This is a genomic window from Roseobacter sp. HKCC-CH-9351, from assembly GCF_037830295.1.
GTDB lineage: Bacteria > Pseudomonadota > Alphaproteobacteria > Rhodobacterales > Rhodobacteraceae > M30B80.
Map to the genome: position 1 here is coordinate 1,178,187 of NZ_JBBLYM010000001.1, position 55,224 is coordinate 1,233,410.

At 56.5% G+C, this 55,224-nt stretch carries 58 protein-coding genes (1 of these 58 cut by a window edge); 35 read left to right on the forward strand and 23 right to left on the reverse strand.

Going from position 1 to position 55,224, the window contains the following annotated elements; genetic code table 11:
- The first annotated feature begins 21 nt into the window (after positions 1–21).
- From AAC632_RS06020 to mnmH, 10 genes are all read left to right on the forward strand, one after another.
- Positions 22–435: a VOC family protein gene (locus AAC632_RS06020; protein ID WP_317656331.1), complete on the forward strand. Its 414-nt coding sequence runs from the start codon at positions 22–24 to the stop codon at positions 433–435.
- Positions 432–872 (forward strand): YqaA family protein, encoded by a 441-nt coding sequence (locus AAC632_RS06025; RefSeq protein ID WP_317656329.1) that lies wholly within the window; start codon positions 432–434, stop codon positions 870–872. The genes AAC632_RS06020 and AAC632_RS06025 overlap by 4 nt, the downstream gene beginning before the upstream one ends.
- Before the next feature lie 71 nt (positions 873–943).
- On the forward strand, positions 944–1,072 hold the full coding sequence (locus tag AAC632_RS06030; protein WP_340261629.1) for a hypothetical protein: 129 nt from the start codon (positions 944–946) through the stop codon (positions 1,070–1,072).
- A gap of 322 nt (positions 1,073–1,394) precedes the next feature.
- Positions 1,395–1,748, forward strand: coding sequence for a hypothetical protein (locus AAC632_RS06035; RefSeq protein WP_340297636.1), 354 nt, complete (start codon positions 1,395–1,397; stop codon positions 1,746–1,748).
- 194 nt (positions 1,749–1,942) lie between these two features.
- A complete protein-coding gene (locus tag AAC632_RS06040; protein WP_445322649.1) occupies positions 1,943–3,013 on the forward strand; it encodes a TRAP transporter substrate-binding protein in 1,071 nt (356 codons plus the stop codon).
- A gap of 27 nt (positions 3,014–3,040) precedes the next feature.
- Positions 3,041–3,586, forward strand: a complete 546-nt coding sequence (locus AAC632_RS06045; protein WP_340297634.1) for a TRAP transporter small permease — start codon at positions 3,041–3,043, stop codon at positions 3,584–3,586.
- Positions 3,579–5,072, forward strand: a complete 1,494-nt coding sequence (locus AAC632_RS06050) for a TRAP transporter large permease (protein ID WP_340297631.1) — start codon at positions 3,579–3,581, stop codon at positions 5,070–5,072. Before AAC632_RS06045 ends, AAC632_RS06050 begins: the two co-directional genes overlap by 8 nt.
- A 71-nt stretch (positions 5,073–5,143) precedes the next feature.
- On the forward strand, positions 5,144–6,028 hold the full coding sequence (locus AAC632_RS06055; RefSeq protein WP_340297629.1) for an NAD(P)-dependent oxidoreductase: 885 nt from the start codon (positions 5,144–5,146) through the stop codon (positions 6,026–6,028).
- A 3-nt stretch (positions 6,029–6,031) separates the two neighbouring features.
- Positions 6,032–7,318 carry a glycerate kinase type-2 family protein gene (locus AAC632_RS06060; protein ID WP_340297627.1) on the forward strand — a complete coding sequence of 429 codons (1,287 nt, stop codon included), beginning with the start codon at positions 6,032–6,034 and terminating at the stop codon, positions 7,316–7,318.
- The gene (gene mnmH, locus AAC632_RS06065) at positions 7,315–8,358 is read left to right on the forward strand and encodes a tRNA 2-selenouridine(34) synthase MnmH (RefSeq protein WP_340297625.1); all 1,044 of its coding nucleotides are present in this window, start codon (positions 7,315–7,317) and stop codon (positions 8,356–8,358) included. The genes AAC632_RS06060 and mnmH overlap by 4 nt, the downstream gene beginning before the upstream one ends.
- On the opposite strand, the gene AAC632_RS06070 is transcribed toward mnmH, so the two are convergent.
- Positions 8,355–8,993 carry a GcrA family cell cycle regulator gene (locus AAC632_RS06070; protein WP_340297623.1) on the reverse strand — a complete coding sequence of 213 codons (639 nt, stop codon included), beginning with the start codon at positions 8,991–8,993 and terminating at the stop codon, positions 8,355–8,357. The genes mnmH and AAC632_RS06070 overlap by 4 nt on opposite strands.
- A gap of 266 nt (positions 8,994–9,259) precedes the next feature.
- Between AAC632_RS06070 and AAC632_RS06075 the strand changes: the two genes are divergently transcribed.
- Positions 9,260–10,057 (forward strand): ABC transporter permease, encoded by a 798-nt coding sequence (locus AAC632_RS06075; protein WP_340297621.1) that lies wholly within the window; start codon positions 9,260–9,262, stop codon positions 10,055–10,057.
- On the opposite strand, the gene argF is transcribed toward AAC632_RS06075, so the two are convergent.
- From argF to metF, 3 genes are all read right to left on the reverse strand, one after another.
- The gene (argF, locus tag AAC632_RS06080; protein ID WP_340297620.1) at positions 10,054–10,980 is read right to left on the reverse strand and encodes an ornithine carbamoyltransferase; all 927 of its coding nucleotides are present in this window, start codon (positions 10,978–10,980) and stop codon (positions 10,054–10,056) included. The genes AAC632_RS06075 and argF overlap by 4 nt on opposite strands.
- Before the next feature lie 27 nt (positions 10,981–11,007).
- The gene (locus AAC632_RS06085; protein WP_340297618.1) at positions 11,008–12,186 is read right to left on the reverse strand and encodes an aspartate aminotransferase family protein; all 1,179 of its coding nucleotides are present in this window, start codon (positions 12,184–12,186) and stop codon (positions 11,008–11,010) included.
- Between the two features lie 269 nt (positions 12,187–12,455).
- Positions 12,456–13,322 (reverse strand): methylenetetrahydrofolate reductase [NAD(P)H], encoded by an 867-nt coding sequence (metF, locus tag AAC632_RS06090; protein ID WP_340297616.1) that lies wholly within the window; start codon positions 13,320–13,322, stop codon positions 12,456–12,458.
- 95 nt (positions 13,323–13,417) lie between these two features.
- Here metF and AAC632_RS06095 point away from each other — a divergent pair, with 95 nt between their 5' ends.
- Together AAC632_RS06095 and AAC632_RS06100 are read left to right on the forward strand one after the other, a co-directional pair.
- Positions 13,418–14,329: a LysR family transcriptional regulator gene (locus tag AAC632_RS06095; protein ID WP_340297614.1), complete on the forward strand. Its 912-nt coding sequence runs from the start codon at positions 13,418–13,420 to the stop codon at positions 14,327–14,329.
- Positions 14,330–14,443: 114 nt separating this feature from the next.
- Positions 14,444–15,244 (forward strand): inositol monophosphatase family protein, encoded by an 801-nt coding sequence (locus AAC632_RS06100; RefSeq protein ID WP_340297612.1) that lies wholly within the window; start codon positions 14,444–14,446, stop codon positions 15,242–15,244.
- Here AAC632_RS06100 and AAC632_RS06105 read toward each other — a convergent pair.
- Both AAC632_RS06105 and AAC632_RS06110 read right to left on the reverse strand, forming a co-directional pair.
- The gene (locus AAC632_RS06105; RefSeq protein WP_340297610.1) at positions 15,241–16,167 is read right to left on the reverse strand and encodes a tyrosine recombinase XerC; all 927 of its coding nucleotides are present in this window, start codon (positions 16,165–16,167) and stop codon (positions 15,241–15,243) included. The two genes, AAC632_RS06100 and AAC632_RS06105, sit on opposite strands and share 4 nt — an antisense overlap.
- A gap of 4 nt (positions 16,168–16,171) precedes the next feature.
- On the reverse strand, positions 16,172–16,885 hold the full coding sequence (locus AAC632_RS06110) for a DUF484 family protein (RefSeq protein ID WP_445322648.1): 714 nt from the start codon (positions 16,883–16,885) through the stop codon (positions 16,172–16,174).
- A gap of 253 nt (positions 16,886–17,138) precedes the next feature.
- Between AAC632_RS06110 and AAC632_RS06115 the strand changes: the two genes are divergently transcribed.
- The 3 genes from AAC632_RS06115 to AAC632_RS06125 all read left to right on the forward strand — a co-directional run bounded on the left by AAC632_RS06115 (position 17,139) and on the right by AAC632_RS06125 (position 21,430).
- On the forward strand, positions 17,139–19,331 hold the full coding sequence (locus AAC632_RS06115; RefSeq protein WP_340297608.1) for a primosomal protein N': 2,193 nt from the start codon (positions 17,139–17,141) through the stop codon (positions 19,329–19,331).
- An 84-nt stretch (positions 19,332–19,415) separates the two neighbouring features.
- The gene (gene hisC / locus AAC632_RS06120) at positions 19,416–20,510 is read left to right on the forward strand and encodes a histidinol-phosphate transaminase (RefSeq protein WP_340297606.1); all 1,095 of its coding nucleotides are present in this window, start codon (positions 19,416–19,418) and stop codon (positions 20,508–20,510) included.
- Positions 20,507–21,430 carry a prephenate/arogenate dehydrogenase family protein gene (locus AAC632_RS06125; RefSeq protein ID WP_340297604.1) on the forward strand — a complete coding sequence of 308 codons (924 nt, stop codon included), beginning with the start codon at positions 20,507–20,509 and terminating at the stop codon, positions 21,428–21,430. Before hisC ends, AAC632_RS06125 begins: the two co-directional genes overlap by 4 nt.
- On the opposite strand, the gene AAC632_RS06130 is transcribed toward AAC632_RS06125, so the two are convergent.
- A complete protein-coding gene (locus AAC632_RS06130) occupies positions 21,427–22,434 on the reverse strand; it encodes a DUF2125 domain-containing protein (RefSeq protein WP_340297601.1) in 1,008 nt (335 codons plus the stop codon). The two genes, AAC632_RS06125 and AAC632_RS06130, sit on opposite strands and share 4 nt — an antisense overlap.
- Positions 22,435–22,493: 59 nt before the next feature.
- Here AAC632_RS06130 and AAC632_RS06135 point away from each other — a divergent pair, with 59 nt between their 5' ends.
- The 3 genes from AAC632_RS06135 to AAC632_RS06145 all read left to right on the forward strand — a co-directional run bounded on the left by AAC632_RS06135 (position 22,494) and on the right by AAC632_RS06145 (position 25,878).
- Entirely contained in the window at positions 22,494–23,060 is a 567-nt protein-coding gene (locus AAC632_RS06135) for a gamma-glutamylcyclotransferase (RefSeq protein WP_340297600.1), read from the forward strand.
- A gap of 80 nt (positions 23,061–23,140) precedes the next feature.
- Positions 23,141–24,343, forward strand: a complete 1,203-nt coding sequence (locus AAC632_RS06140) for a biopolymer transporter ExbB (protein ID WP_340297598.1) — start codon at positions 23,141–23,143, stop codon at positions 24,341–24,343.
- The gene (locus tag AAC632_RS06145; RefSeq protein ID WP_340297596.1) at positions 24,343–25,878 is read left to right on the forward strand and encodes a peptidoglycan -binding protein; all 1,536 of its coding nucleotides are present in this window, start codon (positions 24,343–24,345) and stop codon (positions 25,876–25,878) included. Before AAC632_RS06140 ends, AAC632_RS06145 begins: the two co-directional genes overlap by 1 nt.
- Before the next feature lie 150 nt (positions 25,879–26,028).
- On the opposite strand, the gene clpA is transcribed toward AAC632_RS06145, so the two are convergent.
- Together clpA and gloB are read right to left on the reverse strand one after the other, a co-directional pair.
- Positions 26,029–28,365 (reverse strand): ATP-dependent Clp protease ATP-binding subunit ClpA, encoded by a 2,337-nt coding sequence (clpA, locus tag AAC632_RS06150; RefSeq protein WP_340298754.1) that lies wholly within the window; start codon positions 28,363–28,365, stop codon positions 26,029–26,031.
- Positions 28,366–28,528: 163 nt separating this feature from the next.
- Positions 28,529–29,317: a hydroxyacylglutathione hydrolase gene (gene gloB, locus AAC632_RS06155; protein WP_340298753.1), complete on the reverse strand. Its 789-nt coding sequence runs from the start codon at positions 29,315–29,317 to the stop codon at positions 28,529–28,531.
- A gap of 63 nt (positions 29,318–29,380) precedes the next feature.
- On the opposite strand from gloB, the gene AAC632_RS06160 reads away from it, so the two are divergent.
- The 6 genes from AAC632_RS06160 to AAC632_RS06185 all read left to right on the forward strand — a co-directional run bounded on the left by AAC632_RS06160 (position 29,381) and on the right by AAC632_RS06185 (position 35,327).
- Complete coding sequence (locus AAC632_RS06160) at positions 29,381–30,169, forward strand: methyltransferase domain-containing protein (RefSeq protein WP_317656295.1); 789 nt, start codon at positions 29,381–29,383, stop codon at positions 30,167–30,169.
- A 296-nt stretch (positions 30,170–30,465) separates the two neighbouring features.
- The gene (locus tag AAC632_RS06165) at positions 30,466–31,026 is read left to right on the forward strand and encodes a F0F1 ATP synthase subunit delta (RefSeq protein WP_340297591.1); all 561 of its coding nucleotides are present in this window, start codon (positions 30,466–30,468) and stop codon (positions 31,024–31,026) included.
- Positions 31,026–32,564: a F0F1 ATP synthase subunit alpha gene (atpA, locus tag AAC632_RS06170; protein WP_340252453.1), complete on the forward strand. Its 1,539-nt coding sequence runs from the start codon at positions 31,026–31,028 to the stop codon at positions 32,562–32,564. The genes AAC632_RS06165 and atpA overlap by 1 nt, the downstream gene beginning before the upstream one ends.
- Positions 32,565–32,576: 12 nt before the next feature.
- Positions 32,577–33,455 (forward strand): F0F1 ATP synthase subunit gamma, encoded by an 879-nt coding sequence (locus AAC632_RS06175; protein ID WP_340297588.1) that lies wholly within the window; start codon positions 32,577–32,579, stop codon positions 33,453–33,455.
- An 18-nt stretch (positions 33,456–33,473) separates the two neighbouring features.
- Positions 33,474–34,898 carry a F0F1 ATP synthase subunit beta gene (atpD, locus tag AAC632_RS06180; protein WP_317656290.1) on the forward strand — a complete coding sequence of 475 codons (1,425 nt, stop codon included), beginning with the start codon at positions 33,474–33,476 and terminating at the stop codon, positions 34,896–34,898.
- 12 nt (positions 34,899–34,910) lie between these two features.
- Positions 34,911–35,327: a F0F1 ATP synthase subunit epsilon gene (locus tag AAC632_RS06185; protein ID WP_340297585.1), complete on the forward strand. Its 417-nt coding sequence runs from the start codon at positions 34,911–34,913 to the stop codon at positions 35,325–35,327.
- A gap of 106 nt (positions 35,328–35,433) precedes the next feature.
- Here AAC632_RS06185 and AAC632_RS06190 read toward each other — a convergent pair whose 3' ends face one another.
- On the reverse strand, positions 35,434–36,462 hold the full coding sequence (locus AAC632_RS06190; protein ID WP_340297582.1) for a ribose-phosphate pyrophosphokinase: 1,029 nt from the start codon (positions 36,460–36,462) through the stop codon (positions 35,434–35,436).
- Positions 36,463–36,566: 104 nt separating this feature from the next.
- Here AAC632_RS06190 and AAC632_RS06195 point away from each other — a divergent pair, with 104 nt between their 5' ends.
- Positions 36,567–37,166: a 2-hydroxychromene-2-carboxylate isomerase gene (locus tag AAC632_RS06195; RefSeq protein WP_340297580.1), complete on the forward strand. Its 600-nt coding sequence runs from the start codon at positions 36,567–36,569 to the stop codon at positions 37,164–37,166.
- Here the strand turns inward: AAC632_RS06195 and AAC632_RS06200 are convergent.
- The 6 genes from AAC632_RS06200 to AAC632_RS06225 form a co-directional block, all read right to left on the reverse strand.
- Positions 37,163–38,218: a threonine aldolase family protein gene (locus tag AAC632_RS06200; protein ID WP_340297577.1), complete on the reverse strand. Its 1,056-nt coding sequence runs from the start codon at positions 38,216–38,218 to the stop codon at positions 37,163–37,165. The genes AAC632_RS06195 and AAC632_RS06200 overlap by 4 nt on opposite strands.
- Positions 38,215–38,667, reverse strand: coding sequence for a YcgN family cysteine cluster protein (locus AAC632_RS06205; RefSeq protein ID WP_340297576.1), 453 nt, complete (start codon positions 38,665–38,667; stop codon positions 38,215–38,217). The genes AAC632_RS06200 and AAC632_RS06205 overlap by 4 nt, the downstream gene beginning before the upstream one ends.
- The gene (locus AAC632_RS06210; protein ID WP_340298752.1) at positions 38,664–39,590 is read right to left on the reverse strand and encodes a bifunctional riboflavin kinase/FAD synthetase; all 927 of its coding nucleotides are present in this window, start codon (positions 39,588–39,590) and stop codon (positions 38,664–38,666) included. Before AAC632_RS06210 ends, AAC632_RS06205 begins: the two co-directional genes overlap by 4 nt.
- Before the next feature lie 71 nt (positions 39,591–39,661).
- Positions 39,662–40,114: a MaoC family dehydratase gene (locus tag AAC632_RS06215; RefSeq protein ID WP_317656279.1), complete on the reverse strand. Its 453-nt coding sequence runs from the start codon at positions 40,112–40,114 to the stop codon at positions 39,662–39,664.
- A 124-nt stretch (positions 40,115–40,238) separates the two neighbouring features.
- The gene (locus AAC632_RS06220) at positions 40,239–41,129 is read right to left on the reverse strand and encodes a TIGR01459 family HAD-type hydrolase (RefSeq protein ID WP_340297574.1); all 891 of its coding nucleotides are present in this window, start codon (positions 41,127–41,129) and stop codon (positions 40,239–40,241) included.
- A gap of 110 nt (positions 41,130–41,239) precedes the next feature.
- Positions 41,240–42,163 carry a manganese-dependent inorganic pyrophosphatase gene (locus tag AAC632_RS06225; protein WP_340297572.1) on the reverse strand — a complete coding sequence of 308 codons (924 nt, stop codon included), beginning with the start codon at positions 42,161–42,163 and terminating at the stop codon, positions 41,240–41,242.
- Between the two features lie 273 nt (positions 42,164–42,436).
- Between AAC632_RS06225 and AAC632_RS06230 the strand changes: the two genes are divergently transcribed.
- Positions 42,437–42,724: a co-chaperone GroES gene (locus AAC632_RS06230; protein ID WP_340297569.1), complete on the forward strand. Its 288-nt coding sequence runs from the start codon at positions 42,437–42,439 to the stop codon at positions 42,722–42,724.
- Between the two features lie 53 nt (positions 42,725–42,777).
- The gene (gene groL / locus AAC632_RS06235; protein WP_340297566.1) at positions 42,778–44,421 is read left to right on the forward strand and encodes a chaperonin GroEL; all 1,644 of its coding nucleotides are present in this window, start codon (positions 42,778–42,780) and stop codon (positions 44,419–44,421) included.
- A 91-nt stretch (positions 44,422–44,512) separates the two neighbouring features.
- On the opposite strand, the gene AAC632_RS06240 is transcribed toward groL, so the two are convergent.
- Positions 44,513–44,740, reverse strand: a complete 228-nt coding sequence (locus tag AAC632_RS06240) for a DUF1150 family protein (protein WP_317656272.1) — start codon at positions 44,738–44,740, stop codon at positions 44,513–44,515.
- Positions 44,740–45,192, reverse strand: a complete 453-nt coding sequence (locus tag AAC632_RS06245; protein ID WP_340297563.1) for an Hsp20 family protein — start codon at positions 45,190–45,192, stop codon at positions 44,740–44,742. The genes AAC632_RS06240 and AAC632_RS06245 overlap by 1 nt, the downstream gene beginning before the upstream one ends.
- Positions 45,193–45,397: 205 nt before the next feature.
- Here AAC632_RS06245 and AAC632_RS06250 point away from each other — a divergent pair, with 205 nt between their 5' ends.
- From AAC632_RS06250 to carB, 4 genes are all read left to right on the forward strand, one after another.
- Entirely contained in the window at positions 45,398–45,616 is a 219-nt protein-coding gene (locus AAC632_RS06250; protein WP_317656269.1) for a YdcH family protein, read from the forward strand.
- A 59-nt stretch (positions 45,617–45,675) separates the two neighbouring features.
- Positions 45,676–46,167, forward strand: a complete 492-nt coding sequence (gene purE, locus AAC632_RS06255; RefSeq protein ID WP_340297561.1) for a 5-(carboxyamino)imidazole ribonucleotide mutase — start codon at positions 45,676–45,678, stop codon at positions 46,165–46,167.
- On the forward strand, positions 46,157–47,233 hold the full coding sequence (locus AAC632_RS06260; protein WP_340261572.1) for a 5-(carboxyamino)imidazole ribonucleotide synthase: 1,077 nt from the start codon (positions 46,157–46,159) through the stop codon (positions 47,231–47,233). The genes purE and AAC632_RS06260 overlap by 11 nt, the downstream gene beginning before the upstream one ends.
- A gap of 175 nt (positions 47,234–47,408) precedes the next feature.
- Positions 47,409–50,738, forward strand: a complete 3,330-nt coding sequence (gene carB / locus AAC632_RS06265; RefSeq protein WP_340299896.1) for a carbamoyl-phosphate synthase large subunit — start codon at positions 47,409–47,411, stop codon at positions 50,736–50,738.
- Positions 50,739–50,746: 8 nt separating this feature from the next.
- On the opposite strand, the gene AAC632_RS06270 is transcribed toward carB, so the two are convergent.
- On the reverse strand, positions 50,747–51,100 hold the full coding sequence (locus AAC632_RS06270) for a YHS domain-containing (seleno)protein (RefSeq protein WP_340299898.1): 354 nt from the start codon (positions 51,098–51,100) through the stop codon (positions 50,747–50,749).
- 233 nt (positions 51,101–51,333) lie between these two features.
- Here AAC632_RS06270 and AAC632_RS06275 point away from each other — a divergent pair, with 233 nt between their 5' ends.
- Positions 51,334–51,924, forward strand: a complete 591-nt coding sequence (locus tag AAC632_RS06275; RefSeq protein WP_340297552.1) for a thymidine kinase — start codon at positions 51,334–51,336, stop codon at positions 51,922–51,924.
- Here AAC632_RS06275 and AAC632_RS06280 read toward each other — a convergent pair.
- The 4 genes from AAC632_RS06280 to AAC632_RS06295 form a co-directional block, all read right to left on the reverse strand.
- Positions 51,916–52,251 carry a tRNA-binding protein gene (locus AAC632_RS06280; RefSeq protein WP_445322647.1) on the reverse strand — a complete coding sequence of 112 codons (336 nt, stop codon included), beginning with the start codon at positions 52,249–52,251 and terminating at the stop codon, positions 51,916–51,918. The genes AAC632_RS06275 and AAC632_RS06280 overlap by 9 nt on opposite strands.
- A 5-nt stretch (positions 52,252–52,256) precedes the next feature.
- The gene (gene proC, locus AAC632_RS06285; RefSeq protein WP_340297549.1) at positions 52,257–53,069 is read right to left on the reverse strand and encodes a pyrroline-5-carboxylate reductase; all 813 of its coding nucleotides are present in this window, start codon (positions 53,067–53,069) and stop codon (positions 52,257–52,259) included.
- A gap of 30 nt (positions 53,070–53,099) precedes the next feature.
- Complete coding sequence (locus AAC632_RS06290; RefSeq protein WP_317656260.1) at positions 53,100–53,603, reverse strand: type III secretion system chaperone family protein; 504 nt, start codon at positions 53,601–53,603, stop codon at positions 53,100–53,102.
- Between the two features lie 280 nt (positions 53,604–53,883).
- Positions 53,884–54,129 carry an accessory factor UbiK family protein gene (locus tag AAC632_RS06295; protein WP_340261563.1) on the reverse strand — a complete coding sequence of 82 codons (246 nt, stop codon included), beginning with the start codon at positions 54,127–54,129 and terminating at the stop codon, positions 53,884–53,886.
- Between the two features lie 141 nt (positions 54,130–54,270).
- Here AAC632_RS06295 and lgt point away from each other — a divergent pair, with 141 nt between their 5' ends.
- Together lgt and AAC632_RS06305 are read left to right on the forward strand one after the other, a co-directional pair.
- Positions 54,271–55,197 carry a prolipoprotein diacylglyceryl transferase gene (gene lgt, locus AAC632_RS06300; RefSeq protein ID WP_340297546.1) on the forward strand — a complete coding sequence of 309 codons (927 nt, stop codon included), beginning with the start codon at positions 54,271–54,273 and terminating at the stop codon, positions 55,195–55,197.
- On the forward strand, positions 55,197–55,224 hold the 5' portion of the coding sequence (locus tag AAC632_RS06305; RefSeq protein ID WP_340297543.1) for a class I SAM-dependent methyltransferase. Its footprint extends 1,061 nt past the window's final position; 28 of the gene's 1,089 nt are visible here — the first part of the coding sequence; the start codon lies at positions 55,197–55,199; the stop codon falls past the right edge of the window. Before lgt ends, AAC632_RS06305 begins: the two co-directional genes overlap by 1 nt.

Sequence of the window (55,224 nt, forward strand, 5' to 3'; positions counted from 1 at the left end):
TCGACAACAAAGGCCCGCAGCATGAAGCTAGAATTTCACCATATCAATTTCGTCTCCGAAGATGTGGATCGGTTGCACGCGTTCTACACGGGTGTTTTGGGGTTGGACGACATCCCAATCCAATCTTTCCCGCGCCCTGAGGCAACTTCGCAAAGCGGGTATGATGGTAAAATTCGTTTTGCCACGGATGGGCAGATGCAGATGCATCTTGCCACAAAGGATTTGTCTGTCGCCTTTCGCAATGGCGAGGTGATCAACCCTGTCGAACGCGGGCATATTGCCTTTCGCACAGATGACATTGCAGCCTTTATGGCGCTGCTTGACCAACATAACATTCCTTATTCCGATTACGGCACTGCCTTTGCGAAAGAATGGCATCAGGTCTTTTTCCATGATCCCGAGGGCAATGTGATCGAGGTGCACCAAGCTGTATGATGGGGGGTCTGTGGCTTCTCTTTGGGGCGGCTTTCCTTGCGGCAAGCCTAATCCCCGCGCAATCTGAGGCGGTCTTGGTTGGTCTAATCCTTGGCCAGACCTATCCCGTCTGGCTGTTGGTCTTGGTCGCTGGGATTGGCAATGTTTTGGGCTCTTGTGTTAATTGGGGTTTGGGGCGCGTGGCTGAAACACAAGCCGATAAACGCTGGTTTCCGATATCCCGCGCGAATTTGGCCCGCGCGCAAGACCGCTATCAGCGTTGGGGTTGGATCAGCCTTTTGGCCTCATGGGTGCCAATTATCGGTGATCCGATTACGCTTGCCGCAGGGGTGATGCGCGAGCCTCTTTGGCGGTTTGTATTGGTTGTCAGCATCGCCAAATTTGGTCGATATATCGTTTTGGCGACCACTGTTTTGGGTGCTGTGCATTTCTTTTGAGATTGGGGGTTTCCAGCGGGCATTCTCTCTCTATCTCCCCCCTCACACAGATCAAAGCCGAGGAAAAAATAATGAGTGATTGTGGATGCGGACGTTCGCCAACGGGTAAATGTGTGGGTTGGCATAATCTGACCGAAGAAGAATATCTCGAAAAGAAAGATGCTTGGCAAAAGCGTCAGGCCGAAAAAGACGCCAAGTGATCCGCGCGGCACTCAAACGGTTTGGGGGTTGAGAAAGAGACTGATCTGCGTGCCACTTTGAGCATGGGCGTTATTTAAGCGCGCAATCAAGGACATCGAACGAAAAAGACGGGGCGCGTGACGGCGTATGGGGTGGGAAAGTCGCCCCATACGCCGTTTTCGTTTTGATGGTTAAAAGCGGAAATTAGGCAAATCAAAAAAATTATCATTTTGATCTTTTATGATAGGTAGTAATTTTATAGGCTCGTCTTAAGCAGCGCTGCCCATTTAGTAGTTTGGGGCGGCGTTTTGGTTTCGTATGTTAGTTGGTGAGGGTAGTTTGATGTCAAAGCAGATGGCGCTGGTCGATCTTAATCAATTGGCCGAAACAAGCCGATTTCCAGTTTTGAAAGGTTTCATGCGTTCGCCAGCGCATTGGGAATTGCTGTGCAATATCTATGTCCTAGATGGCGATGAAACCTATGGCATCAACGACTATATCGACATGTGCAAAACGGGCAGTGTGACCCGATTGACGCTCTCCAATTTTCTGCGCGCGCAAATTTCGAATGGCGCCTTGGAGGTGCAATTTGGTGCCAAGAAAAGCCGCAAAACCCTGACCTTGTCCAACAGCCTGAAGGCAGAGGTCGAGAACTATTTTGCGCTGCGCACTCGCTTGATGAAAGAGCAAGCCTAAGCCAAAACGCGCCCTGAACTGCGCCGCAAGTCGCCTTTGGTACGCGCAGTGTCGCAGCATTGAGGGCGCAGATTGGCGAAATAGGTCTTTCACATGCCCCATGGCAGGGTTTATCAGCGTGATAGCAAACGCAATTGGCCGTGCCTATCTTGCGGATATGAACCTTGGGCTATCATTTTGGGGGATGGTTGGTGATGACCTCTTTTTCAGGACTTTCAAATAAACTCACTGGGTTGATACGGCGCAGCTTGATAGCGGCGGCCGTTGGCTTTGCTGCGCTCCCCTCTATGTCTCATGCGCAAGAGGTGACGTTACGACTTCACCAATTCTTGCCCGCACAATCCGTTGTGCCTGCGCAGATTTTGGATGTCTGGGCCGATAATGTCGAAGCGGCCTCTGGCGGTCGGATTGAGATTGAACGCTATCCATCTATGCAGCTTGGCGGCACGCCGCCTGAATTGATTGACCAACTCCGCGATGGTGTGGCGGATATTATTTGGACTGTGGTGGGCTATACGCCCGGCCGCTTCCCCACCACTGAGGTTTTTGAGCTGCCCTTCATGGTCGAAGATGCGGCAGCGGCCTCATACGCCTATTGGACGATGTTCGAGCGGCACATGGCGCAAGGTGAATTCGCCGATTACCATGTTTTGGGGACTTGGGTGCATGGCCCGGGCGTGTTCCACGCCAATGCGCCCATTTCAGTGCCCAGTGACCTTGAGGGGATGAAAATCCGTGGTGGCTCGCGACTTGTGAACCAACTGCTAGAGCAATTGGGGGCCGAACCAGTTGGTATGCCTGCTCCCGCTGTTCCCGAGGCTCTTTCGCGCGGCGTGATTGATGGTGCGACCTTCCCGTGGGAGGTTACATCCTCTATGCGCGTGGCTGATTTGATCTCTTATCACACCGAATTCGAAGGGCCTGCCGTCTATAACCTCACCTTTGTTATGGCGATGAATAAGGATGTTTACGCGGGGCTGCCCGATGATCTGAAGGCGGTCATTGACGCAAATTCAGGGCTAGAGTTCTCCGTTTTTGCGGGACGCACACAGCAAGCCGCAGATGCGCCTGCACGCGATATTGCCGTGGATTTGGGAAATGAAATCATCACGATCCCAGAGGCGGATGCAGCCCAATGGCGCGATCTTGCCGCGCCTGTATACGAGGCATGGGTGGCCGATATGGCGGCGCAGGGGCGTGATGGCGCGGCTCTGATTGATGAGGCGCGCGCCTTGATGGCCGAATATGAGGCCGCAAACCCCTAAGCCTAAGTGGAAGGGGATATGCGCCCCATGTTGGACAGGTTCTTTCATCGCGTGGCGATTGTAATGGCCCTCGCGGGGGGCATTGTTTTATGCGCTGTGATTGTGATGGTGGGCCTGTCCGTTTTTGGGCGCGCCTCCAGCGACCTTGCTCATGGCCTGCGTGATAGTCTGCCTTTCGCACAAGCGCTGATTGATCTGGGCCTTGGGGCTATTCGTGGTGATTTTGAATTGGTCGAAGCGGCCCTAGGATTTGTCATTTTCGCCTTCATGCCCCTTGCGTCTTTGCAGCGGGCGCATGCACGGGTTGACCTTTTGACCCCCTATCTGCCCCGCAGCGTAAAGAGGGGAAGTAATCACTTGAGCGCATGGGGATTTGCCACGGCATTTGCCGTCATGGCGGCCATGTTGTCAGTGGGAACATGGTCAAAATATCAATCAGGTCAGACCTCGTTCATCCTCGCCATTCCCGTATGGATGCCGCAAGCGGCGGCTGTCATTGCGGCTTGGGTGGCGACCATAGTCGCGCTCTATCTAGCGATGCGCCAATTTGGGCAAGGGTCGCAAGATGAGTGATCTTTGGATCGGCATCCTGTCTTTTCCGACCTTGCTTGCGCTGATTTTTCTGCGCATCCCGATTGGGTTGGCAATGTTTGGGGTTGGCTTTTTGGGCCTGTCTGCCGTACAGGGGGACGCCAGTTTGGCCTTAGGGCGACTGCGCAGTGAAAGCTACACGACATTCTCAAATTATGCGCTCTCCATCATCCCGATGTTTCTATTGATGGGCCATTTCGCCACTTTGGGTGGAATGAGCCGTGCGCTTTTTGATGCGGCGGCCTCTTTCTTAGGGCATCGGCGGGGTGGGGTGGCGATGGCTGCGATTGGGGCCTGTGCGGGCTTTGGGGCCATTTGCGGCTCCTCCCTGGCCACAGCGGCCACGATGGGGCGGGTTGCCTTGCCCGAACTGCGCGTCAAGGGCTATTCGGGGGGGCTTGCCACCGCCACATTGGCGGCAGGGGGCACCTTGGGCATTTTGATCCCCCCCTCCATCGTTTTGGTGATTTATGCGATCCTGACGGAACAAAATATCGCTAAGCTTTTCGCCGCCGCGCTGATCCCTGGGGTTTTGGCAGCCCTTGGGTATATGGCGGCCATTGCGATTTATATGCGCCGCCACCCTCAGGAAGGCAGGCTGAGCCCGCGTGCCCCTTGGGCGATGCGCGCGCGGGCTTTGCGCGCAACTTGGCCTGTGTTGGCGGTGTTTTTGGTGGTGGTGGGCGGCATTTATGGGGGTATTTTCACCCCCACCGAGGGCGCTGCAATCGGCGCGCTTGGGGCGGGTGGTGTGGCTTGGGCGCAGGGCGGTTTGACGCGCGAAACCCTCGCGCAAAGCCTGCTGCAAACGGCAAGTTCGACCGCGATGATATTTTTCATCATTTTAGGCGCTGCCTATTTCAATGGGTTTCTTGCCCTCACCCAAGTGCCGCAAGGCTTGGCCGAATGGGTTGGGGGGCTGGGATGGAACCCCTATGTGATCCTCTTGCTGATCTTGTGCCTTTACCTGCTGTTTGGCTGCGTCATGGACAGCTTGTCGATGATCCTTCTCACGATACCGATTTTTTTCCCTGTCATCTTATCCCTTGATTTTGGCCTGTTGGATCTCACTGCGCTACAGCTTGAGGCTGTGGCCGAGGTTCTGCGCGGTGATCTCTCTGGCTTTGCAGCGGATCAATTGACCGAGGCGCGGGCCGCCTTGGAGGCAGGCCTCCCCCTTGCCCAAGATACGGCGCGGGCATTGGGGATCAATTTGACAGAGGCGCGTGTCGCGCGGATGGAGGTAGAATTGGTGGCTATTTGGTTCGGCATCCTTGTGCTGATTGTGGTGGAAACAGGGTTGATTACGCCACCTGTTGGGATGAACCTCTTTGTGATTTCCGCAATGGATCGCGACACGCCTGTCTCGGCCACCTATCGGGCGGTTCTTTATTTTGTCACCAGTGATCTGTTGCGCGTGGCCTTATTGGTGGCCTTTCCTGCGATCACTTTGATCTGGCTGATCTAAGCCTTGCTCGTGCCGCGCTGCGGGCTAGGATAGCAGAAATCTGAAAAACTTCGGCAGGGAGAGAGACAGCAATGGCAAAACTTGCATTTTTGGGCTTGGGCGTGATGGGCTATCCGATGGCGGGCCATCTGCAAAAAGCGGGTCACGATGTGACAGTCTATAACCGCACCACCGCCAAGGCAGAGAAATGGGCGGCGGAGTATGGGGGCGGCTTCGCCACCACCCCGCGCGCTGCCGCCGAGGGCGCGGATGTGGTTTTGTCTTGCGTGGGCAATGACGATGATTTGCGGGCCGTTGTGCTTGGGGATAAGGGCGCTTTGGCAGGTATGGCCAAGGGCGCGCTTTACGTGGATCACACGACAGTTTCCGCGATTGTCACGCGTGAGCTTGGCGCAACCGCAGCCGCATCTGGTGTGGGTTGGGTTGATGCCCCCGTCTCAGGGGGGCAGGCAGGCGCAGAAAATGGACAACTTGCCATCATGTGCGGTGGTGCGGATGCCGATTTCGCCCGTGCAGAGAGCATTGTTGCCGCCTATTCCAAGGCGACAGTCCATTTCGGGGAATTGGGCAATGGCCAAATCACCAAAATGATCAATCAAGTCTGTATCGCAGGCGCCATTCAAGCCGTTTCTGAAGGGCTGTTCTTCGCGATGCAGGCAGGTCTTGATGCGAAAAAAGTGGCCGCCCTTGTGTCGCAAGGGGCGGGCGGGTCATGGCAATTGGCCAATCGCGCCGAGACAATGGTGGACAATAAGTTCAATCACGGCTTTGCGGTGGATTGGATGCGCAAAGACCTCGCCATTGCCTTGGGGCAGGCCAAGGAATTGGGCATTTCACTGCCTGTGACCGCCATGGTGGATCAATATTACGGCGATGTGCAGGCTTTGGGGGGCGGGCGTTGGGATACGTCTAGCCTGATCCAACGCTTCCGCAAATTGCATGATATGGATATCTAACGCATGGAACAGTCGGCGGCCCCCACGGATCTTGAGGGGTTTTTGCGGGATATCTTTGACGCGGCGATTGCCGCCGTTGATCCGCGCACAATTCTTGCTCCCTATTTGCCTCGGCGCCCAAAGGGCCGCGTGGTGGTTATGGGGGCGGGGAAGGCCACAGCGCGGATGGCGCAGGCGGTTGAGGCCGCATGGGGGCCATGCGAGGGGCTGATTGCCGTGCCCCATGGCGCAAGCCTGCCTTTGCAGGGGATCGAGGTGGTGGAAACCGCCCACCCCGTGCCTGACGCGGCCAGTGAAGCCACGGCGGTGCGTCTGCTTGAACTGGCGCAAGGCTTAGGCGCGGATGATCTTGCGCTGTTTCTCATCTCTGGTGGGGGATCGGCGCTTTTGGCCGCCCCTGCCCAAGGGGTTAGTCTTGCTGATAAGCAAGCGGTGCATCGCGCGCTTTTGCGCTCGGGCGCGTCCATTTCGCAAATGAATATTTTGCGAAAGCACCTCTCTGCGATCAAAGGCGGCCATTTGGCTGTGGCGGCCCATCCCGCGCAGGTGGTGACCCTCTTGATCTCGGATGTGCCAGGCGATGACCCCGCGATTATTGCATCGGGGCCGACTGTCCCCGACCCGTCAACCATAGATGAGGCGCGCGCCATTGTGGGGCGTTACGCCCTTGATCTGCCGCCAAGCGTATCGGCGCGCCTTGGGTCAGGGCAGGGCACGCCGTCCGCGGATCACCCTGTATTCGGGGCCGCACAGACCCATATGATTGCAACGCCCATGGCGTCGTTACGCGCCGCGCAGTCGCGTGCGAAGGCGCTTTGGTCTGATCTGAGCGTGGTGATCTTGGGTGACGCTTTGGAGGGGGAAGCGCGCGATTTGGGCCAAGCCATGGCAGGGATCACGCAATCCATCTTGCGTCACGGTGCACCATTTTCGGCGCCTGTGTTGCTTTTGTCGGGCGGGGAAACCACCGTCACCATTGGGCAGGCCAAGCCTGGGCGGGGTGGCCGCAATTCCGAGTTTCTTTTGTCCTTTGCCACCCATGCGCCCCAAGGGGTTTATGCTTTGGCCTGTGATACGGATGGGATAGATGGGGCAGGCACCAATGCAGGCGCGATCTGGTCTCCGCGCGTGGCCCGCCAAGGCGCAGAACTCGATAAACGCGCCTTTCTTGCGGCCCATGATGCATTGCAGTTTTTTGAGATGGCAGATGGTGTTGTCACCACTGGCCCAACCCATACCAACGTGAATGATTTTCGGGCCATCCTGATCCCTGCGGATGCTGCGCTATGATTGCCCTTGATGGCCTGAATTTTAAGGCCCTTGCCGACTTTGACGCGATTTTGGATGTGCGCAGCCCATCTGAATTTGCAGAAGATCATATGCCCAATGCCATCAGTTGCCCCGTGCTGTCCGATGAGGAGCGCGCGCGGGTTGGCACGGTTTACAAACAAGACAGCCCCTTTGCCGCGCGCAAGATCGGGGCGGCCTTAGTTGCGCGGAACGCGGCGTATCACATTGAAACCCAACTGTCCCATCATGACGGCGCATGGCGTCCCTTGGTTTATTGTTGGCGTGGGGGGCAGAGATCCAATTCTTTCGCAACCATATTGCGCCAAATCGGATGGCGGGCAGAAGTGGTTGAGGGCGGCTATCGCGCCTATCGCAGATTGATCGTGGCACGGCTTTACGAACAGCCTTTGGGGCTGCGGATCATTCGCCTTGATGGCAATACGGGCAGCGCCAAGACGGAAATCTTGAACCGCCTTGATGCGCGCGAGGTGCAGGTGTTGGATCTTGAAGGCATGGCGCGCCACCGCGGTTCGAGCTTGGGTCAAATGGCAGGGGTGCAGCCGAGCCAAAAAGCATATGAATCTGCGATTGCCGCAAAACTGGGTCGCTTTGACCCGTCCCGCCCCGTTCTGGTTGAGGCAGAGTCTGCGCGCATCGGCATGTTGCGCATACCGCCCATGCTGTGGGTCGCGATGCGCGACAGCCCGCGTATCATGCTAGATATCAGCCCTGCTGCCCGCGCCACCTATCTGGCCAAAGCCTATGCAGATTTAACCGCAGATCAGGCGGAATTTGCCGCGCGACTTGAGCATTTGCGCGGGCTGCAAAGCAACGAACGCCTTGATCAGTGGCAAGATATGATCCGCCAAGGGGCGTGGCCTGATTTGGCGCTTGAGTTGATCAAGCATCATTATGACCCTGCCTATGCGCGCTTGCGCAGCACAGAGGCAGAGAGGTCGCAGATGATGCGCATCACAAAAGGCAGCCTTGGCCCCGCAGAGATAGCCCAAATCGTGGATGAGATCGCAGCCGCGCTTTAACGGCGGCGGTCGCGTCTGGTGCTCATGGGTTGGAAGGCAACGCCAACATGGGCCTCGCAATAGGGTTTACCCTGTTGCACAGGCAGGCCGCAGAAATAAAAATTCTCTGTGGCGGGGTCGCCAATGGGCCATTTGCAGGTGCGCTCGGTCAATTCCATCAGGCTGATCCGCTTGGCGTGGTTTTCCACTTCTTTCACCTTGGCCAAGGCCTCTGGGCTGATTTCATTTGCCGAAGGCTGCGGCGGCAATGGTTGACCTGCGGGAACAATCGGTTTGCGCAAAGGCGTGACATTATTCGCGCGTGGCACAGGGGCTGTGGCAGGGGCTTCTGTCGCGGGCTTGGCTTCTGCTGCGGGGCGCGGCTTGGGGCTTGGTTTCGTCTCAGCGGCTGTGTCGCGCTTTGCATTGGCGCGCGCCGTTGCGGCGTTTGGCTCGGCAGGGGCCTTCGTCTCTTCGGGCGCTTTGGCCGTGCTTGCAGGGGTGGTGGTCGAGCGGTTCGACAAACCCAAGCGATGCACTTTGCCGATGACGGCGTTGCGCGTCACCCCGCCCAACTCTTTAGCGATTTGGCTTGCGGATTGCCCTTCGGCCCACATTTTCTTGAGTAGCTCTACGCGCTCATCGGTCCAGGACATCACGTCCCTCCTGCATCAGATATGGCTTTGTGGCCCTTGCGGCCCATCCTTACACAGCGCAATCGCGCCAGTCATAAAGATAGGGATATGGGCGTTTTACACCCGAAAGTGAAGCCCTATTCTAACTGTCCCACTCGCCAAGACAAGAGGCGAAGCGGTGGCGAAAGGGTCAAGGCGGCGGCTGATCTTGTCAAAGCATGGGGGGTTGAGATGCGGCAGGGGCTGCTCTACCTGTTGGGGCATCGTTAAAGGGCGGAGAGCAGGCAATGTCAGCAGAAATGGGCGCGCGCCGATTTGGTCGGATGAATTGGTTGGGTCTTTATACCTTGATCTGGCGCGAGGTGATGCGCTTTGCCACTGTGTGGAGCCAAACAATTATCGCGCCTTTGGTGACTGCCGCCTTGTTCATTGCGATTTTCTCGCTCGCCATTGGTGCAAAACGCGGGGATGTGATGGGGGTGCCGTTTGTGCATTTCATTGCGCCGGGGATATTGATGATGACAGTCATCCAAAACGCCTTTGCCAACACGTCCTCCTCCCTCGTGATTTCAAAGGTGCAGGGCAATATCGTTGATACATTGATGCCGCCCTTGAGCCCGCTTGAATTGGTTGTGGGGTATATGGCGGGCGGTATCGCGCGCGGGATTTTGGTGGCGCTTTGCACGATGGTGGTGATTTTTCCCTTCATCGGGCTTGGGGTTGCGCATCCCCTTTGGGCGCTTGTCTTTGTGATCCTTGGCGCGGGGTTTTTGGGTCTTGTCGGCGTTGTCGCGGGGATCATCGCCCAGAAATTCGACCAGATTGCCGCGATCACAAATTTCATTGTGACCCCGCTGAGCTTTCTTTCAGGCACATTCTATTCGATCGAGGGCCTGCCCAATTGGCTTTATGTGGTGAGCCACGTTAACCCAGTTTTCTATCTGATTGATGGTTTGCGCTATTCAGTCTTGGGTGTGTCGGACAGCAGCCCCGTTTTGGGGCTCGCTGTCGCAGGTGGCGCCACGGTTGCCATTGCCTTTGCGGCTTGGGCGATGTTCCGTTCAGGCTATCGCCTCAAGAGTTAAAGACCAAGACACCACCGCATCACGGCTTTTTGGGCGTGCAGGCGGTTTTCGGCCTCGTCAAAGATCACGGATTGTGGGCCATCCATCACCTCATTGGTGACCTCTTCGCCGCGATGCGCGGGCAGGCAATGCATGAATAATGCATCTTCCTTGGCCTGTGCCATCAGCGCGGCATTGATCTGATAGGGGCGCAATTGGTTGTGGCGGCGTTCCTTGGTGGTTTGGCTGTCATGCATCGACACCCATGTATCTGTCACAACCAAATCTGCCCCCCCCACGGCATGCGCAGGATCGCGCACAATTTCGATTTTTGAGCCTTTGGCGCGGGCTTCTTCGATGAAGACGCGCTCAGGATCAAGGGTTTCGGGGCCCGTAAAAGTCAGGTCAAACCCAAACTGCCCTGCGGCATGGATCATTGAGGCGCAGACATTGTTTCCGTCTCCCGACCAGACCACTTTTTTGCCTGCAATCGGCCCGCGATGTTCCTCATAGGTCAGGATATCGGCCATGATCTGACAAGGGTGGGTGCGGTTGGTCAGCCCGTTGATGACAGGCACGGTGGCATTCTCTGCCAATTCCAACAGCACATCCTCCTCGAAGGTGCGGATCATGATCAGATCAACATAGCGAGACAACACCCGCGCCGTATCTGCGATGGTTTCGCCATGGCCAAGCTGCATTTCGCTGCCAGAAAGCACCATGGATTGGCCGCCCATCTGGCGCACGCCCACATCGAAAGAAACGCGGGTGCGGGTCGAGGGTTTTTCAAAAATCAGCGCCACCATATGCCCCGCAAGCGGCTGCGCGTCATCGGCTGCCCCTTTGGGCCGGCCTGCCCGTGCTTGTTTCATCGCGGCCGCCTGATCAATCATAGCCCGTAAATCGCTTGGCGTTGTTTTATGGATATCGAGAAAATGGTTCATTGTTTTTTCTTTCATTCGCGGCAGCGATCACGCGCCTGCGTCAAGGGATTCAAGCGCATGTGACAGGCGCGACACTGCCTCTTGCGCTTCGTTTGCGGTCAAGGTGAGGGGAGGCAGGAGGCGCACCACATTATCCGCGGCAGGCACGCTGAGCATCAATTGCGTTTGCGCGGCGCGCACAAGATCAAGGTTGCTGATTTTGCACTTCAGACCGAGCATCAGACCCTTGCCGCGCACCTCCTCGAGATGGTTGGGGAATTGTGCGATCAAACCCTCCAAGCCCTGACGCAACACACCGCTGACCCGCGAGACATGATCAAAAAATCCATCTTCTAGCATGGCCTCCATAACGGCGGTGCCAACCGCACAGGCCAAAGGATTGCCGCCATAGGTTGACCCGTGGCTGCCTGCAACCATGCCGCTGCCCGCGTCTTCGGTGGCGAGAACCGCACCCAGTGGAAAACCGCCGCCAATGCCCTTGGCGACCATCATGATGTCAGGGGTTACGCCTGCCCATTCATGGGCGAACAGCCGCCCCGTGCGGCCCATGCCACATTGCACCTCATCAAAGATCAGCACCGTGCCTGTCTTGTCGCACAGATCACGCAGACCTTTTAGGCATTGCTCAGGCACGGGACGAATCCCGCCTTCGCCTTGGATGGGCTCGATGATGACGGCGCTGGTTTGATCTGTGATGGCCGCTTCAAGCGCGGCGTGGTCGCCCCATTTCAAATGCGTGAAATTTGGCATTAACGGGCCAAAGCCCTTGACCATCTTTTCAGACCCTGCCGCTGCAATTGCACCGGTTGAGCGGCCGTGAAACGCGCCCTCAAAGGCGACAATCTCGACACGATGCGCCGCGCCTTTTTCAGCATGATATTTGCGCGCCATCTTGATCGCCAACTCGGCGCTCTCGGTGCCTGAATTTGTGAAAAAGACCCGATCTGCGAATGTATGTTCGGTCAACAGATCACCAAGCCGCTCCTGTTCAGGGATCGTGTAGAGATTGGAGACGTGCCACAGTTTGTGTGCTTGGTCGCTGAGCGCCTGCACCAATTTGGGATGGGCATGACCAAGCGCGTTGACCGCAATGCCCGCCGTCATGTCCAAAAATCGGCGACCATCTGCCTCGACCAGCCAAGCGCCTTCACCCTTCACGAAGGAAAGCGGGGTACGGTTATAGGTTGGAAGAATCGAGGAAGTCATCGCTCGGAAATCCTTGTGGTTGACCGCGTCATCAGCGGTTTTGTGAAAGTCGGGATTGAACAGAGGAAAAAGCTGCTGCGCAAGGGCAGCGGGACAAAAAATGCACCAAATCCCACACCAGAAGCGGCGGGGAGGGCCAAGGCCTTAGCGTCGGCGGCGCTTTTGCGCGATAGGATGCGGTTTTGTTGTCATAGGCTGCGGCATAAAGTGTTTTCTGCCAACAGGCCAGAGAAAAAACGGCGCCCATCTGAGGGCGCCGTTTCTATGCTTTACGCAACTTGTCCCAAGGCTTGTTTCGGGGTCACGCCAAGGGCGGCGCAAATGTCGCGCGTCAATTCGGGCGTGTTGAGCGTGTAGAAATGCAAATCCTCAACGCCGCCTTCGATCAAATCGGTGCAAAGTTCGGTGCACAGGGCGGTCGACAGCAGCGTTTCGCGATCATCGCGGATCGCCTTTTCATAGGCCTCATCCACCCAAGCGGGGATATGCGCGCCGCAGGCCGATGCAAATCGGCGCACGCGTGTCCAATTGTTGACGGGCAAAATTCCAGGAATAATCGGTGCAGTGATACCCGCATCCGCACAAGCATCGCGAAAGCGGAAAAACGTACCAGCTTCAAAGAAAAACTGTGTGATTGCGGAATTTGCACCCGCATCAACCTTGCGCTTCAGGAACTCGACACAGGCATCTAGGTTTTCTGCCTCTGGATGCAGGTCAGGATAAGCGCCCACACGTAGGTGGAATTTGCCCGTTTTGGCCAAGGCCTCAACCAATTCGACCGAACTTGCAAATCCCTCTGGATGGGGGGTGAATTTGCCCGCACCTTTCGGCGGGTCGCCGCGCAATGCCACGATCTCGGTCACGCCCGCCTCAGCATAGCTGTCCGCAATGGCCAAAGTTTCTTCGCGGGTTGCGTTCACACAAGTCAGATGCGCCGCAACCGCAACGCCATAATTTGCGTGGATTGTTTTCACAGCATCATGGGTCAAATCCCGCGTTGTGCCGCCTGCGCCATAGGTCACAGAGACAAACTCGGGCGAGAGCGGGGCCAACTTGCCCAATGTGTCCCACAGGCGGAAGGAGGCCTCAATCGACTGAGGTGGGAAGAATTCGAATGAAATGCGCGGTGTGGACATGGTGATTCTGAAATCCTTGAATTGCTTGAGATCTTGTCGCATAGAGATGTTCAGTGAAGCAAATTCATAAAATTCATCATCAACATGAGGTTGATATGCATATCGAGTTCCGTCACCTGCGCACGATCAAAGCGATCCATGAATGCGGTGGCCTCGCCAAAGCGGCGGATCAGTTGCACATCACGCAAAGTGCCTTGAGCCATCAGATCAAGGGGCTTGAGGATCAAGCGGGGTTGGAACTATTTGTGCGCCGCTCCAAACCCATGCGGCTTTCTGCGGCGGGGATGAAGCTATTGCGTTTGGCTGAAGAAGTTTTGCCACGCATCGAGGCCTTGGAAGATGAGTTTTCAGGCCTTCGGTCTGGCAAAGCAGGGCGGTTGCACATCGCGATTGAATGCCACGCTTGTTTTGACTGGCTTTTGCCCGTGCTTGAGGCTTTCCGCACCGCATGGCCAGAGGTTGATGTCGATATTCGCCCCGGTTTGCAATTCGAGGCCCTGCCTGCCCTTCTGCGCGAGGAGGTGGATTTGGTTGTCTCCTCTGATCCAGAAGATTTGGATGGGGTCGATTTTACCCCGCTTTTTGATTATGAGCCTGTTTTCATCTGCTCTAAGGATCATCCGCTTGCACAAAAGGATTTCATCAGCGCCGAGGATTTCGCGCAGGAAACCTTGATCACATACCCCGTAGATCGCGCGCGGTTGGATGTATTTACCGAAGTTTTGATGCCCGCAGGAATTGAGCCAAAAGCAATTCGGCGGGTCGAGCTCTCTGCCGTGATCGTTCTTTTGGTGGCCTCCATGCGCGGGGTGGCGGTTTTGCCCGATTGGGTTGTGCGGGGGCAGGCGTTGCAAAACGCCTCTATTGTCTCGAAACGTCTCAAACAAAGCGGGGTGACCAAACGCCTCTATGGGGCCACGCGTGCCGAAGATACGGCCAAGCCCTTTATGGCCAATGTGCTGCGCCTTGCGCGCACTGAGCCGCCAAAATTACAGCGCCGTGGTTAGCGCGCGCGCAGATTTTGACGAATTCGCGCCCCTGCACCCTTGGCACTTGGCCCCGCGCGGGCTATAGGGCGCGCCTGTTGCTTGGGCGAAACGCCCCCCGAAAGGAATACCGCGATGCAAGGTTCTGCAAATCTCAACGTTATGATCAAAGCTGCCCGTAAAGCGGGGCGCAGCTTGTTGAAAGATTTCCGCGAGGTTGAGAACCTTCAAGTTTCTTCAAAAGGGCCGGGCGATTTCGTAAGCCGTGCGGATCGGGCCGCGGAGGAAATTCTGCGCGAGGAATTGATGGGCGCACGCCCCAATTATGGCTTCTTGGGCGAAGAAGGCGGTGAGATTGCAGGCACTGACCCAACCCGCCGTTGGATTGTTGACCCGCTTGATGGCACGACAAACTATCTGCATGGTTTGCCCCATTGGGCCGTGTCCATCGCGCTTGAGCATAAGGGCGAGGTCGTGTCTGCGGTGGTATATGATGCAAGCCGCGATGAATTGTTTTTTGCCGAAAAAGGTGCGGGCGCTTGGCTTAATGACAGTCAACGCTTGCGCGTCTCCGCCCGCAATCGCTTGATTGAATCAATCTTTGCAATGGGCGTTCCATTTGGCACGCAGAAATATCTGCCCGCTGTCTTGCGCGATATGGGTCAGCTTTTGCCCGTTTGCGCAGGGGTTCGCCGCTTGGGTGCAGGCTCGCTTGATCTCGCCTACGTAGCGGCGGGGCGCTATGAGGGCTTTTGGGATTACCACCTTAAGCCATGGGATTTTGCCGCAGGTCTGTTGATCGTGCGCGAAGCGGGCGGCTTTGTTGAGCCGATCCGCGAAGGGCAGGATATGATGGTGGATGGCCACCTGATTGCCGCTGCTGAGCCGATTTTTGAGGCTTTTGCGAAAATCATCCGCAGCCGCGAGGACAGTTAAACCGCGCGCGCTTTGGGATGGGCGGTTTCGTAAATCTCAACCAATCTTTTCGTGTCAATCGCGGTATAGGCTTGGGTTGTCGATAGGCTTGCATGGCCAAGCAATTCTTGAATGGCGCGCAAATCACCTCCTGCATTTAACAGATGGGTTGCAAAGCTGTGTCGCAGCGCGTGCGGTGTCGCGCTTGGGGGCAGGCCAAGCTGCATCCGTGCTTTCTCGACAATCAGTGCAATGATGCGCGGGTTCAGCGCGCCGCCGCGAATGCCGCGAAAAAGCGGCGCATCGGCTGTCAATTCATAAGGGCACAGGTCGGCATAGCGCGCCAATGCGTTGCGTGCAGCGGGCAAGACGGGCAATTCGCGTTCCTTATTGCCCTTGCCGCGCACCCGTAAGACATCGCCTAAGGGGAAGGTCGCCCCGGTGAGGGCCAAAGCCTCACCACGGCGTAAACCGCATCCATAAAGCAGCGTGACAATCGCCAAATCTCGGGCCTGCACCCATGGGCGGTGATCTTCGCTGGCAACTTGGTCAAGCAGGTGGCGTGCATCCCCTTCGCTCAGAGGGCGCGGCAGGCTGCGTTGATAGCGTGGCGCGCGCATAGAGAGCACCACGCTTGCATCAAAGCCATCGTGGTCTGACCACCAATTGTAAAAACTACGCACCGATGACAAGGCGCGCGCCAAAGATCGGGCTGATACACCGCGCGCGCGCATCGCGGCCATATAGGCCCGCATATCGCGCAAGCTGACAGATTTTAGGGCGTTTGGGCCACGGCTATCTGGGTCATGGCGGGCGTGAAATTCAAGAAAATCACGCAAATCCCGCCCATAGGCCTCGATCGTTGCCTCCGCACGCCCCTCCACCCCGCGCAAATGGGTGATCCATCGCTCGAAAAGATCACGGGTGGCGGGGGCAATCAGCATGGGTTTAGCCCAAATAGGTATGCATCACGCGCTCATAGACGCCTGCAAAAAAAGCCAAGAGGTCAGTCCCTTGGCTTGGGCGGAATTGATGCGGGTCTTCTGCGGCAAAAGCCAACATCCCAGGAAGCCGATCTGGCCCCATATCCAGACGCACAAGACCTTCGGATTTGATCCATTCTGCGGCCGTGCCAAAAACCTGTTCGGCATGGGGGCTTGCGCCGCGCAATGTAACCTGACGCGAGGGCACATCGCGCCCGCCTGTGAGATAGGCATCAACAAAACCTGCAGGCACGATGGAGAGAACCTCATCAAGACCGCTCAGGTCATCGGGGTCACGTTCTTCGGCCTCATGGCTTTCGAGAACCAATTTTGCGCGATCAACGCGCAGGATTTCAGGCAGGTCTGCGGCTGTAATTTTCAAAAAATCTTCGGAATTCTCGGCCTCTAACACCCGCAACACGGCGCGGTGAATTTGATTAGTGCCCGTCAGATTTTCATAGGCCGCCGCGATCACAGAGCGATGCGTGTCCTCTAGGCGTTCAAGGCGGCTTTCCAATCGCTCCATTGCAATGCCGCGCATATCGACCACATTCCCGCCCATCAGCCGATCATTGGCCGAGATCAGAACGCGCATTAGGTCGCGATCCTCTAGGATTAATTCGGGGTCTTTGAGAACGCGCTCACGCCAATCGCCGAGCATTTCTGCTTTCTGTGTCACTGTCCTTGCCTCATTCTGCGCGCCCCGCCTTTTGGGGGGCATCTCATTTGTGCCACGGTCTGGTGCCGTGTTGCTTACTCGCTACGCCGTCACCTTACACCAAAGCTTTTCCGATTTCTGCCCTGTTTTTTCGCTTCTGCAAATTATGGGGCCGTGGGGTCTTGGTTTTGGTGCTTTTCATCGCGGCGCTTGCGTGGTTCTTTGCATATATCCCGCTTGACCTTGAATGCAAAAGAGAATGAACGCCAACGCGATGGAAGCTGATTTTTTCACTGAAGGGACGCTTGTTGGTGTGCTGACCGCTGAACCGCTGGATCGCGTGCTGGATTATCGCGCGCCAGAGGGGGGCTGTGAGATAGGTGCCTTTGTCGAAGTGCCGCTTGGCCCGCGCCGCGTGATTGGCGTGGTTTGGGGGCGGGGGCAGGGGGGCTATGACCCTACAAAAATTCGTAAAATCGCGAATGTGGTTGATGTGGCGCCAATGCGCCCTGAAATGCGCCAATTTCTAGAGCGCGCTGCGCAATACACCTTTACGCCCTTGTCAGCGATGCTGCGTTTGGCCACGCGTGCGCCTGCATTGGGGGCTTCGCCTCAAGCGCGCAGGCTCTATACGCGGGGGGCGACCACGCCGGCACGGATGACGGATGCGCGAGCCCGTGTCATGGATGTGATTGACGAATATGGCGGCGCCGCGCTGTCGCAAACCGAATTGGCGCAGGCGGCAGGGGTCAGCAGCGCGGTCATCAAAGGATTGGTCGAACAAGGCGCATTGGCGCAAGTCGAGGCTCCCCGCGATGCGCCTTTCCCCGCTTTGGATCATCACCTTGAGGGCAAGAACCTCAGCCCTGATCAGGCGGATATCTCGCGCCGCTTGCGCCACAAAATTGCGGCAGGCGGCTTTGGGGCCAGTCTACTCAACGGGGTCACGGGGTCAGGCAAAACTGAAGTCTATCTTGAGGCGGTTGCGGAGGCTTTGGCGAAAGGCCAACAGGCGCTTGTCCTTTTGCCTGAGATTGCCCTTTCTGCCGAATTCCTGACGCGGGTTGAAGCGCGGTTTGGTGCGCGCCCTGCCGAGTGGCATTCAGGGATTACCATGGCCGAACGGCGGCGCGTCTGGAAAATGGTGGGCGAAGGGGCGGCACAATTGGTGGTAGGCGCGCGCTCTAGCCTGTTCCTGCCGTTCCGAGATTTGGGTTTGATCGTGGTCGATGAAGAACATGATGCCTCCTACAAGCAGGAAGACGGCGTATTCTACAATGCCCGCGATATGGCTGTTCTGCGCGGCTCCGTTGCAGGCGCGCAGGTGATCTTGGCATCGGCGACCCCTTCACTTGAGACATGGGCAAATGCGGAGGCGGGCAAATATGAACGCTTTGATCTGCCCGCGCGGTTTGGCGCGTCTGAATTGCCACAGATGAGCGCGATTGATATGCGCCTTGAGGATGTGCCCTCGGGGCAATGGATTTCACCGAGCTTGGCGCATGAGGTGGCGGCGCGTATTTCAGCAGGTGAGCAAAGCCTGTTGTTCCTCAATCGCCGTGGCTTTGCGCCGATTACCCTATGCCGTGCTTGCGGTGTACAAATTGCCTGTGATCATTGTGATGCCCGCATGGTTGAACACCGCTTTCAAAAGCGGCTGATGTGCCATCAATGCGGCGAGACGAAAGATATTCCCGAAACCTGCCCCGCCTGTGGCGTTGAGGGGAAGTTGACGGCCTTAGGGCCTGGGGTCGAACGCATTGCCGAAGAGGCGCAAGCCCTGTTTCCACAGGCGCGCGTGGCGATTTTATCATCTGATTTGTTTGGCTCCGCCCGCGCGCTGAAAGCACAGATTGCTGAGATTGCAGAAGGCGGATGCGATATTATCATCGGCACGCAATTGGTGGCCAAGGGGCATAATTTCCCGAACCTCACCTTGGTGGGGGTGGTGGATGCTGATCTTGGGTTGCACGGGTCTGACTTGCGCGCGGCTGAGCGCAGTTTTCAGCTGATGCGCCAAGTTGCAGGCCGCGCAGGGCGCGCTGAAAAAGCAGGGGTCGCCATTATGCAGACCTATCAGCCCGAGCACCCCGTGATCACCGCCATTCTGGCCAATGATGATGAGGGGTTCTGGCGTGCCGAGGCCGCGATGCGCGAAGCGGCCGCGATGCCACCCTATGGCAGGCTTGCGGGGATCGTGATCTCAAGCCCCGATTTGGCCGAGTGTTTTGATCTGGGCAATCATCTGGCCCGCCATGATGGCGCGCTGCGCCAGATTGAGGCGCAGGTTTTTGGCCCTGCCCCTGCGCCTGTCGCACGGGTGCGGGGGTGGCATCGTGTGCGCCTTTTGGTCAAGGCCCCAAAAGGCGCGCCCATTCAAGCGGCGCTTGCGCACTGGCTGAACGGATTGAAATATTCCAACAAGCTGCGTCTCTCGGTCGATATTGATCCGCAAAGTTTCTATTGATCTGGCAATTTTTGCGCGGGAACTTCCCTTGGCGCGCAAGCCCCGTTAGAAGGCAAGGGTGATTTGACAAGAAGGATCGCATCCATGAGCGCGCGTGGCACATATCCTGACCCTAAGGCAGGGATCATGCAGATTGCCCTTTATCAGGGCGGATTAAGTGCGCTTCAGGGGCATCAAAACCCGATTAAACTTTCGTCAAACGAAAATCCGTTCGGGCCAAGCCCCAAGGCTCGCGCGGCGATTGAGGCGGCAGCGGCGGATATGCACCGCTACCCTGACACGGGTCACACGGCCTTGCGCGAAGCCATAGGTGCGCTGCACGGCCTTGACCCTGATCGCATTATCTGTGGCGTTGGTTCGGATGAGGTGATCCAATTTCTGTGCCACGCTTTTGCGGGGCAGGGGGATGAGGTTCTGTTCACCGAGCATGGATTTGCCATGTATCGCATCTGTGCACTAATGGTTGGCGCTACACCCGTTGAGGTTCCCGAGGCGGATTTTCGTGTCGATATTGATGCAGTGATCGCGGGGATAACGCCGCGCACCCGATTGGTGTTTATTGCTAACCCTGCAAACCCAACAGGCACTTTTCTCAGCCATGAGGAATTGACGCGTTTGGCCGATGCTATCCCGCCAAATTGTTTGTTGGTGATTGATGCGGCCTATGCAGAGTTTGTTGATGGGTATGATGGCGGTGCAAGCCTCGCAACAGAGCGCGACAATGTTGTGATGACCCGCACCTTTTCCAAGCTTTATGGGCTTGGGGGCCTGCGGGTGGGATGGGGCTATGGCGCGAAAGGGTTGATTGAAATTTTAACGCGTTTGCGTCAGCCCTTTAACCTCTCAACCCTTGCGCTTGCAGGGGCAGAGGCGGCGATTGCAGATCAAGACTTTGCCCAAAATTCGGTGCGCATAAACAATGCCGAACGCGATACCCTGACGCGAGGCTTGCGTGATTTGGGGATCAAAGTCTCGGACAGTGAAGCGAACTTCATCTTGGCCCGTTTCGAGGATGAGGCGACCGCTGACGCGGCTGATGCGTTTTTCAAATCGCGCGGCATTATCGTGCGGGCGCCAAAGTCTTATAAAATCCCGCATGGGCTGCGGATCACCATCGGGCGGCCCGAGGATAATGTTCATGTTCTGGCGGCAATGCGCGCCTTAAGGGGGGCGAAATGAGCCAGCTTTACACCCGTGTTGCCCTAATCGGTCTGGGGCTGATTGCAGGCTCAATGTCGCTTGCGATGCGCCGAGCGGGTCTTGCTGGCGAGGTGGTGGGCTATGCCCGCTCGCCCCAGACGCGGGATGTCGCGCGCGAAATCGGGCTTTGTGATCATATCGCGGATGATCTGGCCAGCGCGGTTGTGGGTGCGGATTTGGTGGTTCTTTGCGTGCCTGTTGGCGCGATGGAGGCCGTAGCGCTTGAAATGGCCCCGCATTTGGCCACAGGTGCCACAATCTCCGATGTGGGATCGGTGAAGTGCGCGGTGATCGATGCGGTCGCCCCGCATTTGCCACAAGGGGTGGATTTCATCCCAGCGCACCCGCTTGCAGGCACCGAACATTCTGGCCCCCGCTCGGGCTTTGCCGAGTTGTTTGATAATCGCTACGTCCTCCTCACCCCAGAGGCAGACAGCAACCCTGATGCGGTGGCGCGATTGCGCGCCCTGTGGGAAGGGTGCGGTGCCAAGGTTGAGGAAATGGACGCAGATCATCACGATCTGGTTCTTGCCGTCACCAGCCACACACCGCATTTGATCGCCTACACGATGGTCGGTGTCGCTGATGATTTGCGCCGCGTGACGGATAGTGAAGTGATCAAATATTCTGCGGCGGGTTTCCGTGATTTCACCCGCATTGCAGCCTCTGATCCGACCATGTGGCGGGATGTTTTCTTGTCCAACAAAGATGCCACCCTAGAGATTTTGGGGCGCTTTACCGAAGAATTATTCGCCTTGCAGCGCGCTATTCGGCGGGGCGATGGGGATCATCTGCACGCCTATTTCACCCGCACCCGCGCCATTCGGCGCGGCATTATTGAGGCGGGGCAGGATACAGATGCGCCTGATTTTGGCCGGATCGCGCGCAAGAAAGATTAACGCAGGATCAAGCGTGGTGCGGGGCCAATGGGGATCGGCCCTGCAAAGACCGCACCCCCGCTAAAGCGTAAGATGATATCAAGGTTTTCGGGCTGGCCCGAGAGCTGCGCAAAAAACCCAAGCCCGCCATCTAGCATTTGATACAGGTCTTGCGAAATGACCCGAGCGCGCAAGGCCATATCTAACATCGCGCGCCAGTTTTCCGCCCTAAGCGCCAGATCACCCTCAGCTATGCCTTGTGCATCCACTGTGACCGCACCCGAAGCGCGCAAAACCATATCCCCCCAGATGGCAGAGGCTTGGTCAATTTGGATGGCCGTAAATTGCGGGCGGGCCTGTTCAAGCGCGTCCAAATCCCACGGTCGATCAAAGGTCAAAGTGGCATCAAGGCTGGATTGCTCGAAAATCGTAGGCATGACCCCCGCAGGATCAAGCCGCGCGCGCAGGCCTTGGGGGAGAGATAACCCCTCGATTGCGGCATTCATATCATAGGTTTGATCCTCATTCTGCAATCGGGTGAATGTGATCGTGGCCGCGTCTAAACTGGCTTGCCAAGCAGCGTCATTCGCGCGCTGAAGGGTGAGATCGCGCAACTGGGTCGCCGCCCCTGACACTGCCAGATTGCTGGTTGGTTCAAGCTGCAAATTGGACTGAAACTGCGCCGAAGCGATATCGAAACGTGCTTCGGGCGTGGCAAAAACATGGGCGCTTGGCCATGTAACGGATATGTGCCCTGCAGACAGCAAGGCCTGATTAATCAAGATTGCTGGGCCCGACCAAAGCCACCCTGTTTCAGGGTCAGCCAGTTCCAAATTCGGGATTGTGGCATTCAGGCTGAGGGGAAAGCCCTTCACCTCAATCGGATCATGTGAGACAAGCCACCCATCGGCTTGGCGTGCTTCGAACCATGCTGCGAGGGTCGATTTGCTTGCTGCGGCAAGCCCAAACCAAACCCCACTGGCCAACAGGCAAAGGGCCGCGATGATGATAAGAACCTTTTTCATGCGCCATTCCTTAACGCTGCGCGTCAGGACTGCCAAGCGCCAAAGCGAGGCGGCATCTCATGTCTGAGGCACAGTTTGAACCTCTCTGGGTCTTTGGCTATGGCAGCCTAATCTGGAACCCGGGCTTTCCTGTGGCGCAGACCGCGCATGCGCGGCTTATCGGATGGCGGCGGTCGTTTTGCATGTCCTCTATTCACCACCGCGGCACGCCCGAGGCACCAGGGTTGGTTTTGGCCTTGGATCAGGCCAAAAATGCCCATTGTGACGGGGTAGCGTTTCGCGTGACTGATGGTCATGAAAGCGCAACCTTGGAATATTTGCGCGAGCGTGAGTTGGTCAGCTCTGCCTATCTTGAGACGCGCCAAACGGTGCATGTGTCAGCGGGTGGGACGCTCGAGAATGTGCTGACTTTTGTCATTGACCCTGACCATTGCCAATATCGCGGTAACCTTGACCTTGAGACTCAAGCCCAGATTATCGCGCACGCTGTGGGCGGGCGGGGGCCAAACGATGAATATCTGATCAACACAGCCGAGCATTTGCACCAAATCGGCGTTCCTGATGCCGAATTATCGTGGCTTCAATCACGCGTTGCCGCGATAAAAGCAGAGATAAAACCATCGTGATCTTGCGCCCCCCTGTTGGCAGAGCCATGGAAGGGCGGTAGGTTGGGCCCAAGCGAGGCCACGGGGCAGGAGAGTTTTTGATGAGCGGCATAAACAGAAGCGGGGCGCAGTCTAGTTTTACACGCCCCACCCGCCAGATTTTCCTGATGATGATCATATGCGGCTTGGTCGCGGCAGGGGGCGCAGTGGTTTATCCCATGGTGCTGCCTGTTTTCCTCTCTAACCCCTATCTCAATGGCACCATAGGCGTGGTGTTCTTGGTCGGCGTGATGGCCTGTTTCTGGCAAGTGCTGCAGTTATTTTCTTCGGTGCGCTGGATCGAAGGCGCGGCGCAGCAAGGTTTGACAGATCAACGGCGTCCCGAACTTTTGGCGCCTTTAGCCGCCGCTTTGCAAGGGCGCGGTGCACGGATGCAGCTGTCGACCATGACGACCCGTTCGGTATTGGATTCGGTAGGTGCGCGGATGGAAGAAAGCCGCGACATCACCCGCTATTTGGCGAATTTGCTGATTTTCCTCGGTCTCTTGGGCACGTTTTTTGGATTGGCCACAACAGTGCCTGCAGTTGTGGATACAATTCGCGGTCTACAGCCCAGTGCCGGTGAAGATGGGCTTGCGGTTTTCTCGCGGCTGATGACGGGGCTTGAAAGCCAGTTGGGGGGGATGGGCACGGCCTTTGCCTCCTCGCTTTTGGGGCTCGCGGGCTCTTTGGTTGTGGGGCTTTTGGAACTTTTCGCAGGACATGGCCAGAACCGATTTTACCGTGAAATGGAAGAATGGCTGTCCTCCATCACGCGGATGAGTTTTTCCTCGTCTGATGCCGATGGAGATGGCGGCGGCGTGGATCGTGCGGCCGTGGCCACAGTTTTGGATCACATGGTTGACCAGATCGACAGCCTTCAGGCGATGTTCGCGCAATCCAACGTCCGTCAGGCTGAACTTCAAGCGCGGATGGTAGAGATGACCAGCGCAGTTGTGGCTTTGGCCGAGCGGATGACCCCTCAATCGCAAGAGATCGCAGCACGTCAGGCTCATGCGCAAGAACAACTGGTTCAGCGATTGGAGCTTCTGGGCCATCTGGGCGGATTTGACGATGAAGCCCGCGCGCGAATGCGGTCAATTGACATCCAGCTTGTGCAAATTTTTGAACAAATGGCGGCGCGGGCAAAGCAGTCGTCTGGTGACGATAGCGAAGTACGTGCGCTGCGCCGTGAGATGGCCGCGCTGACGGCCGCTATTCGCCGTGTGACTGAGGCGGATGAAAACGGGCAAGGACAAGCCTGATGGCGTTTCACCGCAGAACGGGAAATCGGTTTTCCGCCGCGATTTGGCCGGGTTTTGTGGATGCTATCACCGCATTGCTGATGGTGATGATTTTTGTGCTGACTATTTTCATGGTGGTGCAGTTTGTTCTGAGTGATCGGATTGCCATGCAGGACGATGAGCTTGATGCGTTGAGTGATCAGATTGCCACTCAGGACAATGAGCTGGATGCTCTTAACGCAGAATTGAATGCGCTCAGTGATGCTCTTGGGTTAGAACAGGCCCGCTCTAGCGATCTTGAAACGCGCCTTGCCACATTGGGCGGCCAGTTGTCCGACGCACAGGTAAGCATTGCCTCCTTCGAGGAGCAGGTGGCAAGTCTCTTGGCGCGCCAGGCTGATTTGCGCGCTCAAGTGGATAGCACGCGCGCTGAACTTGCAGAAACACTCTCCCGCGAGGAGGCGTTGAACCTTGCGCTTGCGCAAGCGCGCAGCGAGATTGACAGCGCCGCTGAGGCCGCGCGCCTAGCAGCTGCGCGGCGCGAGGCGCTTGAGGCGCTGTTGGCAGATTTGCGCAGTGAGAACAGCGACCTGCAAACCCAGCTATCAGACGAAGAAGCCGCGCGCTTGGCTGATGCTGCGGCAGCCGAAGCCCTGCGCGAGAGATTGGCCAATTCTGACGCGGAATTGACTGCCCTGACCCTTGTATTGGAGGAGGAGCGGGCAAGGGCAGAGGAAACGCTGACCCTATTGGCTGCGGCGCGTGCGGCGCAAGAAAACCTACCCGCAGTTGAAGATTTGCAATCACAACTGTCTGAGCGAGAGGCCCTTTTAGCGGTCGCCAATGCCGAGCTTGCCACGGCGCAGGCGCAATCGACCGAAGCGCAGCGGCGTGTGGTTGTTCTAAATGAGCAGCTTGCAGCCCTGCGCGCGCAACTCGCCGCACTTGAAAATATCTTGGACGAATCCGAGGCGCGCGATGAGGAAGCACAGGTGCAAATTGACGCGCTCGGAACGCGATTGAACACGGCTCTCGCCCAAGTCGCGGCCGAGCAGCGCGCGCGAGCTGATCTAGAAGCAGCAGAAGCGCAGCGTTTGGAACGCTACAGATCCGATTTCTTTGGTCGCCTAAGAGAGGTGCTTGAGGGGCGTGATGGCGTGCGGATCGTGGGCGATCGTTTTGTGTTTTCCTCTGAAGTCTTGTTCGAGAGCGCCCGCGCTGATTTGAGCCCTGAGGGGCGCGCACAGATTGCCAATGTGGCTGAATTGCTGTTCCAGGTTTCCGATGAAGTTCCTGATGGTATCGATTGGATCATTCGTGTCGATGGGCATACCGATAATGTGCCGCTGTCGGCCAATGCGGAATTTTCGAACAACTGGGAATTGTCGCAGGCGCGCGCATTATCCGTGGTTACCTATATGAACGAAGAATTGGGCATTCCTGCTGAAAGACTGGCCGCCACAGGGTTTGGTGAATTCCACCCGGTGGCCGAAGGGGACAGCGCCGCAGCGCGTGCGCAAAACCGCAGGATTGAACTTAAGTTGACCGAACGTTAGCGCAGTTCGATTTCTGCTGGGCGTATTGAGATAAGTTTACCTTCGGGGATCAGTCGGATTCCTCAGATGTATCGTCCCGTTTCCCGCTTGGTGTGTGAAGGCCAGAGGCACGAAAACACTGTGCTTGGGCGCTCTGTAATGCGCCTCTGGTCATTCTGCTGTTAGCAGCGGTGGCTTTTTTGAGCTGATCCGTGGTGGCGCTCCATTCTCGATGCGCAGGTCGATTTTGCCGTCTTTGACACCAACCCTCACATTGCCTCCTTTGGCGAGTTTGCCGAATAGCAATTCCTCAGCCAGTGTTTTTTTGATTTGCTCTTGGATCACACGACCCAAAGGACGCGCGCCCATGCGATCATCATATCCTAGATCAGCCAAAAGTTCTGCTGCGGGTTTGGTCAGCTCAATCGTGACATTGCGATCAAGCAGCTGAGCCTCAAGTTGTAGAACGAATTTCTCAACCACCTGCAGGATTACATCTTTTGGCAGCGCGCCGAAACTGATCACCGCATCCAAGCGGTTGCGGAATTCAGGGGTGAAGGTGCGCTCAATCGCGGCGGTATCCTCACCTTCGCGGCGGTCGCGACCAAATCCAATAGCCGCCTTCGCCTGTTCGGCTGCGCCTGCGTTTGAGGTCATGATCAAGACGACATTGCGGAAATCGACCGAACGTCCGTTGTGATCGGTCAACGTGCCGTGATCCATGACCTGCAACAGGATGTTGAACACATCAGGATGCGCCTTTTCGATTTCGTCCAACAACAGCACGCAGTGAGGATGCTGATCCACGCCATCAGTCAGAAGTCCGCCCTGATCGAACCCGACATATCCTGGAGGGGCACCAATCAGGCGGGATACTGCGTGTTTCTCCATATATTCGGACATGTCAAAACGCAGCAACTCGACCCCAAGGGTATCTGCCAGTTGTTTGGCCACTTCGGTTTTACCAACACCTGTTGGCCCCGCGAAGAGATAGTTCCCAATGGGCTTTTCTGGTTCCCGCAGACCCGCGCGGGCCAATTTGATCGCAGAGGCCAAGGCCTCGATCGCTTTATCTTGGCCGAACACCACGCGCTTGAGTGTTTTTTCCAAATCGCGCAGCACTTCTGCATCGTCCTTTGAGACGTTCTTTGGTGGGATGCGCGCGATTTTGGCGACCACGGCTTCGATTTCCTTTGGGCCAATGGTCTTGCGCCGCTTGCTATCTGGCAGCAGATGCTGTGCCGCACCGGCCTCGTCAATCACGTCAATTGCTTTATCGGGTAATTTGCGGTCGTTGATATAGCGCGCCGCCAGTTCAACTGCGGTGCGGATCGCATCGGCGGTGTATTTCACATCATGGTGGCTTTCGAAATAAGGCTTGAGCCCGCGCAAAATTTTCACCGAATCCTCAACGGATGGTTCATTGACGTCAATCTTCTGGAAGCGGCGCGAGAGCGCGCGGTCTTTTTCAAAATGTTGACGGAACTCTTTATAGGTTGTCGATCCCATGCAGCGCAATTTGCCGCCCTGCAACGCGGGCTTAAGCAGGTTTGAGGCATCCATGGCCCCACCCGATGTCGCACCCGCCCCGATGACAGTATGAATTTCATCGATGAAAAGAACTGCGTCAGGATGGTCTTCCAATTCGTTGACCACGGCCTTCAGCCGTTCTTCGAAGTCACCGCGATAGCGTGTGCCTGCCAAAAGCGCGCCCATGTCGAGCGAATAAATGGTGGATTTCGCCAAAACCTCAGGCGTTTCGCCCTCGACAATCTTTTTCGCCAGACCTTCGGCAATGGCGGTTTTGCCAACACCAGGATCACCGACCAAGAGCGGGTTGTTCTTGCGGCGGCGGCACAGCACTTGAATGCAGCGTTCCACCTCATCATGGCGACCTATCAGCGGGTCCACATCGCCATCATGCGCCTTTTTGTTCAGATCAACGCAATATTTGGCAAGGGCGGACTCCTTGGCATCACTACCCTCAGGCGGGTTGCCACTTGTTTCAACGCCCTCGTCCATCGGATCAGTCGCGCCCGAAACAGGGCGGCTTTCCCCAAAAGACGGATCTTTCGCCACGCCATGTGCGATGAAATTCACCGCGTCATAGCGGGTCATATCCTGCTCTTGTAGGAAATAGGCTGCGTTTGACTCGCGCTCTGCGAAAATTGCGACAAGGACGTTTGCCCCTGTGACCTCGGTGCGACCCGAGGATTGCACATGGATCGCAGCGCGTTGGATCACCCGCTGGAAGGCCGCGGTCGGCACCGCCTCAGAGCCCTCGATATCTGTCTCAAGCGTGGCCAATTCTTCATCAATGAAGGTGATAAGCGTCTCGCGCAGGGCATCAATGTCTACGCTACAGGCGCGCATGACTTTGGCCGCGTCAGGCTCGTCCAACAGCGCCAGCAGAAGATGTTCCAATGTTGCCAATTCATGCTTGCGCGCATTCGCCTGCGCCAAAGCCGCATGGATGGCCTGCTCTAGGGTATTTGAAAACGACGGCACGATAAGTGCTCCTTTCGTTGCGGCCAGAGGCGCAAGCGGGTTCGGCCCACCTGCACTGAGTCTAGCCATAGCCTCACGCTATTAAGCTTCGGTTTTATTTTGCCAGTTTCAAGCTAAACTTGAAAAAAAACCTGCGATCGGCGCAAATTTGCGTGAAAATCCATCAGAACTGATCTTTGCGCTGCCTGATCTCGGCAAAGCATTCTGCGTCACTGGCATCTGTCATCTCCAAATGTGCTTTGATTTGCGGGTCATTGGCGCGCAGGAACGGGTTTGTGTCCAATTCCATGCCAAGGCTGCTTGGCACTGTTGGCAAGCCTTTTGCGCGCGCCTCGTCGATGCGGGTGGCGCGAGCTTGGAGCGCCTTGTTTTCGGGATCGATGGTCAAGGCAAACCGCGCATTTGATTGGGTGTATTCGTGGCCAGAACAGACAAGCGTATCACGCGGAAGTGCGGTCAGTGTTGACAAGCTTTGCCACATCTGAGCGGGTGTGCCCTCAAACAGGCGACCACAGCCAAGCGCCATGAGGCTGTCAGCGGTAAAGATCACGCCCGCCTGTGGGAAATGAACGGCGATGTGCCCCACAGTATGGCCAGACACATCGTAAACCGTGCCACGCAAGGCCCCGATTGCCATGACATCGCCTTCGTGCAGTGCGTGGTCAAGCGCGGGCAGCCTGTGGGCATCTGCGGCTGCCCCCCAAACGCGAATTGGGCTGTCGGTCGCCGCATGCAGATCGGGCAACCCGTCCACATGATCCCAATGGTGGTGGGTTAAGAGAACGTCTGTAATCACCCATCCGCGCCGCGCACATTCGGCGACAATGGGCGCGGCTTCTGGCACGTCTACGATCAAGGTTTGACCCGTTTCGCGCAGATGCAGCGCAAAGGCATAATTGTCCTTGAGGCAGGGGATTGTCACAATTTCAGTGGTGGGCGCGGCGGTGGTCATGGCAATCTCCTCAGCTTCGTGGCACACATGGCTCAAGACAATCGCAGCGGACTGGCTTTTGCAATGCATCTTGATGTCGTTGATTTGCGTCAATTTTACTATCGCACCCGATTGGGGCGAATTGCGCAAAAGGCCGTGCGCGATGCGATGTTGTCACTTTGGCCTAACGCAAGTGGGCAGACTGTGGTGGGCTTTGGCTTTGCTGTTCCGCTGTTGCGCCCGTATCTCGATCAATCGCGCCGCGTGATTGGCTTGATGCCGCAAGGGCAGGGTGTGATGCCTTGGCCTGCTGGGATGTCGAATGTTGCGGCCCTTTGCGAAGATGCGCGTTGGCCCTTGTCAGAAGGCATGGCAGATCGCTTGGTGATGCTGCATGGGCTTGAGACAAGCGATGATCCTGCGGCGCTCTTGGATGAAGCCGCCCGCGCGCTTGGGGCAGGGGGGCGGGCTTTGTTCATTGTGCCAAATCGCGGTGGCTTGTGGGCGCGCAGCGATGCTACGCCCTTCGGCTATGGGCGGCCCTACAGCCTCAGCCAGCTTGAGGCACAATTGCGCCACCATGGCTTTGTGCCAGAACGTCACCGTGCCGCACTTTTTGCGCCGCCAAGCCATGCGCGGTTCTGGCTCAGGTCTGCCGATATGATGGAACGCGCGGGGCGCTGGATGAGTTCGCACTACGCAGGCGGTGTGATCATGGTTGAAGCGAGTAAGCAAGTCTTTGCCCCTACAAAACGGGGTCACGCCGCACGCATGCGCAATCCCTTGCGCATCCTTGATGGTGTTCCAAGCCCTGCAACAGGTCGCGTGCGCCGCCAAAAAGGCCCCTCTATTTCGCAGATGCAGAATCGCTAAGGTGGGCCAAAAGAGGCCAACTCGGGACGTTTGCGCCTTGATTAGGGTCAAAATCGTCTCCATGCGCGCGTTTTTTTTTAGCTTCAAAGCGTCGCATCTGCAAAAAGATTTGGTTAACCGCTGAAAAACAATGATTTTGTTAAAATCATGTTTGCGCCATCGGCGGTTGCAGCAAATTAAACCCTCTGCTAAACGACCGCCAAACCTGAGGAACGGCGGCATCTTCAAGTCGCGAAGAACGAACTGCTCGGGCGTGATCCTCACGCTGCCCGAGCCAAATTGTTGAAAGGGTGGACGTGTCCGAATCGGCTTCGATCTCAACTGGCATCGCCGCGCGCTACGCGACCGCGATGTTCGACCTAGCCACCGAGGCGGCAGCGATTGATGCGCTGGCCAAAGATGTTGACGCGCTCGAAGCCGCATTGGCCGCTAGCGCAGACCTACGCGATTTGATCTACTCCCCGATCTACCGCCGTGGCGAGTCTCAGGCTGCCGTTGGCGCTGTCGCCAAGGCGATGAAATTGGGTATGGTCGCAACCAACACGCTACAGATCATGGCGCAAAAGCGCCGTCTCTTAGTTCTGCCGATGGTGCTGCGCGCCGTGCGCGCTCAAATCGCTGAAAGCCGTGGCGAGATGACCGCAGAGGTCGTATCTGCCAAGGCCCTGACCAAAACCCAAGCGGATAAACTGGCAAAAGCCTTGTCAGCCTCCGTGGGCAAGAAAATTAATTTGAATGCGACCGTTGATGAAAGCCTCATTGGCGGTCTTATCGTAAAGGTTGGCTCAAAGATGATCGATAGCTCGATCCGCTCCAAGCTCAACTCCCTCCAGAACACCATGAAAGAGGTCGGATAATGGCGATCCAAGCTGCAGAGATTTCCGCGATCCTGAAGGAACAGATCAAGAGTTTCGGTCAGGATGCAGAAGTGGCCGAAGTTGGCCGCGTGCTGAGTGTTGGCGATGGGATCGCCCGCGTTCACGGGCTTGATAATGTTCAAGCGGGTGAAATGGTCGAATTCCCAGGTGGAATTATGGGCATGGCCCTCAACCTTGAATCCGACAACGTAGGTGTCGTGATCTTCGGCTCTGACCGTGACATCAAAGAAGGTGACACTGTTAAGCGCACGAATTCGATCGTGGACGTTCCTGCTGGCCCAGAATTGCTTGGCCGCGTTGTAGACGGCTTGGGCAACCCACTTGATGGCAAAGGCCCGATCAAGTCTAAAGAGCGCCGCGTTGCGGACGTCAAAGCGCCTGGCATTATCCCGCGTAAATCTGTTCATGAGCCTATGGCAACAGGCCTCAAGGCTGTTGACGCGATGATCCCCATCGGCCGTGGTCAGCGCGAATTGATCATTGGCGACCGTCAGACAGGCAAAACTGCCGTGGCTTTGGACGCGATCCTGAACCAGAAAAGCTATAACGAAGCGGCTGGCAAAGACGAAAGCAAGAAGCTTTACTGCATCTATGTTGCGGTTGGCCAGAAGCGTTCGACTGTTGCGCAGTTGGTTAAGAAGCTCGAAGAGACAGGCGCGATTGAATATTCCATCGTTGTGGCAGCGACAGCTTCTGACCCTGCCCCGATGCAGTTCCTTGCGCCATATTCCGCGACCGCGATGGCCGAGTATTTCCGTGACAACGGCAAGCATGCGCTGATCATCTATGATGACCTGTCCAAGCAAGCTGTTGCTTACCGCCAGATGTCCTTGCTGCTTCGCCGTCCCCCAGGGCGTGAAGCCTATCCTGGTGACGTTTTCTACCTCCACTCTCGTTTGTTGGAGCGTTCGGCGAAGCTGAACGAAGATCTTGGTGCAGGGTCTTTGACCGCTCTGCCCGTGATTGAAACCCAAGGCGGTGACGTTTCGGCGTTTATTCCGACCAACGTGATCTCGATCACGGACGGCCAGATCTTCCTTGAAACCGACTTGTTCTATCAGGGTATTCGCCCTGCTGTGAACACAGGTCTATCCGTGTCTCGCGTGGGCTCTTCGGCCCAAACCAATGCGATGAAATCGGTGGCAGGTTCGGTGAAACTGGAACTGGCGCAGTATCGCGAAATGGCGGCCTTCGCGCAGTTTGGGTCTGACCTTGATGCGGCGACACAGCGTTTGCTGAACCGCGGCGCGCGTCTGACCGAGTTGATGAAGCAGTCACAATATGCACCGCTGACCAACGCAGAAATCGTCTGTGTGATCTTCGCGGGTATCTCTGGCTTCCTCGACAAGATCGCCGTGCGCGAAGTTGGCCGCTTTGAGCAGGGTCTGCTTCAGCATCTGCGTGGGAAGCACAAAGATGTTCTCGATTGGATCACCAATGAAGATCCAAAGATCAAAGGTGATGCAGCCGACCGACTGAAGGCAGTCATCGAAGAATTCGCCGCAGATTTCTCGTAAGGGGACGGGTTTATGCCAAGTCTCAAGGATCTGAAAACACGGATCGAGTCGGTCAAATCGACCCGCAAGATCACCAAGGCCATGCAGATGGTGGCTGCTGCAAAACTGCGCCGTGCGCAGGAAGCCGCCGAAGCTGGGCGGCCTTATGCCGAGAAAATGGCAGCGGTGATTGGCGGGCTGGCCGCTTCGGTCGGTGGGTCGGACAGTGCCCCGCGCCTTTTGGCAGGCACGGGTCAAGACCAGACACATCTGCTCGTTGTCATGACAGCCGAGCGCGGTTTGTGTGGGGGCTTTAACTCCACCATCGCGCGTCTTGCAAAAGCGCGCATTGCCGAGCTGATCGCACAGGGCAAAACTGTGAAGGTTTTGACTGTCGGCAAAAAAGGCCGTGAACAACTGCGCCGCGACTATGCAAACCTTTTGATTGGTCACGTTGACCTCTCCGAAGTGAAGCGCGTGGGTTACGAAAACGCAGCAGCCATCGCAAAGGATGTGATGGCACGCTTTGATGCGGGCGAATTTGATGTCGCCACCATCTTCTACAATCGCTTCCAGTCGGTGATTTCTCAGATCCCAACTGCGCAGCAAATCATCCCTGCTGTTTTTGAAGATGCTGCAGAAGATGTTGGGGCAGAAACGCCCTATGACTACGAACCTTCCGAAGAGGCAATACTGTCTGATCTGCTGCCCATTGGCGTGACAACGCAGATTTTTACAGCGCTTCTCGAAAATGGGGCCTCGGAGCAAGGGGCGCGTATGTCCGCAATGGATAACGCAACCCGCAACGCAGGCGATATGATCGACAAACTGACGATTGAGTTTAACCGCTCGCGTCAGGCTGTGATCACCAATGAATTGATTGAAATTATCTCGGGCGCGGAAGCGCTCTAAGGAAACCGGAGACACGACATGGCACAAGCAGTCGGCAAAATTACTCAGGTCATCGGCGCTGTCGTTGACGTGCAGTTCGAAGATCACCTACCGGAGATCCTGAACGCGCTTGAGACCGAGAACAATGGCAAGAAACTGATCCTCGAAGTGGCGCAGCACTTGGGTGAAAACACCGTGCGCACCATCGCGATGGACGCAACCGAGGGTTTGGTGCGCGGCGCGAAAGTGACCGATATGGGCGCGCCAATCACCATTCCAGTGGGCAACGCTACATTGGGCCGCATCATGAACGTTGTGGGCGAGCCCATTGACGAAAAAGGCCCCGTGAAAGCGGATGAAACCCGCGCCATTCACCAGCCTGCGCCTGAATTCGCGGAACAGTCCACCGAGTCTGAAATCCTCGTCACAGGTATCAAGGTGATCGACCTTCTCGCGCCTTACGCGAAGGGTGGTAAAATTGGTCTGTTCGGTGGTGCGGGCGTGGGTAAAACCGTTCTCATCATGGAATTGATCAACAACATCGCCAAAGTGCACTCGGGCTTTTCGGTGTTCGCGGGCGTGGGTGAACGCACCCGTGAAGGCAATGACCTTTACCACGAGATGATCGAATCTGGCGTTATCAAGCCAGACGCGTTGAGCGAAAGCCAAGTGGCCTTGGTCTACGGCCAGATGAACGAACCTCCAGGGGCGCGCGCGCGCGTGGCTTTGACGGGTCTGACCCTGGCGGAACAGTTCCGTGACCAGTCGGGCACAGACGTTCTGTTCTTCGTGGACAACATCTTCCGCTTCACGCAAGCGGGTTCTGAGGTGTCGGCGCTTTTGGGCCGTATTCCTTCTGCTGTGGGCTACCAGCCAACCCTTGCGACCGACATGGGCGCGCTGCAGGAGCGGATTACATCGACCAAAGCTGGCTCGATTACTTCGGTTCAGGCGATCTACGTTCCTGCGGACGACTTGACCGACCCTGCACCTGCAACCTCGTTTGCGCACCTTGACGCAACCACGGTTCTCAGCCGTGCGATTTCGGAATTGGGCATCTACCCTGCGGTTGACCCGCTCGACTCGACCTCGCGTCTGCTTGACCCTGCTGTCATTGGTGAGGAGCATTACAACGTGGCTCGTGACGTTCAGGGTATCCTTCAGCGTTACAAATCGCTGCAGGACATCATCGCCATCCTCGGCATGGACGAATTGAGCGAAGAAGATAAGCTGACAGTGTCTCGCGCACGTAAGATCCAGCGTTTCTTGTCGCAGCCATTTGACGTGGCGAAGGTCTTCACTGGCTCTGATGGTATTCAGGTTCCATTGGAAGACACGATTGCCTCCTTTAAGGCGGTTGTTGCAGGCGAATATGACCACCTGCCAGAAGCCGCGTTCTATATGGTGGGCGGTATTGAAGACGTAAAAGCCAAGGCCGAGCGTCTGGCAGCAGAAGCAGCCTGATAGGAGGGCCGAATGGCCGAAGCGTTCAAATTTGACCTCGTCTCTCCCGAGCGCCGCTTGGCCTCGTTAGATGCGACCGAGGTGCAAATCCCTGGTGCAGGGGGTGATATGACGGCGATGGCAAACCACGCGCCTACTATCACCACTTTGCGTCCGGGTTTGCTGCAGGTCATCCATGCGGGCGGTCAGGATGATTACATCGTTCTGGGTGGCTTTGCCGAGATCAGTGCCGATAAGGTCACTGTTCTTGCAGAGCGTGCATTGCCCCGCGCGGAAGTGACTAAAGAACTCTATGCCGAAATGGTGGAAGAGTATCGCAAGGCACATGAGACTGCGAAAGAGACATTCAAAAACGAGCCTGGCCCCGTGGATGACGCGGCCAAGCTTCTGTCTGACATGGTGGTATTGGGCGATCACATCAACCTGTGATCTCCTGTCCGCTTGAGGACGAAATTTAGAAAAGGCGCGCCTATAAAAAAGGCGCGCTTTTTTTCATGGGCGCGCCGTTGAGTGTGTTGTGCCAGGAAGTGGCCGCTTAACGGCCCCACATTCCGTTGGGATACAGCCCTTCATAGATCGGCACGAGGGTTTCCGTCTCAAACAGCGATGAGACGCTTGTGCCATTCCAAATGTTCAAAATTGCCTGTGCAAACATGGGCGCGGTGGGAACGATGCGAATATTGGGGCAGTTTTTGACAGCTTCGGTTGGCTCGATCGTGTCGGTCAAAACTAGGGATTTCATGACCGATTTGCTCACGCGCTCCACCGCAGGGCCAGACATCACGCCGTGGGTGATATAGGCATGCACTTCGGTTGCACCATGTTCAAGTAACACTTCGGCCGCTTTGCACAATGTGCCAGCGGTGTCGCACATATCATCCACGATCAAGCATCGCTTGCCTTCGACATTCCCGATCACGGTCATTTCAGCAACCTCACCTGGCTTTTCGCGGCGCTTGTCCACGATTGCCAAAGGCGCGCCAATACGCGTGGCAAGTTCGCGCGCACGCGCCACGCCGCCAACATCGGGCGAGATCACCATGACATCACCCACCTTGCCCTCAAATTGATGTAAAATATCCAGCGCGAAAATCGGGCTCGCATAGAGGTTGTCCACGGGGATATCGAAAAAGCCTTGGATCTGTGCGGCGTGTAAATCCATGGTCAATACGCGCTCAACGCCGCCTTCGGCAATCAGGTTCGCCACAAGTTTCGCAGAGATTGGCGTGCGCGCCTTGGTGCGGCGGTCTTGGCGGGCATATCCAAAATAGGGAATCACCGCCGTTATACGTGCAGCAGATGAGCGGCGCAGCGCGTCAGCGATAATCAACAGCTCCATCAAGTTGTCATTGGCAGGCTTCGATGTGGGCTGGACGATGAACATATCCTCGCCGCGCACGTTCTCGTAAACTTCCACGAAAATTTCTTGGTCGTTGAAACGTTCCACGCGGGCATCCACAAGACCGACTTTCATGCCGCGATGCATCGACATCCGTTTTGCAATCGTCTTGGCCAATTCGCGATTGGCGTTACCAGAAATCAGTTTTGGGTCTGAGGCGCTCATCTTTTCGCAAAGTCCTTGATCTGTGCAGGGCGCGCCCCATTTGGCGCGTTGACACCCCCTAGCACTCAGGCCAACGTGACGCAAAGCCAAAAAGGATCCGCGAAATGTCGCATATTGATTATTATTTCTCGACCATCTCTCCCCACACCTATCTCGCGGGAAAGCGACTTGAGGAGATTGCCGCTGCACATGGGGCGACCATTCGGTATCGACCTTTGGATATTATCGCCCTTTTTGCGCGCACGGGCGGCACACCACCCGCCGAACGCCACCCCGCACGGCAGGCCTATCGCCTGCAAGAACTACAGCGCCAGTCTAAGAAGACGGGGCTTGCCCTGACGCTGAAGCCTGCATTTTTCCCAACCAATTCTGCGCCTTCATCTTATGCCATTATTGCGGCCCAAAACGAAGGTGGCGGGGATTTGGCCGAACTGGTTCACGGGGTCACGCGCGCGGTGTGGCGCGAGGAAAAGAACATTGCAGAGGATGATGTGATCCGCGCTGCTCTGACGGCTGCAGGCTTTGACCCCAGCTTGGCAGATCGCGGGCTGTTATCAGGGGCCGAAGAATATGCTGCCAATCTCGAAGCCGCGGTTGAGGCAGGTGTTTTTGGCGCGCCCTTCTATGTGGTGGATGGGGTCACGCATTTCTGGGGGCAAGACCGCCTAGACGATCTTGCGCTCCATTTAGAGGGCAAGCTTTAGCCCGCCCTAAAGCAGTCCAATAGAGCTTGGACCTTGCTCTGTGAGCATGACCAATCAGTGACGAGGCGACAGAGGATCAACTCATCCTCTGGCCCCTCAAGCGTGGCGTTGAAGGGAAAGAGGTAATATTGCGCCCCCGCTGCAAAGGCGCGTTTATGGGCTGCACGGGGAAGATGCGCGAACAGCATATTGCCCGCAGGCTCATGCGCGATATGCACCCCCTCGATCTGCGCCAAACCTGCGCGCAATTCTGCCATGCGCGCATTGGCGGATTGCGCCAATCGCAGCCAGAGATCATCGAGCGTATAGGCCTCCATCTGTGCAGAGAGAAAGCGGTGCTTTGACCATAGATGTGCGCCACGCTTGCGGCGCAATTCAAATTCCCACGCCTTTTTCGGGTCGAACAGGATCACGGCCTCAACACCCATGCAGCCGTTCTTTGTGCCGCCAAAACTGACTGCATCCACACCTGCCTTCCATGTCATATCGGCAGGGCGGCAGCCAAGGGCCGCGCAGGCATTGGCAAAACGCGCGCCATCAAGATGAACGGGCAGGTCATAGGATTTTGCAACATCACTGAGCGCCTTGATCTCGCTTAGGCTATAGGCGGTGCCGACTTCGGTGATATTGGTTAGGCTCACAGGGCCGCGCTGCATGCCATGCACACCTTTGTCGCCCGTATGTGCAATGGTCTGCGCCAAGCCATCAGGGGTCATCTTGCCCCCTTCGCCTTCGACCAAGGCCAGTTTCGCGCCATTGGCATAGAATTCGGGCGCGCCGCATTCATCTTCTTCGATATGGGCGATGCGATGGCAGAAGATCGACTGCCACGGCTGCACCATCACCGACAAGGCCAAGGCATTGGCGGCTGTGCCCGTGCTGACGAGATAAACCGCCGCCTCTGGGGCCTCGAACAGGTCGCGGATGGATTGGCGCACGCGTGCCATGGCGTCATCTGCACCATAGGGCATGGCATAGCCCTCATTGGCCGCTGTAATGGCCGCAATCACATCTGGATGGGTGGGGCCTGTATTGTCGGAGGCAAAGTTCATAATCCTGGCTCCTCGATAATGTAATCTTCCCAGTCTTCTTCTGGAATGTCGAATTCGGCAACCGTGATCCCGCGCGCGGAAATCCCCGCTTGGTGCACAGTTTCAGGATCCCCTGACACCAAAGGGTGCCACCAATACAAATCCTTGCCCTCATGCAGCAATCTATAGGCGCAGGTTTCAGGCATGAAATAGGCGACATCCTTCATGCCCTCAGGGGTCAATTGGATACACTCGGGCACAAGTGTCTTTCTAATTTCATATTGTCCGCATCGGCAGGTTGCATCATCGAAAAGGCGGCAGGCAACCCGTGTCAGGGCCACCTCGCCCGTATCGGCATCTTCTAGCTTGTTGAGACAACATTTCCCGCACCCATCACAGAGGCTTTCCCATTCTTGTGCCGTCATATCGGCCAAGGATTTGCGTTTCCAAAAGGGGGCTTTCTTGGTCATAACGCAGCGAGGATCTCGCGCGCCATCTGGCTGTCGCGATTCATTTGGGCGATCAAGGCCTCAAGGCTGTCGAATTTCTCTTCACCACGCAGAAACTCGACCAGACCGACAGACATATCCATGCCGTAAATATCGCCTAAAAAATCAAAGATGAAGGTTTCGAGATTTGGCTCTTGCCCATTGAACATGGGCCGCACGCCAAGACTGGCCACGCCGTGATACTGGCCCGCATATGGCCCGCTGCGCAATTCAACCAAAACTGCGTAAACACCAAGTTTGGGAACGTGCAGACCATCCAATGACATATTGGCAGTGGGGTAGCCCAATGTGCGCCCCCGTTTCTCGCCATGGATCACGGGGCCTTCGATCCGGTGCCAGTGGCCAAGCATGTCGCGGGCTTGGCGCGGGTCACCCGACCTGAGCGCGTCTCGGATAGCGGTGGATGACACGGCCACACCGGCCGAATTCAGCAGATCGACCACAGTCACATCAAACCCATAACGCGCCCCGAAGGCGCGCAGCATATCGGTTGTGCCTTTGCGACCTTTGCCAAAACAGAAATCCGCACCCACGACCAGATGCTTCAGATCCAGCCCCTCAACCACCACTTCGCGGATGAAATCTTCTGCATCAAGTGCGGAAAGGGTGCGATTGAAAGGCAGCTCATAGAGGATCTCCACCCCCATTTTCTCAAGGCGATTGGCGCGGGCTTCGGCATTCATCAGCCGAAATGGCGGGGCGTCAGGGTTAAAGAATTCGCGCGGATGCGGCTCGAAGGTCAAAACCCCTAAAGGGGCCTCATGACCGCGGGCAAGGTCGATGCAATGCGCGTGACCTAGATGCACGCCATCAAAATTCCCAATGGCCACAGAGGCGCCACGGTTTTCGGGTCGGACAAATTGATGGTCACGAACGATACGCATACTGCCCGAATATCCAAGCCCGCGATCTAGGGCAAGCATCGGGTCGGTAAAAATCCTGCGCCGCTGCGAGGTTAATCAAATTTCCGTGACGGGGCTAGGACGACTGCCTCGCCTTTGAGGACAGGTTTGCCATCAATCAGGCAGCGCGTCTCAAGGGTCACACGGCGCTTTGCGTGGTCTATCGCGGTCACTTCCACCTCGGCCCGCACTTGATCACCAGGGCGCACGGGTGCCATGAATTTCAGCGTTTGACCCAAGTAAACAGTGCCATGCCCCGGCAGTTGTTCGCCGATAACGGCTGAAATAAGCCCTGCGGTTAGCATCCCATGGGCGATGCGCCCCTCAAAAATCGTGTCACGGGCGTAATCATCGTCAAGATGAACGGGGTTTCGGTCGGTTGAAACCTCGGCGAAAAGCTCAATATCGCGGTCGCTGACAGTTTTGGTCAAATGCCGCGTCATCCCCAATTCGATATCTTCGATGCAGATCGTCCCACGGGGGAGGTTATGACTCGTGTCCAACATTCCAGTCTCCAAGAGAAATGCCCTTCGCTTGGAACTCACCATAGCAAATTTCTGCGATGCAGCAACAATTAAATTAAATCAAGAGCGCAAATGTTGTAATTTTGTTGCGCGACAATTTGCCCAATTAGCGTAAGAACCCAATGCTAAATGTTGGGTTTTGACCGCTATCTTTCAGATATTGGGCAAGTTTTTCTGGATTTGGCTGATCGGTTGTTGCTGTTTCTTCGCGGGCCAAACCGCCTGTGATAAACAGCGTATCAATGCCTTCGCCAATCCCGCCCTGCACATCGGTAAAGATGCCATCTCCAATGGCCAAGATTCGTTCGTCACTGATATCATGGCAATTTTGCACCAAGCGCCGCCGTGCCAGATCATAGATGGGGGGGTGGGGCTTCCCGAAATAAAGGCTCTCGCCGCCCATCTCAGTGTAAAGTTTCGCCACTGCGCCAGCGCAATATTCGCGGCTTTCTCCACGGTCCACCACGATGTCAGGGTTTGCGCAGAGAAGCTTGAGCCCGCGTGTTTTCGCCAAAAGCAATTGCGGGCGCAGCACATCAGGTTCGGCATGGGGATCAAACGGGCCCGTGCAAACAATCCCTTCGGCTTCGGCCACATCGACCTTGGTCAGGGTTACAGGGTTTTCAATCAGTTTCATCGGGGCGAAAAATGTGTCATCGCGCGGCTCGCCAATGAAATAGACCTTCTCGCCAACTGCCCCCGTTAGCATCGCCGCCCGTGCGCTGTCGCCAGAGGTTGCGATCATGTCCCACGCATCGCGGGGAACCCCCATTGCATCCAACTGCTTGGCAATCTCGACATGGGCACGTGGGGCATTGGTGACCAAAACCACAACACCCCCTTTGGTGCGAAAGGCCTGCAGCGCCGCAATCGCGTCAGGAAAAGGGGCGATGCCATTATGCACGCAGCCCCAAAGGTCGCAAAAAAGCGCGTCATAGCGTTCGGAAATCTCGGAGAGGTGAGAGATGGTTGCGGGGGCGTTTGCGCTATGGCTCATGGGGCGGGCTTTCTCTTTGAGGCTCTTCGCGCCTCTCTTACCGCGCCCTGCGATGGGATAAAAGGAAAAGGGCGGCCCTCAGGCCGCCCTTTCATCAAACTTTCATCTGATTAAAGCGCGAGGTTCGGGATGATCTGCTTTTTGCGGCTCACAATCCCTGGCAGCACGACCTGATCGGCATCGCCCACAACAGTGGAAAAACTCTTCTCGGCCACTTGGCGCACCAGATCGTTTGGCACCAAAAGCGTCGCTTCTTCGCGCAAAATATCGATGACAAATAACAAAACCTGATCGGCGCTGTCCTCTTTGGCGACTGTGATCATGCTGTCCATCAGGCTTGCTTTGCGGGACAAAACCGTTGCGGGCGCAGTTGTCTCCAGAACGGAGACACGGAAGGTCTTGCCCCCCACCTCGTAGGTTTTGCTGTCCATGCGCAGCAACTCTGCATCAGAAAAGCGTGAGACATCAGATTTCGCCGCAAACATTTCAGCAGCATAATCGGGGATAGACACGCCCAGATCAGCAGCGAGGCCTTCGGCCACGGCGCGATCATGATCGGTTGTGGTCGGGGAGCGGAATTCCAACGTATCAGACAGGATGCAGGACAAGGCAGCACCTTTCGCCCAATTTGGCATTTTCGCCGCATCATCACCTATCAGGTCAATCATCAAGGTTGCTGTGCAGGCCAAGGGGCGGATGGTGATATCAATCGGCCCTTTCGTCTCAAGCCCGCCCACCAGTTTGTGGTGGTCAATGATGGCCTGAACATCGGCAGCGTTGATTGAGGCAGGCAGTTCTGCAGGGTTGTTGGTGTCGACCACAACGCACGCCTGACCTTCTGCAACATCGTCAATAAGACGCGGTTTTGGCAAATCCCATTTCTGCAAAACAAAGGCGGCTTCGGTGTTTGGCTCACCCAAAAGAACGGCTTCTGCCTCTACGCCCTTCACCTCATTAAGATACCATGCCCACAAAATCGGGGAGCCAGTGGAATCTGTGTCTGGCGATTTGTGGCCAAAGACCAAGGTGCTCATGTCATTATCCATCTATTTTTTGTGAAAACTCGCGCGTCTTATAGGGCAGGGCTTTGGCCATGTCACGGGGGGCAAAGGCGGGAATTTGTCGCGGCTTTGGCTTTAATTTCCGTAATTTCGGCAGGGTTCGTCTGCCCGGGAAATTTTTTCGAAATTTTCCGCCTGCGGCCCGTTGACACCTCCGCATCCCCTGCCTATCTGCCTGTCGTTAGCACTCGCATAGACTGAGTGCTAATACATTGAAACATACGAACCTTAAGGAGTGTTCGACAGATGGCATTGAAACCACTGCATGACCGCGTGCTGGTTCGCCGCGTAGAGAGCGACGAAACGACCAAAGGCGGTCTGATCATCCCCGATAGCGCAAAAGAGAAACCCGCAGAGGGCGAAATCGTCTCCGTTGGCGAAGGCGCACGCAAGGACTCGGGCGAGCTGATCGCAATGAGCGTCAAAGCTGGCGACCGCGTCTTGTTCGGCAAATGGTCCGGCACCGAAGTCACGGTTGATGGCGAAGAACTGCTGATCATGAAGGAATCGGACATTCTCGGCATCATCGCCTGAGACCGTTCCTGATCGAATTTTTAACCTGATTTCATCCAAGGAGGAGCCCAGAAATGGCTGCCAAGGAAGTCAAATTCAATACCGATGCCCGCGACCGTATGCTCAAAGGCGTCAACATCCTTGCCAATGCGGTAAAGGTGACCCTCGGCCCAAAAGGCCGCAATGTGGTTCTTGAAAAATCCTTCGGTGCACCACGCATCACCAAAGATGGTGTTTCCGTGGCGAAGGAAATCGAACTGGAAGATAAGTTCGAAAACATGGGCGCGCAGATGGTCAAAGAAGTGGCATCGCGCACCAATGACGAAGCGGGTGACGGCACCACCACTGCAACTGTTCTGGCCCAAGCCATCGTGCGCGAAGGCATGAAGTCGGTTGCGGCGGGCATGAACCCAATGGATCTGAAGCGCGGCATCGATCGCGCAGTGACGAAAGTCATCGACAGCATCAAAGCATCTGCACGCCCTGTTGCAGATTCTGATGAGGTTGCGCAGGTCGGCACGATCTCGGCAAATGGCGAAGCGCAAATCGGCCGCATGATCGCAGACGCGATGCAGAAAGTCGGCAATGACGGCGTGATCACTGTTGAAGAGAACAAAGGCCTTGAGACCGATGTTGAGGTCGTAGAGGGCATGCAGTTCGACCGCGGTTACCTTTCGCCTTACTTCGTCACCAACCCTGACAAAATGGTTGCAGAGTTGGAAGACTGCTTGATCCTGTTGCATGAGAAGAAATTGTCTTCCTTGCAGCCGATGGTTCCACTGCTCGAGTCTGTGATCCAGTCTCAGAAGCCCCTTCTGATCATCGCTGAAGATGTAGAAGGCGAAGCCTTGGCGACTCTCGTGGTCAACAAGCTGCGTGGCGGTCTGAAAATCGCTGCGGTGAAAGCACCTGGTTTTGGCGATCGCCGCAAAGCGATGCTTCAGGATATCGCCATTTTGACCGGTGGTCAGGTGATCTCCGAAGATCTTGGCATGAAGCTGGAAAGCGTTACGCTTGATATGCTCGGCTCCGCGAAGAAGGTGATGATCAAGAAAGACGACACCACCATCGTTGACGGCGCAGGCGATAAGGCCGAAATCGAAGCACGCGTTTCGCAGATCCGTCAGCAGATCGAAGAAACCTCTTCCGATTACGACAAAGAAAAACTGCAAGAGCGCGTTGCCAAATTGGCAGGCGGTGTTGCGGTTATCAAAGTCGGCGGCATGAGCGAAGTCGAAGTGAAAGAGCGCAAAGACCGCGTGGATGACGCGTTGAACGCAACCCGCGCTGCCGTTCAAGAAGGCATCGTTGTGGGCGGCGGTGTTGCCCTCGTTCAAGGTGCAAAAGCTCTGGACGGCCTGTCTGGTGAAAACGCGGATCAAGACGCAGGTATCGCCATCGTGCGCCGTGCGCTTGAAGCGCCACTGCGCCAGATTGCGGAAAACGCAGGCGTTGACGGTGCGGTTGTTGCGGGCAAAATCCGCGAATCCAAAGACGTCAAGTTTGGCTTCAACGCTCAGACCGAAGAATATGGCGACATGTTCAAATTCGGTGTGATCGACCCTGCGAAAGTGGTGCGCACTGCGCTTGAGGATGCAGCTTCTGTTGCAGGCCTCTTGATCACCACCGAAGCAATGGTGGCCGACAAGCCAAAGAAAGATGACGCACCTGCAATGCCTGACATGGGCGGCATGGGCGGCATGGGCGGCATGATGTAATCATGCCCCCAAGGCCCTGTGGCTTTGGACAAAAGAAAGGCCCGCGTCACGCGGGCCTTTTTTCATTTGGGATAAATGAAACCGTTGCGTGTTAATGGACGCTTACAGGTGTCAGATCATTTTGGCGCGCCACAACGAAGGCCAAGGCGCGATCTTTGACGAGGGCCAATTGCGTACCTTCCTCGGTTCCAATTGCGTAAAGCTGTTCGCGCGCACCCGCTTGGGCGCGGATCTCCGAAGGGAGGCTCGCCACATCAACGGGGCGGATATAAACGATAGGCCGCTCGGACTTGCTCTTTGGGTGTTCGGGATTGGTCATTATCTTCCCCCTTTCGTTTGCAGCGCTTTTGAGGCTGCACCAGAATTTGAAATCTCAATCTTGCGCACAACGCTATCGGGCTGCAGGCGATGCAGGTCGATATGCAACAGCCCATGCTCCATCGTAGCGCCTGTCACCTCGACCCCATCGGCCAAGACAAAGCTGCGCTGAAATTGCCGCGCCGCAATCCCACGATGTAAAAAGATGCGCTCCGCATCCTCATCTGATTGGCGGCCACGGATCACCAATTGGCGATCTTCTTCTGTGATTGAGAGATCTGTTTCGGCAAAGCCTGCCACCGCTAAAGTGATGCGATAAGCCGTGTCGCCGCGTTGTTCGATATTATAGGGGGGGTAACCATCATTCCCAGATTTCACAGTGCGTTCGACCAAACGTTCGAGTTGATCAAAGCCCAACAGAAACGGGTGCGTCCCTAGGGTTAGTTTCGTCATAAGGCACATCCTTTGATAAGCGATCTGTGCAAGCGCCAGCCCCGTAATTCGGCAACTGGATCTGAGGTAAATATGGGGCCTGCCCAGTCCCCCTGCAAGCCCTGTTTGCATCTGGATTACGCAGGCGCGCCATTTCCTTTGCGTGGAGTGCAATGTCACAGTATGGTGCGGCACCACCCCAGATTCAGAAAGACATAAGCGCCCCATGAACGCCCCGACCGAAATGAGCCACGAAGACGTGCTGCGCATCCGCTTGGAGGTGCTTAAGCGCGAGCATCGGGATTTGGACGAGGCGATTGCCGCCCTTGAGACACGGCCAAGCCCTGATCAATTGACGCTGCGCCGTCTGAAAAAGCAGAAGCTGTCCCTCAAAGATGCGATCACCCGCATTGAGGATGAACTCACCCCTGACATCATTGCATAGCGGTTTGATCTCGCTATAGTGCGCCCCTCTCACAAGGCTTATTGCAAAGGATCCTCCCCATGGCGGATATCGAAATTGGCATCATCATGGGCAGCCAGTCTGATTGGCCCACCATGCGCGAAGCCGCCGAAATGCTTGACGCGTTGGGCGTTTCTTACGAAACGAAAATCGTTTCTGCGCATCGCACACCTGATCGGCTGTGGGACTATGGTAAAACCGCCGCAAGCCGTGGCTTGAAGGTGATTATCGCAGGCGCAGGTGGGGCCGCGCATTTGCCGGGTATGATGGCGTCAAAGACGCGGGTGCCCGTCATCGGCGTGCCCGTGCAAACCAAGGCCTTGTCTGGGGTTGATTCGCTTTATTCGATTTTGCAAATGCCGCGCGGATTTCCTGTCGCGACCATGGCGATTGGCGCTGCGGGGGCGGCCAATGCTGGGCTGATGGCGGCGGCCATTTTGGCCGTGCATGACGCAGATCTTGCCGCGCGTCTGGATCAATGGCGTGCTGATCTCTCCGCTTCGATCCCTGAGGAACCTCAAGATGACGCATGAGGTTCTGCCCAATGGCAGCGTGATCGGTATTTTGGGGGGCGGTCAATTGGGGCGCATGCTTGCTATGGCCGCAGCACGCCTTGGATATAAAGTTCGGATTTTCGAACCAAGCGCACAGGCCCCTGCGGGTGATGTTGCAATATCCGTGACGCAAGCGGGGTATGATGATCATGAAGCGCTCAAGGCCTTTGCGCTGTCTTGCGATGTGTTGACCTTTGAATTTGAAAATATCCCAAGCGCGGCCTTGGCCCTGCTCGAAGATACGCGCCCGCTCTTTCCTGCGCGCACTGCGCTTGAAGTGTCTCAGGATCGCTTGGTAGAGAAGGATTTTCTCAACAGTCTTGGTCTCAAAACAGCGCCTTATTGTGCGATTGATGCGGCCGACGGCGTGGCGCAGGCCCTTGAAAAAACGGGCTGTCCCGCGATCCTCAAGACCCGCTGTTTTGGGTATGACGGCAAGGGGCAAGCGCGGGTTATGGCCGCGTCCGAGGCGGATGCCGCTTATGCTAGCCTCAATGGGGCACCTGCAATTGCCGAGGGCTTTGTAAAGTTTAGCCGAGAGGTTTCGGTGATCATTGCGCGCGGGCGCGATGGCCGTGTCTCGGCCTATGATCCAGGTGAAAACATCCACCGCGATGGCATTCTTGCAACCACCACTGTCCCTGCTGACTTGCCTGCCATGCTGCGCGCAGATGCGGTTTTGCTGGCCTCAAAAATTGTTACGGCTTTGGATTATGTGGGCGTAATGGGGGTCGAGCTGTTCGTCACGCCTGAGGGCTTGGTCGTCAATGAGATTGCACCACGGGTGCATAACTCTGGCCATTGGACGCAAGCAGGCTGCGCAGTCGATCAGTTCGAGCAGCACATCCGCGCCATCACTGGTTGGCCCTTGGGGGATGGCAGCCGTCACGCAAATGTTGAGATGGAGAATCTTATCGGTGATGATGTGGCGCGCGCGGCGGAAATGGCCGAGACAAAAGGCGTTCAAATCCACCTATATGGTAAGGCTGAAACCCGTGCAGGCCGTAAGATGGGCCATGTTAATCGAGTGACCGGCGCGGCGTGATCCTGCCTCTTGGGAAGGGTGTAGGAAATTTTGCCGCGCTTCTGCCCTTGCGCCGCGCTCTCGCTTGACTATAACGCCATCAATTTGCACCGCTCTCGAAGCGCGCCTTTGCGTGCGCGGTCGCACCCTGATGTTTCGCCGTTTGTAGGCCCGCAGCCAATACCGAGGTTTTCCGATGCCCAAAAGAACCGATATCCGCTCCATCATGATCATCGGCGCGGGGCCAATCGTCATTGGGCAAGCCTGTGAATTTGACTATTCGGGCGCACAAGCCTGTAAGGCCCTACGCGAAGAAGGGTATCGCGTTATTCTGGTCAATTCTAACCCCGCGACCATTATGACCGATCCAGAACTGGCCGACGCCACTTATATCGAGCCGATCACCCCCGATGTTGTCGCAAAGATCATCGAGAAAGAGCGCCCCGATGCGCTGTTGCCCACCATGGGCGGCCAGACGGGTCTGAACACCGCTCTCTCACTTGAAGAAGCGGGTGTGTTGGAGAAATTCGGGGTCGAGATGATTGGGGCAAAGCGCCCTGCGATTGAAATGGCCGAAGACCGCAAGCTGTTCCGCGAGGCGATGGAACGTATTGGCCTTGAAAACCCGCGCGCCACGATCGTTGCAGCGCCGAAAAAAGAGAACGGCAAATTCGACATCGCCGCAGGTCTGCGCGATGCGATAGAGGCCTTGGAAGACATCGGTCTGCCCGCCATCATTCGCCCCGCCTTTACCTTGGGCGGCACAGGCGGCGGTGTGGCGTATAACCGCGAAGAATATGAGTATTACTGCCGCTCTGGGCTTGAGGCCTCGCCCGTGGCGCAGATTTTGGTCGATGAATCGCTGCTTGGTTGGAAAGAATACGAGATGGAGGTCGTCCGCGACAAAGCGGATAACGCGATCATCGTCTGTTCCATCGAAAACGTAGATCCGATGGGTGTGCATACGGGCGACAGTATCACAGTCGCGCCCGCGCTGACCCTGACCGATAAAGAATACCAGATCATGCGCAACGGCTCGATTGCTGTGTTGCGCGAGATTGGCGTTGAGACGGGCGGCTCCAACGTTCAGTGGGCGATTAACCCTGCCGATGGGCGGATGGTGGTGATCGAGATGAACCCGCGCGTGTCGCGTTCATCGGCGCTTGCCTCTAAGGCCACGGGGTTCCCGATTGCGAAAATCGCGGCTAAATTGGCCGTAGGTTACACATTGGATGAGTTGGACAATGACATCACCCGTGTCACCCCTGCCAGCTTTGAGCCAAGCATCGATTATGTTGTCACCAAGATTCCACGCTTTGCTTTTGAGAAATTCCCCGGCTCTAAGCCCGAATTGACCACGGCGATGAAATCCGTGGGCGAGGCAATGGCCATTGGCCGCAGCTTCCATGAGAGTGTGCAAAAAGCCTTGGCCAGCCTTGAGACGGGTCTGTCTGGCTTTGACGAGATCGAGATTGCGGGCGCGCCTGATAAGGCCACCATCACGAAGGCGCTCAGCCTGCAGACGCCTGATCGTCTGCGCGTGATCGCCCAGGCCATGCGCCATGGTCTGACCAATGACGCGATCGGTCATGTCACCAAATTTGATCCATGGTTCTTGGCCCGCATTCGCGAGATCGTGGATGTCGAGGAGGATATTCGCACTAATGGCCTGCCGCGCGAGGCGGATGCCTTGCGCAAGATCAAGATGATGGGCTTCACCGATGCGCGTTTGGCGACACTGACGGGCCGCAGCGAGGCCTCTGTGCGGGCTGATCGCACCAGTGCAGGGATCGTTGCCGCATTTAAGCGGATCGACACCTGCGCGGCCGAGTTTGAGGCGCAGACCCCCTATATGTATTCCACCTATGAGGCCCCTGCGATGGGCGATGTGGAATGCGAAGCGCGTCCCTCGGATGCGAAAAAAGTTGTGATTTTGGGCGGCGGGCCAAACCGCATTGGGCAGGGGATCGAATTTGATTATTGCTGCTGCCACGCGTGTTTTGCGCTGACGGCGCAAGGCTATGAAACCATCATGATCAACTGCAACCCAGAGACGGTTTCAACAGATTATGATACATCCGACCGCCTGTATTTCGAGCCTCTCACCTACGAGCATGTGATGGAAATTCTGCGCGTGGAGCAGGACGCAGGTACATTGCATGGGGTTATCGTGCAATTTGGCGGTCAGACCCCGCTGAAATTGGCCAACGCGTTGCATGAGGCAGGTATCCCAATCCTTGGCACATCGCCCGATGCGATTGATTTGGCGGAGGATCGCGAGCGGTTCCAGCAGCTTGTTCAAAAGCTTGAGCTTAAGCAGCCCGAAAATGCGATTGCCCATTCTGACGAGGAAGCAAAAGCCGCGGCTGAGGCCTTGGGGTATCCTTTGGTGATCCGCCCCTCTTACGTTCTGGGTGGTCGCGCAATGGAGATCGTGCGCGACACAGCACAGCTTAACCGCTATATCGCAGAGGCTGTGGTGGTGTCTGGCGACAGCCCTGTGCTTCTTGACAGCTATCTTGATGGCGCGACCGAGGTTGATGTGGATGCGCTGTGCGATGGTGACGCGGTTCATGTCGCGGGCATTATGCAGCATATTGAGGAGGCGGGCGTGCATTCAGGCGATAGCGCCTGTTCCTTGCCGCCTCATACGCTTAGCGATGCGATTATCGCAGAGATCACCCGCCAGACCGAGGCACTGGCGCGCGCGCTCAATGTGGTTGGTTTGATGAATGTTCAATTCGCGGTTAAAGGCGATGATATCTATTTGATTGAGGTCAATCCACGCGCTTCGCGCACTGTACCCTTTGTGGCCAAGGCCACGGATAGCGCAATTGCCTCTATCGCAGCGCGCTTGATGGCGGGAGAGAAACTTTCGGTTTTCCCCAAGGCCGCGCCTCATCAACCTGTGGATGACAACGCGTCTATCCTGATGGGCGACCCGATGAGCCTGTCAGATTTCCGCACGCCGTGGTTCTCGGTCAAGGAAGCGGTGCTGCCCTTTGCCCGTTTCCCTGGCGTGGATACGCTGCTTGGGCCAGAAATGCGGTCAACGGGCGAGGTGATGGGGTGGGATCGCAGCTTTGCGCGTGCCTTCCTCAAGGCGCAGCTTGGCGCGGGAACTGTTTTGCCAACGGCAGGCACAGTGTTCTTGTCGATCAAAGATGCGGATAAATCGCCGCTCTTGGTGGAAACTGCGCAAACCTTGACCGATTTGGGCCTCAAGATTTTGGCCACCTCAGGCACGGCGAAATTCTTGGCCGATCACGGGATTTCATCTGATGTGGTCAACAAGGCCTATGAAGGTGGGCGCACGATTGTCGATATGATGAAGGACGGGATGGTTGATCTGGTCTTGAACACGACCGAAGGCGCGCAAGCGGTGGAAGACAGCCGCTCGATGCGCACAGTCGCGCTCTATGACAAGATCCCCTATTACACCACGCTTGCAGGCAGCCATGCGGCAGCCTTGGCCATGAAAGCCGCACGTGAGGGTGAATTGGCGGTGCGTTCGCTGCAGGGGTAAAGCCCCAATTACAAGCCCGCGCGGAGGTTTGGCCAATTGGCGTCTGCGCGGGCAATATGTCCCCCGAGATCCTGTTCCCAGCGGCGTCGAATGCGCCGGTTGGCGTTGAGGTATAATTTCCCGTCAACGATGCGCCATACACCAGGGTCAATCGGGGCCGTGTAACCTTGCGATACGGCCCAAGCGCAATAGCCCCCATATTGCGGGGCAAAGGCTTCGGGGCTGTTCAAGAATTGCGCGCGGTTGGCTGCTGATGCAAAATGCCATGTGGCGTTGTCCCAGTGCGCGGCGAAGTCTGCCGCACCTTTGGTGGCGGCGCCATTGGTGAAATAGGCCACAGGATCATATCCCCGCAAAGCCATGCTATCACGTTGGAAGACTGCCTGAGCAAGCAGAGGCTGTGTGACGAGCGGCAGTGCTAAGCTTGACTTTATGACTGCGCGGCGGGTGATCATGGTGGGTGCTCCTGTTGCAAAACTGGGCTTGGGTATAGCCTGTTTTTAGATCACGGGTTTTGAACTTCGTGTGAGAGGGCGCGCTTGCAAGGTGGGCGCATCTATTGGCATATGGCGACAAAAGAACAACAGGGCGCGCCATGGCCAAGCTATATTTCAATTTTTCGACTATGAATGCGGGCAAGTCGACCTTGCTTTTGCAAGCAGCTCATAATTATAGCGAACGCGGCCAGACCCCATTTCTGCTGACGGCGCATCACGATACGCGCGCAGGCCAAGGCCGTATTGCAAGCCGCATTGGGCTGTCGAAAGAGGCCGTAACCTTTGCCCCTGATACGGACTTGTTCGCGCTTATCGAGACAGCGCACAGAGCGCAGCCGATTGATTGCGTCTTTCTGGATGAAGCGCAGTTCCTCACTAAGGCACAGGTCTGGGAATTGGCGCGCGTGGCTGATGATTTGGGGCTGCCCGTGATGACCTACGGCCTTCGCGTTGATTTCCGTGGTGAATTATTCGAAGGCTCCGCCGCGCTTTTGGCCTTGGCGGATGATCTGCGTGAGATCAGAACGATTTGCCATTGCGGGCGCAAAGCCACAATGGTGGTGCGAAAATCCCCTGATGGCAGCGTTGCCAAATCGGGAGAGCAGGTGCAAATCGGCGGCAATGAAACCTATGTCAGCTTGTGCCGCCGTCACTGGCGCGAAGCGGTCGGCGATAGCCCGTCAACATAGTCGCGCTCCAAGGGGCGTATCCTTGTCGGGCACGGCCAAAACCACATCCCCGCCCGCATCATGAAATCCAAGCACAAGTGCCTCGGACATGAAGGGGCCGATCTGGCGGGGTGGGAAATTCACCACGCCCATAACAAGCTTGCCCACCAATGCCTCGGGCGCATAATGCGCGGTGATTTGGGCCGAGCTTTTTTTGACCCCAATCTCTGGCCCATAATCCACCCATAACTTGATTGCAGGTTTGCGGGCCTCGGGAAAGGGCTCGGCGCGGGTGACGCGCCCCACGCGAATGTCGACCTTCAGGAATGTTTCAAAATCGGTTTCCATCAGGCTTATCCTTTCAGCGCGCGAGATCGCGCCGCCGCAGCCTTGACTGTTTCGCGGATGAGGGGGGTGAGGCCGCTTGCCTCATCCATCAAAACCTCTAGTCCCGCCTGCGTGGTGCCATTGGGCGATGTCACGTTGATGCGCAATTGTTCTGGGCTTTCGCTGGCCTCTCGGGCCAAGGCCCCTGCGCCCGCGACTGTGGCCTTTGCCAATTCCATCGCCATCGCTTCAGGCAGGCCTTCGGCGCGCGCGGCAGCAGCGAGACAGTCAATCATATAGAAGACATAGGCAGGGCCAGAGCCCGAGACGCCTGTCACAGCGTCAATCTGATCTTCCGTTTCAAGACGCACCACCTGACCGACGGCAGATAACAGGGTTTCGCCAAGCGCAAGATCGGCTTGGCTGCATTGCCCGTTGCCAATAAGCGCGGTGATCCCTCGCCCGATTGCGGCGGGGGTGTTGGGCATGGCGCGGATAATTTTGGTGGATGCGCCAAATTCGGCTTCAAATCTGGCGATTGGTGTGCCTGCCGCCACAGAGATCACCAATGTCTCACGGCCCATATGCGCCGCAAGATTGGGTAAAGCTTCGCCCATCATCTGCGGTTTTACCGCGATAATGGCCACAGCGGCATTTGCGGGCAGGGGCGTGTTAATATTTACCCCCGCAGCCTTGAGCCAATCAGAGGGGTGCGGGTCAATTACGGTCACGCAGGCAGATGGTATTCCTCGTGCAAGCCACCCTGCCAACATTGCAGAGCCCATTTTCCCACAGCCGAAAATCACCATGCCGCGCGCGGCAATATCGTCATACGTCATCACTCATCCCCTGTTGCGGTTTGCAGCAGGTTAGGCGCGACCAAACCCTTCGGCAATGGCCACTTGGATTGCTTCGCTCGGTGATTGGCTGCCCCAACAGGCCAATTGGAAGGCGGGGTAATAGCGTTCGCTTGCCAAAATGGCGGTTTCAACCATGCAGGCAATCTGCTCAGGGCTTGCCAGTTGATCCCCTGCGAGAACCAAGCCGTAGCGATAGACCATCATCTTTTGCTCGGCCCAGAAGCTGAACGCGCCCGCCCAGCATTTGTCATTTGCAAGGTTCAATGTCTCGTAAAGCTTGCCCATAGATTCGGCGGGTGGATCCATGTCGAAGGTGCAGATCATCCGCAGCGTTTCGTCATAGCTCGACCATGCCAGCGTCACCGAATAGGTGCGCCACTGACCTTCAAGGGCCATTGCGATTTGATCATCGGCAACACGGTCGAAATCCCATTCATGCCGTGTGGCAAGTGTTTCAACGATATCTATGGGATGGAGGTCTTCGACATCCATATACTGCTCGGAAAGTGACATTGCCCTAGGCCTCATTCTTGGCAGCCTGTCGCGGGCGTTGGGTTCAATCCCAATTTGCCCACTAAGGCTGGGTGACTCCACTAAGGGTCGGCTGATTTGCGCGGCCCCATACCAAATATGGTGCGGTTACTTTCTTCACCTGTAAAGCAATATTTTGATGACGCACCCAGAAATTGCGGTTTTCCTAATCCTATCCACAATAAATTGGGGGCTGTGCATAAAGATAGGGCGGGTTTGGTCTGGCCAAACCCGCCCTTGTTCAACTGCGCTGTGACCGCGCTTATTTCTTTTTCTTTTCCAATGCCTTTAGCCGCGCAGACAGCGCCTCATTTTCTTCGCGCGCTTTTTGGGCCATTGCGCGTACTGCATCAAATTCCTCGCGGGTGACAAAGTCGCGATCCGCAAGCCAGCGATCCATCAGCGATTTCATCGCATTTTCCGCTTCCTCGCGTGCGCCTTGGGCCACACCCATGGCGTTGGTCATCAATTGGCTGATGTCATCCATCATCTTATTGCGGGTTTGCATAGGCTGTCCTCTTGTCTCGCGGCGGGGCGCGTTCATACATTCGACCTTGATATGGGGTAAATGGCGCGCCGCTTCAAGGTTGACATCGCCGCATGGGGGTCTATCCAACAAGGGTTCCCACGCGCATCTAAAAGGTCCGCTATGTTTTACGCGATACCGTTTCCAGATATCTCGCCTGCGCTCTTCTCAATTGATTTTGGTGGGTTTCACTTTGCCCTGCGGTGGTATGCGCTGGCCTATATCGCTGGATTTCTCATCGCTGCATGGATGATCGGACGGCATTTGCGCAAATCCACGCTGTGGAGAAATGCCACCGCCCCGATGTCCCCTGAGATTGTAGAACCGCTTTTGACATGGATGGTCTTGGGCGTGATCCTTGGGGGGCGGCTTGGATATGTGCTGTTCTATCAGCCAAGCTATTACCTGCAAAACCCTGCCGAGATTTTGCAGGTTTGGCAGGGGGGGATGTCTTTTCATGGTGGCTTTTTGGGTGTTGTCATCGCGGGGCTTTGGTTTTGTCGTGTCCACAAGGTCAGCATAGCAAGCCTTGCCGACCTGTTAGCCTTGGCTACCCCGCCTGCGCTCTTTCTGGGGCGCAGCGCCAATTTCATTAATGCCGAGCTATGGGGGCGACCCAGCGATGCGCCTTGGGGCGTGATCTTTCCCGGGGCCGCGGCACAGGACTGTTCGGGCCCTGTGGGGATTGTGATGGATGCAGGCATGCAAGTTTGTGCGCGCCACCCGTCACAGCTTTACGAAGCGCTTCTTGAGGGGCTCATCTTGGGGCTTGTGATCCTGTATGTGATCCATCGCCAAGGGGCGTTGCGGGTGCCAGGGCAAGTGGCGGGTCTGTTTCTTGCAGGCTATGGGGTGGGGCGGTTCATTGTCGAATATTTCCGCCAACCTGATGCACAGTTCTTACTGAACCACCCGCGCGGTTATGCGCTGTGGCTGTCTGATGATATCGGTCTGAGCATGGGGCAGATCTTGTCATTGCCCATGGTCATTGTGGGGCTAGTGGTGATCTTGGTCGCGCGGCAGGTCGCGCGGCGTAAGGCAGGTGCCTAATGGGGGCAGGGCGCGCGCAGGATCGGC

Bases quoted from the DNA above. Each gene is read 5' to 3' on its own strand.
- AAC632_RS06020 (WP_317656331.1), top strand. From the start codon at position 22: ATGAAGCTAGAATTTCACCATATCAATTTCGTCTCCGAAGATGTGGAT.
- AAC632_RS06025 (WP_317656329.1), top strand. From the start codon at position 432: ATGATGGGGGGTCTGTGGCTTCTCTTTGGGGCGGCTTTCCTTGCGGCA.
- AAC632_RS06030 (WP_340261629.1), top strand. From the start codon at position 944: ATGAGTGATTGTGGATGCGGACGTTCGCCAACGGGTAAATGTGTGGGT.
- AAC632_RS06035 (WP_340297636.1), top strand. From the start codon at position 1,395: ATGTCAAAGCAGATGGCGCTGGTCGATCTTAATCAATTGGCCGAAACA.
- AAC632_RS06040 (WP_445322649.1), top strand. From the start codon at position 1,943: ATGACCTCTTTTTCAGGACTTTCAAATAAACTCACTGGGTTGATACGG.
- AAC632_RS06045 (WP_340297634.1), top strand. From the start codon at position 3,041: ATGTTGGACAGGTTCTTTCATCGCGTGGCGATTGTAATGGCCCTCGCG.
- AAC632_RS06050 (WP_340297631.1), top strand. From the start codon at position 3,579: ATGAGTGATCTTTGGATCGGCATCCTGTCTTTTCCGACCTTGCTTGCG.
- AAC632_RS06055 (WP_340297629.1), top strand. From the start codon at position 5,144: ATGGCAAAACTTGCATTTTTGGGCTTGGGCGTGATGGGCTATCCGATG.
- AAC632_RS06060 (WP_340297627.1), top strand. From the start codon at position 6,032: ATGGAACAGTCGGCGGCCCCCACGGATCTTGAGGGGTTTTTGCGGGAT.
- mnmH (WP_340297625.1), top strand. From the start codon at position 7,315: ATGATTGCCCTTGATGGCCTGAATTTTAAGGCCCTTGCCGACTTTGAC.
- AAC632_RS06070 (WP_340297623.1), bottom strand. From the start codon at position 8,993: ATGTCCTGGACCGATGAGCGCGTAGAGCTACTCAAGAAAATGTGGGCC.
- AAC632_RS06075 (WP_340297621.1), top strand. From the start codon at position 9,260: ATGTCAGCAGAAATGGGCGCGCGCCGATTTGGTCGGATGAATTGGTTG.
- argF (WP_340297620.1), bottom strand. From the start codon at position 10,980: ATGAACCATTTTCTCGATATCCATAAAACAACGCCAAGCGATTTACGG.
- AAC632_RS06085 (WP_340297618.1), bottom strand. From the start codon at position 12,186: ATGACTTCCTCGATTCTTCCAACCTATAACCGTACCCCGCTTTCCTTC.
- metF (WP_340297616.1), bottom strand. From the start codon at position 13,322: ATGTCCACACCGCGCATTTCATTCGAATTCTTCCCACCTCAGTCGATT.
- AAC632_RS06095 (WP_340297614.1), top strand. From the start codon at position 13,418: ATGCATATCGAGTTCCGTCACCTGCGCACGATCAAAGCGATCCATGAA.
- AAC632_RS06100 (WP_340297612.1), top strand. From the start codon at position 14,444: ATGCAAGGTTCTGCAAATCTCAACGTTATGATCAAAGCTGCCCGTAAA.
- AAC632_RS06105 (WP_340297610.1), bottom strand. From the start codon at position 16,167: ATGCTGATTGCCCCCGCCACCCGTGATCTTTTCGAGCGATGGATCACC.
- AAC632_RS06115 (WP_340297608.1), top strand. From the start codon at position 17,139: ATGGAAGCTGATTTTTTCACTGAAGGGACGCTTGTTGGTGTGCTGACC.
- hisC (WP_340297606.1), top strand. From the start codon at position 19,416: ATGAGCGCGCGTGGCACATATCCTGACCCTAAGGCAGGGATCATGCAG.
- AAC632_RS06125 (WP_340297604.1), top strand. From the start codon at position 20,507: ATGAGCCAGCTTTACACCCGTGTTGCCCTAATCGGTCTGGGGCTGATT.
- AAC632_RS06130 (WP_340297601.1), bottom strand. From the start codon at position 22,434: ATGAAAAAGGTTCTTATCATCATCGCGGCCCTTTGCCTGTTGGCCAGT.
- AAC632_RS06135 (WP_340297600.1), top strand. From the start codon at position 22,494: ATGTCTGAGGCACAGTTTGAACCTCTCTGGGTCTTTGGCTATGGCAGC.
- AAC632_RS06140 (WP_340297598.1), top strand. From the start codon at position 23,141: ATGAGCGGCATAAACAGAAGCGGGGCGCAGTCTAGTTTTACACGCCCC.
- AAC632_RS06145 (WP_340297596.1), top strand. From the start codon at position 24,343: ATGGCGTTTCACCGCAGAACGGGAAATCGGTTTTCCGCCGCGATTTGG.
- gloB (WP_340298753.1), bottom strand. From the start codon at position 29,317: ATGACCACCGCCGCGCCCACCACTGAAATTGTGACAATCCCCTGCCTC.
- AAC632_RS06160 (WP_317656295.1), top strand. From the start codon at position 29,381: ATGCATCTTGATGTCGTTGATTTGCGTCAATTTTACTATCGCACCCGA.
- atpA (WP_340252453.1), top strand. From the start codon at position 31,026: ATGGCGATCCAAGCTGCAGAGATTTCCGCGATCCTGAAGGAACAGATC.
- AAC632_RS06175 (WP_340297588.1), top strand. From the start codon at position 32,577: ATGCCAAGTCTCAAGGATCTGAAAACACGGATCGAGTCGGTCAAATCG.
- atpD (WP_317656290.1), top strand. From the start codon at position 33,474: ATGGCACAAGCAGTCGGCAAAATTACTCAGGTCATCGGCGCTGTCGTT.
- AAC632_RS06185 (WP_340297585.1), top strand. From the start codon at position 34,911: ATGGCCGAAGCGTTCAAATTTGACCTCGTCTCTCCCGAGCGCCGCTTG.
- AAC632_RS06190 (WP_340297582.1), bottom strand. From the start codon at position 36,462: ATGAGCGCCTCAGACCCAAAACTGATTTCTGGTAACGCCAATCGCGAA.
- AAC632_RS06195 (WP_340297580.1), top strand. From the start codon at position 36,567: ATGTCGCATATTGATTATTATTTCTCGACCATCTCTCCCCACACCTAT.
- AAC632_RS06200 (WP_340297577.1), bottom strand. From the start codon at position 38,218: ATGAACTTTGCCTCCGACAATACAGGCCCCACCCATCCAGATGTGATT.
- AAC632_RS06205 (WP_340297576.1), bottom strand. From the start codon at position 38,667: ATGACCAAGAAAGCCCCCTTTTGGAAACGCAAATCCTTGGCCGATATG.
- AAC632_RS06210 (WP_340298752.1), bottom strand. From the start codon at position 39,590: ATGCGTATCGTTCGTGACCATCAATTTGTCCGACCCGAAAACCGTGGC.
- AAC632_RS06215 (WP_317656279.1), bottom strand. From the start codon at position 40,114: ATGTTGGACACGAGTCATAACCTCCCCCGTGGGACGATCTGCATCGAA.
- AAC632_RS06220 (WP_340297574.1), bottom strand. From the start codon at position 41,129: ATGAGCCATAGCGCAAACGCCCCCGCAACCATCTCTCACCTCTCCGAG.
- AAC632_RS06225 (WP_340297572.1), bottom strand. From the start codon at position 42,163: ATGAGCACCTTGGTCTTTGGCCACAAATCGCCAGACACAGATTCCACT.
- AAC632_RS06230 (WP_340297569.1), top strand. From the start codon at position 42,437: ATGGCATTGAAACCACTGCATGACCGCGTGCTGGTTCGCCGCGTAGAG.
- groL (WP_340297566.1), top strand. From the start codon at position 42,778: ATGGCTGCCAAGGAAGTCAAATTCAATACCGATGCCCGCGACCGTATG.
- AAC632_RS06240 (WP_317656272.1), bottom strand. From the start codon at position 44,740: ATGACCAATCCCGAACACCCAAAGAGCAAGTCCGAGCGGCCTATCGTT.
- AAC632_RS06245 (WP_340297563.1), bottom strand. From the start codon at position 45,192: ATGACGAAACTAACCCTAGGGACGCACCCGTTTCTGTTGGGCTTTGAT.
- AAC632_RS06250 (WP_317656269.1), top strand. From the start codon at position 45,398: ATGAACGCCCCGACCGAAATGAGCCACGAAGACGTGCTGCGCATCCGC.
- purE (WP_340297561.1), top strand. From the start codon at position 45,676: ATGGCGGATATCGAAATTGGCATCATCATGGGCAGCCAGTCTGATTGG.
- AAC632_RS06260 (WP_340261572.1), top strand. From the start codon at position 46,157: ATGACGCATGAGGTTCTGCCCAATGGCAGCGTGATCGGTATTTTGGGG.
- carB (WP_340299896.1), top strand. From the start codon at position 47,409: ATGCCCAAAAGAACCGATATCCGCTCCATCATGATCATCGGCGCGGGG.
- AAC632_RS06270 (WP_340299898.1), bottom strand. From the start codon at position 51,100: ATGGCTTTGCGGGGATATGATCCTGTGGCCTATTTCACCAATGGCGCC.
- AAC632_RS06275 (WP_340297552.1), top strand. From the start codon at position 51,334: ATGGCCAAGCTATATTTCAATTTTTCGACTATGAATGCGGGCAAGTCG.
- AAC632_RS06280 (WP_445322647.1), bottom strand. From the start codon at position 52,251: ATGGAAACCGATTTTGAAACATTCCTGAAGGTCGACATTCGCGTGGGG.
- proC (WP_340297549.1), bottom strand. From the start codon at position 53,069: ATGACGTATGACGATATTGCCGCGCGCGGCATGGTGATTTTCGGCTGT.
- AAC632_RS06290 (WP_317656260.1), bottom strand. From the start codon at position 53,603: ATGTCACTTTCCGAGCAGTATATGGATGTCGAAGACCTCCATCCCATA.
- AAC632_RS06295 (WP_340261563.1), bottom strand. From the start codon at position 54,129: ATGCAAACCCGCAATAAGATGATGGATGACATCAGCCAATTGATGACC.
- lgt (WP_340297546.1), top strand. From the start codon at position 54,271: ATGTTTTACGCGATACCGTTTCCAGATATCTCGCCTGCGCTCTTCTCA.